Annotated in this window: 47 protein-coding genes and 7 pseudogenes (2 of these 54 only partly in view); 38 read left to right on the top strand and 16 right to left on the bottom strand. The window is 61.0% G+C overall.

Annotated features, from left to right (window positions below; genetic code table 11):
- The 19 genes and pseudogenes from mnxG to AB4N33_RS11190 form a co-directional block, all read left to right on the top strand.
- On the top strand, positions 1-3,745 hold the 3' portion of the coding sequence (gene mnxG, locus AB4N33_RS11280; RefSeq protein WP_476457308.1) for a manganese-oxidizing multicopper oxidase MnxG. The gene continues 2,084 nt to the left of window position 1, outside the view; only the last 3,745 of its 5,829 coding nucleotides appear in the window; its start codon lies beyond the left edge, outside the window; it ends in the stop codon at positions 3,743-3,745.
- Between the two features lie 136 nt (positions 3,746-3,881).
- Positions 3,882-5,834, top strand: coding sequence for a YncE family protein (locus AB4N33_RS11275; protein ID WP_476457307.1), 1,953 nt, complete (start codon positions 3,882-3,884; stop codon positions 5,832-5,834).
- Between the two features lie 13 nt (positions 5,835-5,847).
- A complete protein-coding gene (locus AB4N33_RS11270) occupies positions 5,848-6,507 on the top strand; it encodes an SCO family protein (RefSeq protein ID WP_460139606.1) in 660 nt (219 codons plus the stop codon).
- Positions 6,504-7,124, top strand: coding sequence for an SCO family protein (locus AB4N33_RS11265; RefSeq protein ID WP_460126541.1), 621 nt, complete (start codon positions 6,504-6,506; stop codon positions 7,122-7,124). The genes AB4N33_RS11270 and AB4N33_RS11265 overlap by 4 nt, the downstream gene beginning before the upstream one ends.
- Positions 7,125-7,133: 9 nt before the next feature.
- Entirely contained in the window at positions 7,134-8,684 is a 1,551-nt protein-coding gene (locus AB4N33_RS11260) for a cytochrome c/ABC transporter substrate-binding protein (RefSeq protein ID WP_476457306.1), read from the top strand.
- A gap of 15 nt (positions 8,685-8,699) precedes the next feature.
- Positions 8,700-9,653, top strand: coding sequence for a peptidylprolyl isomerase (locus tag AB4N33_RS11255; RefSeq protein ID WP_476457305.1), 954 nt, complete (start codon positions 8,700-8,702; stop codon positions 9,651-9,653).
- Positions 9,654-9,877: 224 nt separating this feature from the next.
- The gene (locus tag AB4N33_RS11250) at positions 9,878-10,408 is read left to right on the top strand and encodes a response regulator (protein WP_460126536.1); all 531 of its coding nucleotides are present in this window, start codon (positions 9,878-9,880) and stop codon (positions 10,406-10,408) included.
- A gap of 83 nt (positions 10,409-10,491) precedes the next feature.
- Complete coding sequence (locus AB4N33_RS11245; RefSeq protein ID WP_460126534.1) at positions 10,492-12,198, top strand: GspE/PulE family protein; 1,707 nt, start codon at positions 10,492-10,494, stop codon at positions 12,196-12,198.
- Positions 12,179-12,982 carry a hypothetical protein gene (locus tag AB4N33_RS11240; protein WP_476457304.1) on the top strand — a complete coding sequence of 268 codons (804 nt, stop codon included), beginning with the start codon at positions 12,179-12,181 and terminating at the stop codon, positions 12,980-12,982. Before AB4N33_RS11245 ends, AB4N33_RS11240 begins: the two co-directional genes overlap by 20 nt.
- Position 12,983: 1 nt before the next feature.
- Positions 12,984-13,529 (top strand): PilN domain-containing protein, encoded by a 546-nt coding sequence (locus AB4N33_RS11235; RefSeq protein ID WP_460139603.1) that lies wholly within the window; start codon positions 12,984-12,986, stop codon positions 13,527-13,529.
- Positions 13,516-14,065, top strand: a pseudogene (locus AB4N33_RS11230) (GspMb/PilO family protein). Before AB4N33_RS11235 ends, AB4N33_RS11230 begins: the two are co-directional and overlap by 14 nt.
- Positions 14,065-14,582 (top strand): annotated as a pseudogene (locus AB4N33_RS11225) (hypothetical protein). The pseudogenes AB4N33_RS11230 and AB4N33_RS11225 overlap by 1 nt, the downstream one beginning before the upstream one ends.
- Positions 14,579-16,423 (top strand): secretin N-terminal domain-containing protein, encoded by a 1,845-nt coding sequence (locus AB4N33_RS11220; protein WP_476457303.1) that lies wholly within the window; start codon positions 14,579-14,581, stop codon positions 16,421-16,423. The pseudogene AB4N33_RS11225 and the gene AB4N33_RS11220 overlap by 4 nt, the downstream one beginning before the upstream one ends.
- Before the next feature lie 2 nt (positions 16,424-16,425).
- A complete protein-coding gene (locus AB4N33_RS11215) occupies positions 16,426-16,899 on the top strand; it encodes a type II secretion system protein (protein ID WP_460126522.1) in 474 nt (157 codons plus the stop codon).
- A gap of 3 nt (positions 16,900-16,902) precedes the next feature.
- The gene (locus AB4N33_RS11210; RefSeq protein ID WP_460126521.1) at positions 16,903-17,277 is read left to right on the top strand and encodes a type II secretion system protein; all 375 of its coding nucleotides are present in this window, start codon (positions 16,903-16,905) and stop codon (positions 17,275-17,277) included.
- Positions 17,252-17,791 carry a type II secretion system protein gene (locus AB4N33_RS11205; RefSeq protein WP_460126519.1) on the top strand — a complete coding sequence of 180 codons (540 nt, stop codon included), beginning with the start codon at positions 17,252-17,254 and terminating at the stop codon, positions 17,789-17,791. Before AB4N33_RS11210 ends, AB4N33_RS11205 begins: the two co-directional genes overlap by 26 nt.
- Positions 17,788-18,177 carry a curli production assembly/transport protein CsgE gene (csgE, locus tag AB4N33_RS11200; protein WP_460126517.1) on the top strand — a complete coding sequence of 130 codons (390 nt, stop codon included), beginning with the start codon at positions 17,788-17,790 and terminating at the stop codon, positions 18,175-18,177. Before AB4N33_RS11205 ends, csgE begins: the two co-directional genes overlap by 4 nt.
- Positions 18,174-18,608, top strand: a complete 435-nt coding sequence (locus tag AB4N33_RS11195; RefSeq protein WP_460139598.1) for a curli assembly protein CsgF — start codon at positions 18,174-18,176, stop codon at positions 18,606-18,608. The genes csgE and AB4N33_RS11195 overlap by 4 nt, the downstream gene beginning before the upstream one ends.
- A gap of 30 nt (positions 18,609-18,638) precedes the next feature.
- A pseudogene (locus tag AB4N33_RS11190) lies at positions 18,639-19,495 on the top strand (CsgG/HfaB family protein).
- Between the two features lie 309 nt (positions 19,496-19,804).
- Here the strand turns inward: AB4N33_RS11190 and AB4N33_RS11185 are convergent.
- Positions 19,805-20,128, bottom strand: a complete 324-nt coding sequence (locus AB4N33_RS11185) for a hypothetical protein (RefSeq protein ID WP_476457302.1) — start codon at positions 20,126-20,128, stop codon at positions 19,805-19,807.
- A gap of 552 nt (positions 20,129-20,680) precedes the next feature.
- Here AB4N33_RS11185 and AB4N33_RS11180 point away from each other — a divergent pair.
- Entirely contained in the window at positions 20,681-20,998 is a 318-nt protein-coding gene (locus AB4N33_RS11180) for a DUF6124 family protein (RefSeq protein ID WP_368554010.1), read from the top strand.
- 186 nt (positions 20,999-21,184) lie between these two features.
- Here AB4N33_RS11180 and AB4N33_RS11175 read toward each other — a convergent pair whose 3' ends face one another.
- From AB4N33_RS11175 to AB4N33_RS11155, 5 genes are all read right to left on the bottom strand, one after another.
- A complete protein-coding gene (locus tag AB4N33_RS11175) occupies positions 21,185-21,469 on the bottom strand; it encodes a hypothetical protein (RefSeq protein WP_476457301.1) in 285 nt (94 codons plus the stop codon).
- A 288-nt stretch (positions 21,470-21,757) separates the two neighbouring features.
- A complete protein-coding gene (locus tag AB4N33_RS11170; protein ID WP_476457300.1) occupies positions 21,758-23,203 on the bottom strand; it encodes a curlin in 1,446 nt (481 codons plus the stop codon).
- 28 nt (positions 23,204-23,231) lie between these two features.
- On the bottom strand, positions 23,232-23,696 hold the full coding sequence (locus AB4N33_RS11165; protein ID WP_476457299.1) for a curlin: 465 nt from the start codon (positions 23,694-23,696) through the stop codon (positions 23,232-23,234).
- A 58-nt stretch (positions 23,697-23,754) separates the two neighbouring features.
- Positions 23,755-26,010: an Ig-like domain-containing protein gene (locus tag AB4N33_RS11160; RefSeq protein ID WP_476457298.1), complete on the bottom strand. Its 2,256-nt coding sequence runs from the start codon at positions 26,008-26,010 to the stop codon at positions 23,755-23,757.
- A gap of 35 nt (positions 26,011-26,045) precedes the next feature.
- Positions 26,046-27,392 (bottom strand): hypothetical protein, encoded by a 1,347-nt coding sequence (locus tag AB4N33_RS11155; RefSeq protein WP_460139595.1) that lies wholly within the window; start codon positions 27,390-27,392, stop codon positions 26,046-26,048.
- A 289-nt stretch (positions 27,393-27,681) separates the two neighbouring features.
- Here AB4N33_RS11155 and AB4N33_RS11150 point away from each other — a divergent pair.
- The 5 genes and pseudogenes from AB4N33_RS11150 to AB4N33_RS11130 all read left to right on the top strand — a co-directional run bounded on the left by AB4N33_RS11150 (position 27,682) and on the right by AB4N33_RS11130 (position 36,136).
- Positions 27,682-29,129 (top strand): annotated as a pseudogene (locus AB4N33_RS11150) (sensor histidine kinase).
- Positions 29,130-29,317: 188 nt separating this feature from the next.
- A complete protein-coding gene (locus AB4N33_RS11145; RefSeq protein WP_476457297.1) occupies positions 29,318-32,119 on the top strand; it encodes a multicopper oxidase domain-containing protein in 2,802 nt (933 codons plus the stop codon).
- Complete coding sequence (locus AB4N33_RS11140) at positions 32,116-33,147, top strand: SCO family protein (RefSeq protein WP_476457296.1); 1,032 nt, start codon at positions 32,116-32,118, stop codon at positions 33,145-33,147. Before AB4N33_RS11145 ends, AB4N33_RS11140 begins: the two co-directional genes overlap by 4 nt.
- 102 nt (positions 33,148-33,249) lie before the next feature.
- Positions 33,250-34,740 carry a sensor histidine kinase gene (locus AB4N33_RS11135; RefSeq protein ID WP_476457295.1) on the top strand — a complete coding sequence of 497 codons (1,491 nt, stop codon included), beginning with the start codon at positions 33,250-33,252 and terminating at the stop codon, positions 34,738-34,740.
- On the top strand, positions 34,709-36,136 hold the full coding sequence (locus AB4N33_RS11130; RefSeq protein ID WP_476457294.1) for a sigma-54-dependent transcriptional regulator: 1,428 nt from the start codon (positions 34,709-34,711) through the stop codon (positions 36,134-36,136). Before AB4N33_RS11135 ends, AB4N33_RS11130 begins: the two co-directional genes overlap by 32 nt.
- On the opposite strand, the gene AB4N33_RS11125 is transcribed toward AB4N33_RS11130, so the two are convergent.
- Positions 36,127-36,516: a hypothetical protein gene (locus tag AB4N33_RS11125; protein WP_460126493.1), complete on the bottom strand. Its 390-nt coding sequence runs from the start codon at positions 36,514-36,516 to the stop codon at positions 36,127-36,129. The genes AB4N33_RS11130 and AB4N33_RS11125 overlap by 10 nt on opposite strands.
- Before the next feature lie 170 nt (positions 36,517-36,686).
- On the opposite strand from AB4N33_RS11125, the gene AB4N33_RS11120 reads away from it, so the two are divergent.
- Complete coding sequence (locus tag AB4N33_RS11120) at positions 36,687-37,523, top strand: class I SAM-dependent methyltransferase (protein ID WP_476457293.1); 837 nt, start codon at positions 36,687-36,689, stop codon at positions 37,521-37,523.
- On the opposite strand, the gene AB4N33_RS11115 is transcribed toward AB4N33_RS11120, so the two are convergent.
- Both AB4N33_RS11115 and AB4N33_RS11110 read right to left on the bottom strand, forming a co-directional pair.
- On the bottom strand, positions 37,512-37,820 hold the full coding sequence (locus AB4N33_RS11115) for an addiction module antidote protein (RefSeq protein ID WP_460126489.1): 309 nt from the start codon (positions 37,818-37,820) through the stop codon (positions 37,512-37,514). The genes AB4N33_RS11120 and AB4N33_RS11115 overlap by 12 nt on opposite strands.
- Positions 37,817-38,116: a type II toxin-antitoxin system RelE/ParE family toxin gene (locus tag AB4N33_RS11110; RefSeq protein ID WP_476457292.1), complete on the bottom strand. Its 300-nt coding sequence runs from the start codon at positions 38,114-38,116 to the stop codon at positions 37,817-37,819. The genes AB4N33_RS11115 and AB4N33_RS11110 overlap by 4 nt, the downstream gene beginning before the upstream one ends.
- Before the next feature lie 283 nt (positions 38,117-38,399).
- Between AB4N33_RS11110 and AB4N33_RS11105 the strand changes: the two genes are divergently transcribed.
- The 6 genes and pseudogenes from AB4N33_RS11105 (at position 38,400) to AB4N33_RS11080 (ending at position 44,406) form a co-directional block, all read left to right on the top strand.
- Positions 38,400-39,068, top strand: coding sequence for an ABC transporter ATP-binding protein (locus AB4N33_RS11105; protein ID WP_476457291.1), 669 nt, complete (start codon positions 38,400-38,402; stop codon positions 39,066-39,068).
- Position 39,069: 1 nt separating this feature from the next.
- Positions 39,070-41,541 (top strand): ABC transporter permease, encoded by a 2,472-nt coding sequence (locus tag AB4N33_RS11100; RefSeq protein WP_476457290.1) that lies wholly within the window; start codon positions 39,070-39,072, stop codon positions 41,539-41,541.
- Positions 41,531-42,600 (top strand): annotated as a pseudogene (locus tag AB4N33_RS11095) (lipocalin-like domain-containing protein). Before AB4N33_RS11100 ends, AB4N33_RS11095 begins: the two are co-directional and overlap by 11 nt.
- Positions 42,601-42,661: 61 nt before the next feature.
- Positions 42,662-42,904, top strand: a complete 243-nt coding sequence (locus tag AB4N33_RS11090; RefSeq protein WP_460126482.1) for a hypothetical protein — start codon at positions 42,662-42,664, stop codon at positions 42,902-42,904.
- Positions 42,905-42,915: 11 nt separating this feature from the next.
- Positions 42,916-43,089 (top strand): hypothetical protein, encoded by a 174-nt coding sequence (locus AB4N33_RS11085; protein WP_476457289.1) that lies wholly within the window; start codon positions 42,916-42,918, stop codon positions 43,087-43,089.
- 640 nt (positions 43,090-43,729) lie between these two features.
- Positions 43,730-44,406 (top strand): annotated as a pseudogene (locus AB4N33_RS11080) (type 1 glutamine amidotransferase domain-containing protein).
- 47 nt (positions 44,407-44,453) lie between these two features.
- Here the strand turns inward: AB4N33_RS11080 and hglS are convergent.
- The 6 genes and pseudogenes from hglS to AB4N33_RS11050 all read right to left on the bottom strand — a co-directional run bounded on the left by hglS (position 44,454) and on the right by AB4N33_RS11050 (position 51,736).
- The gene (gene hglS / locus AB4N33_RS11075; RefSeq protein ID WP_476457288.1) at positions 44,454-45,839 is read right to left on the bottom strand and encodes a 2-oxoadipate dioxygenase/decarboxylase HglS; all 1,386 of its coding nucleotides are present in this window, start codon (positions 45,837-45,839) and stop codon (positions 44,454-44,456) included.
- Positions 45,840-45,949: 110 nt separating this feature from the next.
- Complete coding sequence (locus AB4N33_RS11070; RefSeq protein ID WP_460126477.1) at positions 45,950-46,906, bottom strand: alpha/beta fold hydrolase; 957 nt, start codon at positions 46,904-46,906, stop codon at positions 45,950-45,952.
- 22 nt (positions 46,907-46,928) lie between these two features.
- Entirely contained in the window at positions 46,929-48,383 is a 1,455-nt protein-coding gene (locus AB4N33_RS11065) for a flavin-containing monooxygenase (protein ID WP_476457287.1), read from the bottom strand.
- A 226-nt stretch (positions 48,384-48,609) separates the two neighbouring features.
- Positions 48,610-49,479 (bottom strand): isocitrate lyase/PEP mutase family protein, encoded by an 870-nt coding sequence (locus AB4N33_RS11060; RefSeq protein WP_460126473.1) that lies wholly within the window; start codon positions 49,477-49,479, stop codon positions 48,610-48,612.
- 151 nt (positions 49,480-49,630) lie between these two features.
- Positions 49,631-50,664, bottom strand: a pseudogene (gene astA, locus AB4N33_RS11055) (arginine N-succinyltransferase).
- Between the two features lie 55 nt (positions 50,665-50,719).
- Positions 50,720-51,736 (bottom strand): arginine N-succinyltransferase, encoded by a 1,017-nt coding sequence (locus AB4N33_RS11050; protein WP_460126469.1) that lies wholly within the window; start codon positions 51,734-51,736, stop codon positions 50,720-50,722.
- Between the two features lie 535 nt (positions 51,737-52,271).
- Here AB4N33_RS11050 and AB4N33_RS11045 point away from each other — a divergent pair.
- Both AB4N33_RS11045 and cobF read left to right on the top strand, forming a co-directional pair.
- Positions 52,272-52,847, top strand: a complete 576-nt coding sequence (locus AB4N33_RS11045; protein WP_476457286.1) for a histidine phosphatase family protein — start codon at positions 52,272-52,274, stop codon at positions 52,845-52,847.
- Complete coding sequence (gene cobF, locus AB4N33_RS11040) at positions 52,844-53,599, top strand: precorrin-6A synthase (deacetylating) (RefSeq protein WP_476457285.1); 756 nt, start codon at positions 52,844-52,846, stop codon at positions 53,597-53,599. Before AB4N33_RS11045 ends, cobF begins: the two co-directional genes overlap by 4 nt.
- On the opposite strand, the gene ftrA is transcribed toward cobF, so the two are convergent.
- The gene (gene ftrA, locus AB4N33_RS11035; protein WP_476457284.1) at positions 53,568-54,557 is read right to left on the bottom strand and encodes a transcriptional regulator FtrA; all 990 of its coding nucleotides are present in this window, start codon (positions 54,555-54,557) and stop codon (positions 53,568-53,570) included. The genes cobF and ftrA overlap by 32 nt on opposite strands.
- Positions 54,558-54,658: 101 nt before the next feature.
- Here ftrA and AB4N33_RS11030 point away from each other — a divergent pair, with 101 nt between their 5' ends.
- The 4 genes from AB4N33_RS11030 to AB4N33_RS11015 all read left to right on the top strand — a co-directional run.
- Positions 54,659-55,093, top strand: a complete 435-nt coding sequence (locus tag AB4N33_RS11030) for a rhodanese-like domain-containing protein (protein ID WP_476457283.1) — start codon at positions 54,659-54,661, stop codon at positions 55,091-55,093.
- 235 nt (positions 55,094-55,328) lie between these two features.
- A complete protein-coding gene (locus AB4N33_RS11025) occupies positions 55,329-56,108 on the top strand; it encodes an ABC transporter substrate-binding protein (protein ID WP_460139585.1) in 780 nt (259 codons plus the stop codon).
- Positions 56,109-56,235: 127 nt separating this feature from the next.
- Positions 56,236-57,348: a succinylglutamate desuccinylase/aspartoacylase family protein gene (locus AB4N33_RS11020; RefSeq protein WP_476457282.1), complete on the top strand. Its 1,113-nt coding sequence runs from the start codon at positions 56,236-56,238 to the stop codon at positions 57,346-57,348.
- A 105-nt stretch (positions 57,349-57,453) separates the two neighbouring features.
- Positions 57,454-57,671, top strand: the beginning of a protein-coding gene (locus AB4N33_RS11015; protein ID WP_476457281.1) for an alpha/beta hydrolase. 499 nt of this gene lie beyond the right edge of the window; only the first 218 of its 717 coding nucleotides appear in the window; it begins with the start codon at positions 57,454-57,456; its stop codon lies beyond the right edge, outside the window.

Here is a 57,671-nt window from a genome sequence, read left to right as displayed (position 1 = left end):
TCCACCGACCCCACCGCTGGACATGCTCGACGCGGCCACGGCTCAAAGCCTGAAAGCCACAGGCAAAGCCCTATGGGCGAACCTCGACCCGAACCAGTCCGGCGGTTGGGACGGTGGCCTGGGGCGTCATTCCCTGGACGGTTTCTCCGCCGGTGGTGAAGCCCTGACGGTGACCACTTCGCTGGATTTTTCCAAGGAAGTGAAACGCGCCAAGCCGCTGTACCTGCCGGAAGAGGGCACCGAAGTCGAACAGGCGGCCATGGCCTTCCATGCGAAAAAGGAACACCCAAGCTTTGCCCTGCTGCCCGGCAACCAGATCGTGCCGCGTAACTTCCGCACCAACGGTGCCTTGCCGATAGCCGGTGCGCCGTACTACGAGCCGTGCATGGATGACCGGCAGAAGCGCCTGACCAGCAGCGCCGGCACCGGTGAGTTCGCCAGCGGCGAGCGGGTCGACGGCATGACATTTACCGGTTCCTCGACCTACACCGCCGACCGTCCACGTATCTATAAGGCGGCCAATATCCAGTTTGACGCGGTCTACAACAAAGTCGGCTACCACTTCCCCCAAGCGCGCATCCTGGCGCTGTGGGAAGACGCCTGGCCGGTGATCACCAAGCAGCGTCCACCAGAGCCGCTGGTGATGCGCATGAACACCTTCGACTGCGTGCAGTACCAGCAAACCAACCTGGTGCCCGCCACCTACGAGATGGACGACTATCAGGTGCGCACGCCTACCGACGTGATCGGCCAGCACATCCACCTGCCCAAATGGGACCTGACCTCAGCTGATGGTTCGGCCAACGGCTGGAACTACGAGGACGGCGTGCTCTCCCCAGGTGCAGTTCAGGAGCGCATCCACGCCATTCGCGAATTCAACCAGTGCGAAGGCACCGATCCGCGAGACGGTACACCGGCCTGCCCGAAAGCCAAGAACCATCCATTCTTCGGCCAATACGGCCGGGCAGACTGGGTCGGGGCGCGCACGGCGATGCAACGCTGGTTCGTCGATCCGGTGATCAACACCAAGGGCGTTGACCGTGGCTTGGGCACCATCTTCACCCACGACCACCTGGGCCCATCGACTCACCAGCAGATCGGTCTTTACGCCACCGTATTGGCTGAACCAGCCGGCTCCACCTGGTTCCATGCCGAAACTGGCGAACCGTTGTACAGCGGCGCGCGCCAGGACGGCGGGCCAACCTCGTGGCAAGCGGTGATCAACACGGGTGATCTGGACGGCGACGGCAAGAACGACAGCTTCCGCGAGTTCTTCCTGGAGTACAGCGACTTCCAGCACGCCTATGAAGCGGGTGTGTATGTGGGCGCCGGCCCTAACGGCGTGCCCAATCCGCAAGCCTTCCCGGCCACCGCGGACAGCTTCCGCTACGCCATCAACCCACCGGTGCGCAATAACGCCAGCACCTTGCTCGATGGCATGCTCGAAGTGCAGGGCGGCATGGTGCCTGGTTGCCCGACCCGGCCGTGCCCACAGGCAATCTCGGTGGATGACCCTGGCATGTTCGTCGTCAACTACCGTAACGAACCGCTGGCCCTGCGCGTGTACGACCCGAACAAGGTCGGCCCGGACGGCAAGCGCGGCATGCAGGCCGATGGCCTGGGCGGCGACCTGGCGTATGCCATGCAAAGCCGTACCGACCGTGCAATCCCGGCGATGAACCTGGCACCGAACCTGATCACCGCGGCCACCGGCCCAACCGGTGGCACCACCTTGTTCCCGCCCCACATCAACAAGGGCGGCGCGGAAGCGGGTGACCCGTTCACGCCGATGCTGCGCACCTACACCGGTGACAACGTGCGGTTGCGGGTGCATGCCGGTGGTCACGAGGAGGAGCACAACGTCACGTTGCACGGGGTTAAATGGCTGCAGAGCGGTTCCGGCTTCGGCAACAGCTCCAACTCCGGCTGGCGTGCGTCGCAGATGATCGGCATCTCCGAGCAAATGGGCTTTATCGCACCGGTTTCGATGCTCTCAAGCTCGGCGGCGACCACGGGTGACTACCTGTACTCGATGGACGCCTCGATCGAAGGCTACTGGAGCGGCATCTGGGGCGTGATGCGCAACTACACCGCACAACGCAACGACCTGTTCGCCATCCCCAACAACGCCAAACCGACCGGCATGCGCAACACCGTGGCGTTCGACGGCGTGTGCCCACGGATCGGCGCCAACCCCAACGGCATCGGCACCCGGCCAACCCCGCAGCGCAACTATGAAGTGGTCGCGGCACTGGCCAATGACATCCTCACCAACCCGCTGGGCCTGACCATTGGCGACCCGGCAGGCCTGGGCATGCACGTGGGGGGGCCGTTGAACCCGGCGGGCGGCACCCTGGTGTTCAACTCGCGCACGGTGAGCATTCCACAGGTCACCGTGACCGATCCCGAAGACGGTGAAACCATCACCATCGGCGGACAGAGCGGGCCGCTGCATGACCCGACCGCGATCCTCTACGTGCGCAAGGCTGATCTCGACATCACCACCGGCAAGCTCAAACCCGGTGTGCCCGTCGAACCGCTGGTGCTGCGCGCGGCGGCCGGTGATTGCATCAACATCACCCTGGAGAACCGCCTGCCAAGCGTGATGCCGGACCTGACCCAGACGGCGGTGATGCAAGGCATGGTCAAGCGCGACCGCAACAGCGGCACTGGCTCGACCACCTTCAGCAACAACCTGATGCGGCCATCGAGCCACGTGGGTCTGCATGCGCAGTTGCTGGCGTACGACATCACCAAATCCGACGGCACCAATGTTGGCGCCAACCCGATCCAGACCGTGCCACCGCGCGTCGGCAACAGCGGCGCGTACCCGACCCGTACCTATCAGTACTACGCCGGGCACCTGGAGCGTGAAGGCAAACCGATCACCCAACTGGGGCGCAACGTCGACAACATCAATGCCACGGCGATCGAGTTCGGCGGCTTGAACTTCACACCGGCGGACGTGATCAAGCAAGGCCAGAAAGGCCTGGCCGCAGCGATGAGTATCGTGCCGATGGGCGCCACCTGGGTCGAGGATGCACGCAAGGTCAATGCGACGGTGACCGCGCCTGGCCAAACCAGCTACCGCGACTTCGCGATGGTCTGGCAGAAGGCGCTGAACATGCGCTGGGCCAACGGGCGGCCCGTGGAAGGGATTGCGGCGGAAGGGTTCGGCGTGCCGACCGACCCGCAGGACAACTCCAGCATGGCCATCAACTATAGGACCGAGCCGCTGTGGTACCGCTTTGGCCTGGCACCGGATGCACCGTTCGGTCACGCGCAGGGTGCCGGTTATGGCGACATGACCAACGCGCACATGGCCTACAGCAATGCGCTGGTGGGAGGCGATCCGCAGACGCCGGTGCTGTACGCCAAACCGGGGCAACCGTTCAGGACCCACATCCTGATGCCAACCGGCGGCAGTCGCGGCACCACCTTCCAGCTGGACGGGCATGTCTGGTCGGCCAACCCATTCCTGTCGGAGAAGAGCGATACCGGTGGCTATCCGATGGGTGCTCCGGGCGTGGGCTCGGTGAAGTTCGGCTACAACCCGATGTCGATGTACATCGGAGCCCACGAAAGCATCCTGCCGGCGGCGCACTTCAGCTTCATGTTGCCGAGTGCCGGGGGTGTCAACGCGGTACCGGGGGATTACCTGTTCCGCGACTACGGCGCCTTCGGGAACATTTCCGGGTTGTGGGGATTGCTGCGGGTGACCAATGAGCCGGAACCGGCACCGTAGGAGGAACCTGTAGGAGCGAGCTTGCTCGCGATGGCGGAGTGTCAGGCATTGGAATGTTGAAGGTGCCGTCCTCATCGCGGGCAAGCCCGCTCCTACAGGGGATCGGGGTTGGCGGGTTTACCAGGGGAAAACAACAATGAACAAGACCATCTCAATCACCGCAGGCACGCTGATCATCGGGTTGGCCGTGATCTGGCTGAGCGTCTGGCGCACCACGCCGCCGACCCTGCTCAGCGACGTTGCCTTGCCCAGCACCTGGGGCGACCAGACACTGGAGCGCGACGGCGTATCGGTTTCGCTGCAAATGCGGCCGCTGGCCGAGGACGGTGTGCTGCGCGAAGGGGAGTTCGCCGACGTGCTGTTTCGCATCACCGACAAGGCGTCTGGGCAACCGCTGGCGGGGGTGGCTCCCGGTGCCTGGCTCGATCCCGAGGCGATGGCCGCCGATCAGGCCCAGGGCCGTGACAGGAGTTGCAAGTCACGGGTCGGGGTGTTCCTCAAATCCAACATCGGCGCGCGGCCGGTGCTCGACCTCAACAGCTATTTCCTGCTGGTGATGAATCACGATGCCAGCGTCATGGTGGTAGACCCGTCGGTTTCGGTGGGTGGCATCACCAGCACCATGGCGCGCATCGACATCAAGCAACCGCCGATGGACTGGGTCACGCCAAAGGACAACAAACGGGTGTTCGTGTCGATGCCGGCGGCCAATGAAGTGGCGGTGATCGACAGTGAGCAGTTCAAGGTGCGCGAGTCGATCGCAGCCGGCAGCAACCCGGTGCGCGTGGCCCTGCAACCGGATGAACGCCTGCTGTGGGTCGGCAACAACGCCCCATCCGCCGAGCAGTCAGGGGTGACGGTGATCGACACCCGCAGCCTCAAGACGCTCAAGCACCTGGCCACCGGCGGCGGACACCACGAAATGGCCTTCAGCAAGGACAGCCGCTTCGCCTTCGTCACCAACCGCGACGACGGCACCCTGAGCATTATCGACATCGCCAGCCTGACCCTGATCAAACAGCTCAAGACCGGCTCGCACCCATTGTCGGTGGTGTATTCGCCGCTGTCTGACGCCGCCTATGTCGCCGATGGCCAGGACGGCACGGTGACCGTGGTGGACGCCCAGACCCAGTCGGTGCGGCGAGTGATCGCGTTGAAACAGGGCCTCGGCCCGATGGGCTTCAGTGCCGATGGCCGCTTTGGCATCGTCCTCAACACCCTGGAGAACCAGGCCTCGGTAATCGACGCCGCCACCGACGCGCTGATCCACGACCTGGACGTTTCCGCCGAGCCCTATCAAGTGGTGTTCACCAAGGCCTATGCCTACGTGCGCGGCCTGGCGTCGTCGAAAGTGACGATGATCAACCTGGCAACGCTGGGCGAAGGGCGCAAGCCAATCACCCAGGGTTTCGAGGCCGGGACCAAACCCCCGCGCCTGGCCGGTGACCTGCCGCTGGCGTCGAGCCTGGCCGTGTCGCGCGATGACAACGCGGTGTTCGTGGTCAACCCGGTGGACAACACCACCTACTTCTACGCCGAAGGCATGAACGCGCCGATGTCCGGTTACCCCAATCGCGGGCAATTGGCGCGGGCGGCGCTGGTGATCGATCGCAGCCTGCGTGAAGTCGAGCCAGGCTTGTACAGCTCAAGGATCAAGCTGCCGCCGGCGGGGCGCTTCGACGTGGCGTTCCTGCTCAACCAGCCCAACATCGTCCATTGCTTCAGCACCGTGATCGAGCCCGACAACAGCACCGCGCAACATACCGGGGTGCCGAAGGTGGAGTTCCTGCTCGATAAATCCACCGCATCCCTGGGCAAGCCGTACACCGTGCGCTTGCGCATTGTCCAGGGCAAACAGAAGACCGTGCGCAGCGGCATCAACGACGTGCAGGTGCGCTACTTCCTGGCGCCGAGTTCGCGACCACAACTCGTTTCAGCCCGGGACGTCGGCAACGGCGTCTACGAAGCCCCGGTCACTCTGGACCGCCAGGGTGCCTGGTACCTGCATGTCCGCGCGCCGTCCCTTGGCGCCGGTTTTGGTGATCAAACGTTTGCCAGTGTCCGGGTAATGCCCGACGCCGCTCATTGAAGAGGACATCGACATGAATCGATTTACACCGTGTGGACTGCTGACACTTTGTCTGTTGGCATGTGGCATCGGCCAGGCCATGGCGCACTCGACGGGCGAGCATGCCGGGCACGACATGCCGGCCAAAAGCGCCAGCTCGGAAAGCACCCAGGTCAGGTTCGCCGACGTGGCGCTGGTGGACCAGAACGGCAAGAGCGTGCGGCTGGAGAAGGACCTGGTCAGCAACAAGATCGTGGTCATGAGCTTCATCTACACCAGTTGCTCCACGGTATGCCCGGTGGTCTCCTCGATCATGGGCAAGGTGCAGCAGCAGTTGGGCGGCCGGGTCGGCAAGGAGGTACAACTGGTGTCGATCAGCATCGACCCGCAGCGCGACGACGCCAAGCGCCTGAACGACTACGCCCGCGCTTTCCAGAAGGGGCCGGGTTGGAGCTGGCTCACCGGCTCGCCGCAGTCGGTCAACGAAACCCTCAAAGGGCTGGGCAGTTTCAGCGGTGACTTCAAGAGCCATCAGCCGTTGATCCTGGTCGGTGACGGCAACAGTCGGCACTGGACACGCTACTACGGCTTTACCGACCCGGCCGTGCTGACCCGCGAAGTGGAAAAAATCAGCGGTCAGCGCAACGCCCATGCCAAACACACCGCCATTGCCAGCACGGAGCAACAGCCATGAGAGTCATCGACTGGATCAGCCTGACGGTGTGTTTCTGGATTTTCAGCGCAATGGCCTTCGCCCACGAAGACCATCAGCCGGCGACACCGACCGTCGCGGTGGCGCCACCGGCCACCGGTACCCGCGATGCCAAAACCTGGTTCACCGACACGCCGTTGCAGGACCAGAACGGCAATACCCTGCGCTTCTACAGCGATGCGCTGCACAACCGCGTGGTGCTGCTCAACGTGATTTTCACCAGTTGCAACGACGCCTGCCCGCTGATCACCCAGAAGCTCAAGGAAGTGCGAGAAGTGCTGGGCGACAAGGCAGACGACATCACCTTCATTTCCCTTACCAGTGATCCGCTGCGGGACACGCCAGCGGTGCTCAAGGCTTACACCTTGAAACAGGGCGTCGATGGGCCCCACTGGTTTTTTCTGACCGGCGACAAGGCGCAAATGGACCTTGTACTGAGCCGAATCGGCCAGATCGTGCCGACACCCGAGCAACACTCCACCCAACTGATCGTGGGGGATGTGGCCAACAAACGCTGGAGCAAGATCCGTCCCGATGCACCGCCCGCCGCCATTGCCCAGCGCTTGCAGTTGCTGACAATGCCCGTGGCCGGTCGCTGAGGGCGCGCCATGAAAACCCCCGTCATCCTCGGCCTGTTGATTTGCTGCGGCCTTGCCCTGAGCGCTCACGCGTTGCCGTTGACTCCCAGCGAAAATGCCGGCAAGCGGTTGTATCGCGAAGGGAAATCGGAGAGTGGCGAGCCGATCATGGCGCGGGTCGGGGCGGCGAACATGGTGCTGCCGGCCACGAGCCTGCCATGTGCCAATTGTCATGGCGCCGATGGTCTGGGTCGGCCCGAGGGCGGCGTGCGACCGCCGGACCTGAGCTGGTCCCGGCTGACCAGCAGCCATGGCCAGCAGCAGGTCAATGGCCGCGATTATCCGGCCTACACCGACCAAACGCTGGCGCGGGCCGTGCAAGAGGGAAGGGACCCCGGCAACAATCGTCTCGACCTGGCGATGCCGCGCTTCGTGCTGTCGATGAGCGATCAGCGCAATCTGACTGCCTACCTCAAGCGCCTCGCCGAGGAGCGAGACCCCGGCCTGACCCCTGACAGCCTGCATCTGGGCACCTTGCTGCCGGGGGCCGGCCTGCTGGCGGAGGAGGGCGCGACGGTGGCGGCGGTGCTCAACGGCAGCATCGCGCGGATCAACAAGGCGGGCGGCATACATGGTCGGCAGTTGCGCCTGACGATCCTCGACCCGGGGCCTGACCTGGCCAGTGCGGAGGCTGCGCTGGATCAACTGATTGACCAGGAACAGGTGTTCGCGCTGATTGCACCGCTGGCCCCGGCGCTCGATTCGCAACTCGTTGCACGCCTGGAAAAGGCCGGTATCCCGTTGATTGGCCCGGTGTCGTTGCAGGGCTCGGCGCAAACCAGTCGGCAGATTTTCGAACCCATGCCGGGGCTGCGCGAACAACTCTTCGCCCTGGCTGATTACGCCACCGACAGTTTGCGCGTGCTTCAAGGCCCGACGCTGATCACCTACCCCGACGAGTCCGGCCAGCAGCAGGCGGCGCAAAATCTCGGCCAATACCTGCACCAGCGCGGCTGGCAGAACGTCAGCGTCAACCCCTACGGCCCGACGCAAGACCAACTGCCGCTGGGGTCGCGCTCGGTGTTCTACCTGGGCTGCGGCGAGGACTTCACCCGGTTTGCCGCGCGCCTGGAAACGGCAGGGCAGGTGCCTTACCTCTTCGCTACCTCGAATCAGGTGGCAGGCGACCTGCTGCAAGTGCCCAGCGGTTTTTCCCGCCGCGTGTTCCTGTCCTATCCATTCGTACCCAGCGACTGGACCCAGGCCGGGCGCCTGGCCCTGACCCAGGTGCGCGAACAGCAGGGGCTCGGCGGCCAGCACGCGGTGCTGCAGGTCGGCGCATTCAGTTCGATGCTGTTGTTGAGCGAAGGCATGAAGCAGGCGGGGCGCGATGCCAGCCGCGAAAAACTGATCAACGCACTCGAAGGCCTGCATGACTTCGACACCGGGCTGACCCCGCTGATCAGCTTCGGGCCCGGCCGGCGCCTGGGCTTGAGCGGTGCGCATATCGTCACCGTAGACCTGCCGGACCAGCGTTTTTACCTGGTTGCACCCTATAAGCCTGTGATGGCGACACCCTGAGCGGAGGCCTTGATCATGAAGTCCAGACTGCTGTTGATGGTCCTGACCTGTTGGTTGCCGGCGGTGTTGGCCAGCAATGGGCCCGCAGTGGCCAAGGTCAACGATCAGGAGATTTCGGCGCTGCGTTTCGAGCGTTATTTCGCCGAGTACCTGGAAGACCAGGGCCGGGCATTGGGCAGCATCCGTAATCCCAAGGCCTACAAACAACTGCGCCAGAAAGCGCTGGACGCTTTGATCGACCGCGAGCTGCTGTGGCAGGAGTCGATCAAGCGCGGGGTGGTCATCAGCGATGCCGCCGTGCAGCGCCAGGTTGAGCAGATGCGCGACGCCATGGGCGGAGCCGAGAAGTTCGCCCGCCGCCTGGAGGACGCCGGTTTCGACGAGGCCGGATTTGCCGAGTACACCCGCCATGAACTCGCTGCGCAGCAAACGTTCGCGCAACTGACGCAGGTCGCCCCGCCTGACGAGACAGAGGTTCGTGCGTTCTTTGACGAACACCGCAGCGAAATGAGCCAGCCTGAGACCGTGCAGGCGCGTCACATCCTGATCAAGGTCGCACAGGGTGCCGATGCCACCGCAGTCGAAGCCGCACGACTACGCTTGGTAGAGATGAAGTCGCAAATCAGCCGGGGCGCGGACTTCGCCAGTGTGGCCCGTACCGGCTCCGAAGACGCCAGTGCCGGCGCCGGTGGCGAGCTGGGCTATTTCCCCCGTGGCCGCATGATGCCGACGTTCGAAACGGCCGCTTTTGCGCTCAGGCCTGGGCAAGTGAGTGAGCCGGTTCGCACTCCCCTCGGATGGCATTTGATTTATTTACAGAACCACTTGGAGGCGGCCGATGTCTCAGAATCGCAGGGGCTTGAAATGGTCAGGGCGTACCTTGCCCGACAGCGACAGGTCCAGGTTCGTCAACAGGTGCTTGCGCAGTTGCGCTCCAGCAATCGGATCCAAAGGATTGACGGCGACTGAGGATTGGCCCCCCAATAGTGGGGGAAAAGCTTCGGCGACCATTCGTGCGCTTCCCCGCCTTTGGGGGAAAGGGTGCTTGGACGAAAACATTATTCGAAGCAATTCAACGGGATACGGCGGTGAAATAACCGGCGCTCAGCCTGGCATGAAGTGTGCGTTAGCCCTATCAAGGCGCGCACTCCATCAGGCTCGGAAATCGGACCTGCGGTTTCAAGGAGTCCACCTTGTTAAACAAAGTACTGGTTGTTGAAGACGAACAGCTTCTTGCCCAAAACCTTAAGGATTACCTTCAGGTGCAGGAACTGGACGTTCGGATTGCCCATGACGGTGCGACGGGTATCGGCGAAGCCGAACAGTTTGCACCCGATGTGGTGGTGTTCGATTACCGCTTGCCTGATATGGAAGGTTTTGAAGCGCTCGAAGCGATCCGCCAGAACAGGAATTGTCATTTTGTGTTGATCACCGGGCACCCGACCGCCGAAGTCTGCGAACGGGCGCACCAACTGGGAGTCAGCCATATCCTGTTCAAGCCGTTTCCGATGGCGGAACTGGCCCGAGCGGTGTGCGACCTTCTGGGCATGCAGCGCGAACCCAACATGGCGGTAAGTACATCCGAAGGTTTTGTCGAACGACGCCAGAGCAGGAAAGAGAGTTTCCCGCTGCAGTTGTACGACGGCAGTTGGGTGCTGGTGGATCGCCGACGAAGTTCGACCTCCAAGGCACCAGACGACGAACAATTGCTCACCGGGGAATAGTGGCGCGACAAGCCGTTCCGGTCACACCGTAATTGCTCGCCGCGTCGACAGGGCTCAAGGGCCCCGGCGTTGGAGAGCAAGCCATGGACCGTCTATCCCTTGCCGTCGAACCGGCGCAGTTGGAATGCCCGCCATCGCGTTTTTCCAGTGAGCAACTGGCCCAGGCCCGGACGCTGTCCGCCAGTTCCGGCGAGCGGATGCTCGAAGCCCTCGGGGTGTTGTGCGAACTGGCACCCATGCCCTTCATCCAGCGCCTGGGCGCGACGCTGCATTACCCGGTGCTCGACACCGACACTCTGTTTTCGGCCACCCCGGTGTTCGACCGGGTCACCCTGGCCCAATGCCTCAAGCGCGAATTCATCCTGCTGCGCCACGATGAAGCGGTCATCGGCGTGTTTGCCGACCCCTTCGACACCGCACGCCTGGCCTGGATCGACGACTGCCTGCACGGCGCGCCGTTGTACCTGGTGCATGCCGACGACCTGAAAGCCTACCTGGCGCGCCACGAAGAGAGCTTCCACGCCGTGGAGTCGCTCAACGCCCAGGCCGATGCCAACACGGAAACCGACACCCTGCAAAGCTTGTCGCTGACCAGCATCAGCGAGGACGCGAGCGTTGTGGTGAAACTGGTCAACTCGACCCTGTACGACGCGCTGAAAATGCACGCCAGTGACATTCACCTGGGCACCACCGGCAGCGGCCTGGTGATCAAGTACCGCATCGACGGTGTGCTCAACAATATCAGCAAGATCCAGGGCAACGAGTTTGCCGAACAGGTGATTTCGCGGGTCAAGGTCATGGCTGAACTGGACATCGGCGAGAAGCGCGTGCCCCAGGACGGTCGTTTCAAGATCGGCATCAATGGCCGCCAGATCGACTTTCGGGTGTCGATCATGCCAAGCATCTTCGGCGAGGACGCGGTCCTGCGGGTGCTGGATAAACAGGACCTGGCCGACAAGGTCTGCGGCGTGCAGTTGCAGGCCCTGGGCTTCGAAGAGGAAACCCTGCGCCAACTGCGCCGCCTGGCGGCCGAGCCCTACGGCATGGTGCTGGTGACCGGACCGACCGGGAGCGGCAAGACCACCACGCTGTACGCGATGATCACCGAGATCAACCACGGCGTGGACAAGATCATCACCATCGAAGACCCGGTGGAGTACCAGTTGCCGGGCGTGCTGCAAATCCCGGTCAACGAAAAAAAGGGCCTGACCTTCGCCCGGGGCCTGCGCTCGATCCTGCGCCATGACCCGGACAAGATCATGGTCGGTGAAATCCGTGACCCGGACACCGCGCAGATCGCCGTGCAATCGGCGCTCACCGGGCACCTGGTATTTACCACCATCCACGCCAACAACGTGTTCGACGTGATCGGTCGTTTCACCCAGATGGAAATCGACCCCTACAGCCTGGTGTCCGCGCTCAATGCGGTGCTGGCGCAACGTTTGATTCGACTGGTTTGCAGCAGTTGCAGCAGCCCCTACATCCCCGGCGTTGAAGAGCTGGAAGCCTCCGGCCTCGATGAGCAGCAGGCGGCTCGCTACCACTTCGTGCAGGGCAAGGGTTGCGGGCATTGCCGTGGCACCGGCTATCGCGGACGCAGCGCTATCGCCGAGTTGCTGCACCTGGACGACGAGTTGCGGCAGATGATCGTCGAGCGCCAGCCGATTGCGAAAATCAAGGCCCACGCCTGCAAACGTGGCTTGCGCCTGTTGCGTGAGTCAGCCCTGGAACTGGTGCAACAAGGCCGGACCACTCTCGAGGAGATCAATCGTGTCACTTTTATCTCGTGAGCGTTATGTCGCCGTCATCGGCGCCAGTGGTGTCGGCCTCGGCCAGCGCCGAGGCAGCGAAACCCTGTGGCTGGGCAGCGTCGGGTTCATCGACGAAGGCTTCAAGGCATGGGCCGTGGCGCTGGACACCCTCGACCACCTGCTGGCGGACCACACCCGCGCCGGTGCCGAGTTGAGCGTCGTGGTTTCCGGGCACTTCAGCCGGTTCTGCCTGGTGCCCTGGAGCGAGCAGATCAGCAGCCCAAGCGAATTGCTCGGCTTTGCGCAACTGTGTTTCGAAGACCTCTACGGCGCGCCCAGCCAAGCCTGGAACCTGGTGATCTCGGCGGAACCGGCCGGCCATGACCGCATCGCCAGCGCCTTGCCCGAAGACCTGCTGACTCGGCTGCGCACCCTGGTCCGTGCCCGAGGCCTGCGCCTGCGTTCGGTGCAGCCCTATCTGATGGCGGCGTTCAATCATTTCGACAAAAGCCTGGCGGGTGGCGACTTCCTGTTCGTGGTCGCTGAACCGGTGCGCAGTGTGTTGCTGCTGCATCGCGAGCAGCGCTGGAGCTCGGTGCGCTCGGTGGGCAGCAGCGACAGCGACGCCGCGTTGACCGCACTGATCGCCCGTGAATGCCAGTTGCAGGCGTGCACGAGTGAGCGACCGCTGAGCGTCTATCTGCATGCCCCGGCCCGCGTCGACGTACAACCGGACTTGCCCGACGTGCAGTTGCGCACCCTCGAAGAAGGCCGGACACCCGTACGCGATTGCCTGTACGTCATGTCCCGGGCGGTGGCCTGAGATGCGCACTCTTAATCTGGATTTTCAACCACGCCGGCGCTCGGGTCCGTTGGGCTGGACCCTGCTGGTGCTGGGCGGCGTGCTGGCGCTGAGCTGCCTGGTGATCTCGCAGCACCTGGGTGAACAGGTCGAGCAACAGCAAGGCCATCTGCAAACCACCCAGCGCGTGCTGACCGGCGATAACGGAACCAGGGTCAGCCTGACCCCGGCCGAGACCCGAGAACAGGCGCAGAACCTGGCCGAGATGCGCAAGGTTTCGCAGCAGTTGCGCCGGCCCTGGGAAAGCCTGTTCGCCATGCTGGAGACCATGCCGCGCACCGACATCGCCTTGCTGACCCTGACCCCCGACGCGCGCAAGGGCCAGGTGCGGATCAGCGCCGAGGCGAAAGACCTGGAGGCGATGCTGGATTTCCACCGCAACCTTGAAGCCAGTGACGAGCTGTCCGATGTGTCACTGCTCAGCCACGAAATCGTGGCCAACGTGCCGGAACATCCGGTGCAATTCAACCTGTCGGCTACCTGGGAGATTGGCGATGCGAATCCCTAGACTGATCGTCCACGAATACCTGCACGGTCTGGGCGTTCCGGGCCTGGCCGGGGCGGTGTTGCTGCTATTGGCGCTGGGGTACGGCCTGCTGGGCCTGCTGCCGCACTGGCAGTCGTTGCAACAGCTCAGCGTGCAAACCCAGGAAGCGCGCGAGTATCTGGCCAGGGTCGAGGAGGGGGAGTATTGCGGCCCCAGTGGTGCCGCAACGGCAACTCGATGACTTTCGCAGCAAGCTGCCGGCGCAGCCCCAGGCCACTGTCGCCATCGACAGGATCTACGCGCTGGCAGCGCAGGAACGCATCACCCTGGCCCGTGGTGAATATTCCCTGGGCGTCGACCCCAAGACCCATCTGGCGCGCTACCAGATCCTGCTGCCGGTGCGGGGCAGCTACCCGCAACTTCGGCGCTTCCTGCACGCCTTGCTGGGCCAGTTGCCGGCAGTGGTGGTGGAGGACGTGGAGTTCCAGCGCAAGAAAATCGCTGACACCGACCTGACCGGACGGATCCGCCTGACCCTTTATCTGTCGAGGTCATGATGAATACCAAGCGCGCAGCAGGTTGGGCAGGTTTCCTGGGCGTCGCAGCGGCGCTGGCCTGGTTGCCCGGATACTGGATGCCGGCCGAGGAGGGCGATGAAACGCTCGCGGTGACCGCTACGACTGCCAGCGGCAATCCCCGTGTTGCCTCGCCGGACGCCACAGGCAAGCACAAAGCGGCGGTGATCAAGGACTTGAGCCCGGCGGGTGACCTGTTCACCGCCCGCACCTGGAAGGCCGCACCCACCCTGGCCAGTGTGGTCGAGCAGCCCGTCAACATGACCCCGGTGGTGCAGGCCCCCACTGTACCGCCGATGCCGTTCCAGTTCGTTGGCCGGCTGGATGACCGTTCCGATCTGCAGGTGTTTTTGCAGAGCGGCGAAAAATATGCGTCGTACGCAAAGGGGATGTGATCGACGACACCTGGCGGCTCGAAGGCATTACCGATGCCGAGCTGAACCTGGTCTACCTGCCGATGCATTTGTCCCAGACCTTGTCTGTGGGGAGCGCGCCATGAACACAATCCGTTCGCTGATGAGCCTTGGCCTTTACGTTGCGCTGGCCGCGTGCAGTTCCGCGCAAGTGGCCAACAAGGAAGCTGCCGACTTGATCGACCAAGGGCAGTACGAAGCCGGACTGGCGCGGATCCAGGAAGGGCTGCGGGAAAACCCACGTGACACCGAACTGCACATGGCGCTCAACACCCAGCGGGTCAAGGCCATCAACGCGTTGCTGACCGACGCCGACACCGATCGCGCCCGCCGTGACTTCGCCTCGGCCCGCACCAGCTACAGCCGGGTGTTGACCATTGAGCCGAACAATCGCCGCGCCCAGGACTCCCTGCGCCAGCTCGAATACCTGCGCAGCATGGACGAAAAACTTGAACTGGCCCGTGGCGATCTGCGTCGCGGCGACATTTACGGCGCCGACCGCCAGGTCAAACAGATCCTTGAGCTTGACCCGCAAAACGCCGCTGCCCTGGAACTGCAAGGCAACATCCGCCTGGTGCAGAGCCGCAACGTCATCCAGTACCCCCAGTTGCGCACTCGCCTGGATCGGCCGGTGACCCTGGAGTTTCGCGATGCCAATCTGAAAACCATTTTTGAAGTGCTGTCCCAGGTCGCCGGCCTCAATTTCATCTTCGACAAGGACCTGCGTCCGGACATGAAAGCCACGATCTTCGTGCGTGACGTGCGCATCGAGGACGCCGTGGAACTGCTGCTGCAACAGAACCAGTTGCACCAGAAAGTGGTGAACGAAAATACCCTGCTGATCTACCCGGACTCACCGCAGAAGCTCAAGGATTACCAGGAACTGGTGATGCGCACCTTCTACCTGACCAGCATTGACGCCAACACCGCGCTGAACATGGTCAAGACCATGCTCAAGACCCGCGATGTGTTCGTCGACGAACGCCTCAACACCTTGACCATGCGCGACACCGAGGACGCGATCCGCATGGCCGAAAAACTCCTGCAGTCCCAGGATCAGTCCAACCCTGAAGTGGTGCTTGAAGTGGAGGTGATGGAAGTCGCCACCCAACGGATTCTCGACCTCGGCCTGCAATGGCCCAACACCTTTGGCGTAATCAACAGCGACGGCTCGCCGGTGACTTTGCTCGATCAGCTCAAGGGCATCGACTCCAGCCGGATCACCATCAACCCGTCACCCCAGGCCAAGATCAACGCCCAGGACAACGACATCAACACCCTGGCCAGCCCGACCATCCGCGTGAGCAACCGCGAACAGGCTCGCATCCACATCGGCCAGCGTGTGCCGATCATCAGCGCCACCTCAGTGCCGTCCACCCAGGGACCGGTAATCACTGAAAGCGTGACTTACCTGGACGTCGGTCTGAAACTGGAAGTGCAGCCCACTGTGCACCTGAACAACGAAGTGGCGATCAAGATCGCCCTCGAAGTCAGTAACGCCACGCCTCTGGAACCGACCCGCCAGGGCACGATTCCGGTCCAGGTCGACACCCGCAACGCGCAGACCACCCTGCGTCTTCACGACGGCGAAACCCAGATTCTGGCCGGCCTGATGCGCAACGACCACGGCGCCACCGGCAACAAAATCCCGGGCCTGGGCGACATCCCGGGGCTGGGCCGGTTGTTCGGCAGCAACAAGGATAACGTCAGCAAATCCGAGCTGGTGCTGTCGATCACTCCACGCGTGGTGCGCAACCTGCCGTATCAGAGCCCATCGGACATGGAGTTCACCACTGGCACTGAAACCAGCATGCACATCCAGGCGCCGGATCGCGGCATGCAGACGACCGTGACCACAGGCCCCGCGGATCGACTCGACCGCCCCGTGGCAGCGACCTCGACCCAAGTCTTTATCGAGAAGCCTTGATCATGAACGCCTCGCAACGCGGTTTTACCCTGGTCGAAGTGGTGGTGACGCTGGCGCTGATCGGCATGCTCGCGAGCATGGCTGCGCCGCTGACCGAGACCGTGGTACGCCGTGGCAAGGAACAGGAGTTACGGTCCGCGCTGTATCAGATCCGCGATGCCATCGACGCCTACAAGCGTGCCTTTGACGCCGGCTATATCGAGAAGTCGCTGAACAGCAGCGGTTATCCGCCAAACCTCAAGGTACTGGTGGACGGCGTGCGCGATGTGCGCAGCGCCAAGGGCGCCAAGTTCTACTTCCTGCGCCGTATTCCCCGCGATCCGCTGGCCACGGTCAAACGCGACGATGAAGGTGGCTGGGGTGTGCGCAGCTATGACAGCTCGGCGCAGAACCCCCGCGAAGGCGAAGACATCTTTGATGTGTATTCGAAGGCCCGCGGCAAGGGTCTCAACGGCATTGCGTATCGGGAGTGGTGAATCATGCGTCGGCAGAAGGGTTTTACCTTGCTGGAACTGATGGTGGTCATGGCAATCATCGCCACCCTGATGACCATCGCCATGCCCCGTTATTTCAACAGCCTGGAAACCTCCAAGGAAACCACCTTGCGCCAGAGCCTGGCGGCGATGCGCGAAGCGTTGGATCACTACTACGGCGACACGGGGCGCTATCCCGACTCGCTTGATCAACTGGTGGAGCAGCGTTATCTGCGCAACCCGCCGATGGACCCGATTGCCGAGCGCAAGGACGTTTGGGTGCTGGTCGCGCCGCCGGATGGCGTGCAGGGCGGGGTCGCCGATATCAAAAGCGGTGCCACAGGGAGGGCGCGTGATGGCAGCCTTTATTCCGAGTGGTAAGCCTGCCGGCGAAAGCGGCTTCACGTACCTGGGCGTGTTGTTTCTGGTCATGGTAATGGGCATGGGCCTGGCCAGTGCCGCCGAGTTGTGGTCCACCGCGTCGCGTCGCGACCGCGAGCGCCAGTTGCTGTGGGTCGGCACCCAGTACGCCCAGGCCTTGCGCAGTTACTACCGATCCTCGCCTGGGCTGGCGCAGTACCCAAAAGCCCTTGAGGACCTGTTGCAGGACGAGCGTTTTCCCAACCCCAAGCATCATTTGCGGCAGCTCTACCCGGACCCGGTCACCGGTGGCGAATGGGTCCTGATGCGCGGTTTTGACGGGCGCATCACCGGCCTGACCAGCGCCTCCACGGACAAGCCGTTGAAGCAGGACAATTTCCCCACCCAGTGGTCGGACTTCGCGGGTATGGCGAGCTACAAGGACTGGCAGTTCGTCGCCGAGAAAGCCTTCCTCGACGGCGCAGCAGGCGCCGGCAAGGGCCAGGCCAAATCGCCACAGGGGTTGCAGCCATGAACCGGTTTTGCCTGGCGCTGATCATGATGCTGGCGAGTGCCGCCGCCCCGGCCGGCGAAGAAGACGAAATGATGGGCTTCATCGTCGATGACACGATCTCGCACATCGGCCACGACTTTTACTACTCGTTCAGTGAACGCCTGCGTGCCACCAGCCCGATGGATTTCAACCTGGTGGTGCGCGAACGACCTTCGGCGCGATGGGGCGCCCTGGTCACCGTGGAATTTCAGCAGCGCCTGGTTTACCGGCGGTTCCTGCCGCCGAACACCGTGGAACTCAAGGAAGAGGCGTACGACGCCGCCGACTGGGTACGCGGGCAGATCGTCCAGCGCAAGCTGGAAGCCATGTTGCAGGACACAACGGACCTTGAGAGGGACGAATTATGAAAACAACAAACTTCTCGCAACGTTCAGCGCTTTCACGGGCGGGCCTTTGCCTGCTCGGGCTTGCAGGTTGCAGCCTGGCGCACGCCACGGAACTGGTCTACACGCCCATCAACCCGTCGTTTGGCGGCAACCCATTGAACGGCACGTGGTTGCTCAACAATGCCCAGGCGCAGAACGACTACGACGATCCCGACTTGAAAAAACGCACTTCGGCAGCCGGCACATCGGCATTGGAGCGTTTCTCCAGCCAGTTGCAATCACGTCTGCTCGGGCAACTGCTGGACAACATCTCGGCGGGCAACACCGGAAGCCTGACCACCGACGCTTTCATCGTCAACGTCATCGACGACTCCGGGCAACTGACCATCGAGGTGACGGACAGGGCCACGGGTGAAGTCTCGGAAATCAAGGTGAGTGGCCTGGCCCCTTGATGGGGATGTGCTTGATGGGGAGTGATGGACATGAAAAAAATAATAGTGCTAGGGCTGATGTTGGCAGCATTACAAGGGTGCAGTCTGCGTGAGCCGACTGGCGCCGAACAGGACACCGAAACCCCGACGCTCACCCCAAGGGCGTCCACTTACTACGACCTGATCAACATGCCGCGCCCCAAGGGCAGGCTGATGGCGGTGGTGTATGGTTTCCGCGACCAGACCGGACAATACAAACCGACCCCGGCCAGCTCGTTTTCCACCAGCGTGACCCAGGGCGCGGCGAGCATGCTGATGGACGCGTTGCAGGCCAGCGGCTGGTTCGTGGTGCTCGAGCGCGAAGGGCTGCAGAACCTGTTGACCGAGCGCAAGATCATTCGCGCCTCGCAGAAAAGCCCAACACCCCGGTGAACATCCAGGCGGAACTGCCACCGTTGCAAGCGGCGAACATGATGCTCGAAGGCGGGATCATCGCCTACGACACCAACGTCAAGAGCGGCGGTGAAGGGGCGCGTTACCTGGGCATCGACATCTCCCGCGAATATCGCGTGGACCAGGTCACCGTCAACCTGCGCGCCGTGGACGTGCGCAGCGGCCAGGTGCTGGCGAACGTCATGACCAGCAAGACCATCTACTCGGTCGGCCGCAGTGCCGGAGTGTTCAAGTTCATCGAGTTCAAGAAACTGCTCGAAGCCGAAGTCGGCTATACCACCAACGAACCGGCGCAATTGTGTGTGCTGTCGGCGATTGAAGCGGCGGTGGGGCATTTGCTGGCCCAGGGGATCGAGCGGCATTTGTGGCAGGTGGCGGGGGACAACTCGGTGCAGAATGAAACGCTGGATCGGTACCTGACGCAGAACAAAGTCGTGCCCGAGGAAGAGGAATGAGCCCAATCCCCTGTGGGAGCGGGCTTGCCCGCGATGGCGGCTTTCGACCTAGTACATATCCATTTCTGCGGTAACGGCCGCTTATGGTTCCGCTCTTACCGCGGGTCACTTTGAGTCCCTGTAGGAGCGAGCTTGCTCGCGATGGTAGCCCAGGCACCGCGGGCATCCAGGCAGCCACCGTCATCGTTAACGACAATCGCGACGGTTCGACGCCTCGACAAGCTCGCTCCTACAGGACCCCCGGCACGTACAAAAAAGCCCGGCTGATTAGGCCGGGCTTCTTGTTGGGTGTTGCGCGGGGGCCATGCTTCATACGGCACGGCGTTCGATCAGACGATCCGAACCACCCTCAGCCACACGACGCTCGATCAGACGATCCGAACCACCTTCAGCCACACGACGCTCGATCAGACGATCCGAACCACCTTCAGCCACACGGCGTTCGATCAGACGATCCGAACCACCTTCAGCTACGCGGCGTTCGATCAGACGATCAGAGCCACCCTCGGCTACACGGCGTTCGATCAGACGGTCAGAGCCACCTTCAGCAACAACTGGCTGAGCAGAGGTAGCGGCAAAAGTGTTAACTGCGAAAACCGAGAATGCGATGCTGAGGAAGATTTGGCGTTTCATGATCGTGTGCTCCAAGGGGTGTTATTGGTTGGTATGGAGCTGATGTTACGCCGCACAATTTTTATGAGAACTTCATTCAAATGATGGTAACTATCGACGCCAATAATGCCCGCACCAACCACACCCCCCGTAGGAGCGAGCATGCTCGCGATGGAGGCCCAGACACCGTTGGGTGCCAGGCTGCCCGCGTCATCGTTAACGACCATCGCGACGGTTCGACGCCTCGACAGGCTCGCTCCTACAGAACCTGTTTCCGTAGGAGCTTTCCGCAATGGCCTCACCTTGCTCCTTTGCCTACAACTACGCCAGAATCCGCTGGCTTGTGTGCCTTGTCTCCTGGCTTTACCGTTCCCCTGTCGCTGCCCATTCAGCGAACGGGTTTAGCAGCCTGGACAATTTCAAGGCACGCCAGCACACCTCGTTACGGTGACTGTGCGTGGGGCACTTCGGTGCGCCGGGTTCCTTGATCCCTGGTCTGCTAACCCGCGTACAGTTGCCACCCACTTGTTTAGCAGCAACACGTGGCGACTCCATTGATCAAGGAGCTTCACCATGCCCAAGGTAACGCCAAATCCCCCCGAATCATCCTCACCAAACGAGCCAGTGGACGAGCTGGGTTTCGATCCTGCGCTGCTGAAGTGCGCATCACCCCACACCCCCAGTACCCTGTTTCTCATTGCCCCTGACATCGACACTGAAACTCTGTTGGCCAGCGCCTGCGAATCCCTGGCCTCGGCGAGCATCATGGCCGGCGATCTCTCGGTGTTCGTGGACGGGCCGCAGCGCAGCATGTTGTTGGGCATCCAGCAAATCATCATGCTGGCTGACCTGGCAGTGAATCGCGCGCTGGATAACCTGGATCCCCTGTAGGAGCGAGCTTGTCGAGGCGTCGAACCGTCGCGATGGTCGTTAACGATAACGCTGGGTATCTGGATGCCCGCGGTGCCTGGGCTTGCATCGCGAGCAAGCTCGCTCCTACAGGTCCCCCGACAGGTACAAAAAAAGCCCGGCTGTTCAGGCCGGGCTTTTTGTTGGGCGTTGCGGTTGAGCCATGCTTCATACGGCACGGCGTTCGATCAGACGATCTGAGCCACCTTCGGCTACGCGGCGTTCGATCAGACGGTCAGAGCCACCTTCGGCTACGCGACGTTCGATCAGGCGATCCGAACCACCTTCAGCTACGCGGCGTTCGATCAGACGGTCGGAACCACCTTCGGCTACACGGCGTTCGATCAAGCGATCCGAACCACCTTCGGCAACCACCGGGTGAGCGGCGGTAGCGGCAAACGCGTTAACTGCGAAAACCGAGAATGCGATGCTGAGGAAGATTTGGCGTTTCATGATGGTGTGCTCCGGGGTGTTATTGGTTGGTATGGAGCTGATGTTACGCCGCAGAATTTTTATGAGAACTTCATTGAGCTGATGGTAACTATCGACGCCGATAATGTCCGCGCCAACCACACCCCCTGTAGGAGCGAGCATGCTCGCGAGGGTAGCCCAGGCACCGCGGGCATCCAGGCAGCCAGCGTCATCGTTAACGACGATCGCGAGCAAGCTCGCTCCTACAGGGCCCCCAAACGCAAAAAAACCGCGATCCTCACCAGGATCGCGGTTTTCCTTGCCTCTCGCTCACTGCTGCAACACGGTCGCCCGGTTATCCATCCCCATCTGTTGAACGGTTGCCATCTGCGTCGTACCACTCTGGTCGACGTTGGCAGTGTTGCCGGTGCCGCCCTGGGTGACGTACGCCACGTTCATGGTATCGGCCTGTTTGACGGTGATCATGTTGTCGTCGCCGCTCTGGCTGGTGTAGGCCTCGTTGCCGGTGCCCGATTGGGTGAAGTTGGTGGTGTTGTTCATGCCGTTGCTGTTGCCCATGGCCAGGTTGGCAGTGCCGCGCTGGTCGGCGACGAGGATGTTGTCGGTGCCGTTCTGCTCGAAGTACAGCTCGTTGAAGCTGTCAGCCTGGACGACTGTGGTCTTGTTGCCAGATCCTCCCTGGAAGGTGGTCATGATATTGCTGACGCCGTCCTGGGTGAAGTTGGCGGTGTTGCCGTTGCCGTTCTGGTTGACGGTGGCGCGCTGGTTGCTGCCGAACTGGCCGCCTTTTTGCGGGCCTTTCCAGTTGCTGGCGTAGACCTTGTTGTCGTTACCCACCGAGGTCGCCGTGAGCGAATGACCGTCGCCGTTCTGATAGGTGAAGTGCACATTGCCCACGCCGGTCTGGTACAGCGCCAGGCTGGAGCCAATGGACTCGAACTGGTCGGCATAGATGGCGTTGAGGTCACCGACCTGGAACACCTGGGCGACGTTGTTTTCCCCAAAGCTCTGGTCGACCACGGTTTCGTTGCTCACGCCCGACTGGTTGACGGTGGCCTGGCTGGCGAGCTGGGTGTCCTGCCAGACTTCGGTGCCGTTGCCGTCACCGAACTGGTTGATGGTCAGAGTGCCGCCTTCGCCGTTGCGCTGGTCGCCGTAGGCGTAGTTGGTGCTGCCCGCCTGGTTGATGTTGATCTGGCCGCCATTGTGGAAGACCTGTTCGGCGGTACCGTAGTTGCCGCTGCCGTACTGGATGATCACCGCGTTGTTGGCGGTGCCGAGCTGGATCTGCTCGATGTTGGCGTCATTGCCGTCACCGAACTGGTAGGTCTGGCCACTGGTGCCTTCCTGACTGTCCTGATAGACGAACGAGAAGTTGCCGGTGCCTTCCTGCTGCTGCAGCACTTCGCCGCCACCGACGCCGATCGACTGGCTGGCATGGGCGGTGTTGAAGGCGCCGGTCTGCTGCTGGGTGATCTTGCTGTTGTCCTCGAACAACTGCTCGGCGTAACCGGCGTTGTAGTCGCCGACCTGGTTCTGCTCGATGGTGCCGGTGGCCGTGTCCTGCACGGCAGCGGCGTCGTTGCCTTGGCCCAGTTGCTGTTGGGTCGCGGAGCTGAACGAGGCCTTGGTCTGCTTGACGTCGGCAACGTTGGCGGTACCGTTCTGGTTCTGGGTGGACTGGCTGTCGTCGGCCATGGCCTGGGCACTGACCATGACCAGGATGGCGGCGGTAAGGGGCGTCAGTTTGAACATGATGAAACCTCCAGGATGATGCAGTGCTTTAGCGGTATTGTTTGACCGAAACGCTCATGCCATTTCCCGACTGGTTCACGGCGCTGGAAAGCCCCGTGCCGGCCTGGTCGATGCTGGCGTCGTTGTTATTGCCGTTTTGGGAAATCTGCGCGCGGTTCTGGCTGCCGGTCTGGGTGATCGAAGCGGCATTGCCATAACCTTGCTGGGTGATCATCGCCATCAGGTCGCTGCCTTGCTGCAGGATGAACGCTTCCTGATTGCTGCCCGACTGGACGATGGTGCCGAGCAACGACTGGCCGTTCTGTTGCACCAACGCCACGTTGGCCTGGCCGTTCTGGATGATCAGTGCCTGTTGGCCAATGGGCGTCGGTAACTCGCCCAGATCGGCACCGGGGCCCAGATCGTCGTTTTCCATCAAATCGTCGGCGCCGCTCGCGCCTGCGCCGCTGCAAAGCAGAAGCAGGCAGAGCAGGGCGGCGGTTGACGTTTTCATGGTCTTGTCCTTTTGAGTGAAAGGGCCCCATCAGCCGGGTGGCCGATGGGGCGCGGGCTCAGTTGGAGATCACTTGCACGGTGCGCACGGTGCCTTGGGACGAGGTGATGGTGGCGGTCGGGTTGGCCGACGGGACCACTGTTGTCGTGTTGTTCACCGTCAGCCGCCAGCGCCCGGTCACCGGCACCGTGGTGGTGCCCAGTGTTTGCAGCCCGGTCGGGGTAGTGACCTGGATGGTGATGGTGTTGCCGGTGGTCACCGATGAGGTCCCGCTGAGGTCCCAGGTGAAGCGGTTGTTGGAACGTGCGGTCACGGTGGCCGCCGTCACGGCAAAGGTTTCTGCTGCTGGCCGTGGCGAGACTTGCACGGTTACCGTCGCCGGGGCTGTCGACACGGCGCCGAAGCTGTCCCGCGCGAAGTAGGTGAAGGTTGTGGTGAAGGCGGTAGTCACGGTCGCCGGTGGGTTATAGGTCAGGACCGTGCCATTGCTGGTGACGGTGCCTCGGCCTGCTGCCGGTTGAGTGAAACTGGCCACCCCGAGCGGCAGGTTGCCTTCCGGATCGGTGTCGTTGGTCAACACGTTGATCGGCACGGACACACCCAGGGTCGCGATGCTGTCAGCCACGGCCGTTGGCGCCTGGTTCGGTGCCACGGTGATGGTCACGGTCGCGGCCGTGGTGGAAGCCAGGCCTTTGACGTCTTGCGCCTTGTAGGTGAAGGTCGTGGTCAGTGGCGAATTGACCACTGCCGGTGGGGTGTAGACCACCGCAGTGGTGCCGCTCAGCGTCACGGTACCTTGCCCGGTTTCCGGTTGGGTCAGCGCGGTGATGGCCAGCGGCGTGTTGCCGTCCGGGTCGCTGTCGTTGGTCAACAGGTTGAGGGTGATCGGCACGCCGAAGCTGGTGCTGCCGCTGTCCGCGTTGGCGATCGGCGCCTGGTTCTCGCCGCTGTCCGGCGCGGTGCCGACCACCACGACGGGTTCGGTGTCGCTGCCGCCGGCCGAGGATTTGATCGTCACGGTGGCCGGTGGTTGAGTCAGGTCGGCGACGGTGAGTTTCTGCAATAGGCCTTGTTTCGACAAGCGTCCGAAACCTTGGGCAACCATGTCAGGCACGTTCACTTCATCGGTGGACGTGGCTTCAATGACCAGGCTGTGATTGCTCCAGTTGTAGCGTGCGGTCTGGACTTTCACGACGTCAGTGACTTTGCTCGAGACCGCCGTTGGCCGGGTGGTTGCGTCGCCCGGGGTGTTGGCGGTGAGCACCACCACTGGCGGCACGTTGCCGTTGCTGATGAGGTGCTGGGCGAAGTACTGGCCGCGTCCGTCGCCGATCATGTTGACCAGGCAAGGTGATGGAGGCGTGCCGGGAATCAGTGTCACGCTTTCGCGGAAGCACAGGCTCGAACTGTTGGGCGATTTGCCAAAGACTTCCACCTGGGTGCTGCTACTGCCAGGGCCGGTGGACTTGCGTCGATAGGTGGCACGACCGATTTCCACCGGTGTCTGTGTCCGGCTGTCGAGAATTTTGCCGGAGACGGTAAACGCCGAGGTCTCGATGGTGCCCGCCGGCCCTTGGATACGCAGAAAATTGGTGCCGAAGGGGCTGCCGGTGACCGCCTCGGAGATGTTCGGATCGCCGATGAACGTGTCCATGGTGCCGGTGTCCGGGTTGAGCTCGGGGTAAGGCCCGCCAACGCCGCGCAGGAAAGGCCCGACTTCACCCGTGAGCGCACCGGAGAAGTTGCCCGGTGCGCCGATGCCGACGTCGCGGGTGACATTGATGACCCGCCGTCCAGGCGTCGGCACATTGATCGTTTCCTTACCGTAGGGGTGAGTGATCACATAGGTCCCGGCGATGGGAATGTTCACGCGAATGCGAATCCGCGCGAAGCTGGCCTGATCGCCATCGATCGGGTTTTCCGCCGTGAAGGCTGCTTCGACCCCCGCCACGTAGGCGTCCACGCCGTAACCGCCGACATCGGCGATGGTGGTTTCTGCGAGGAACCAGAAAGCCTCCGGTGGCCAGTTGTCCGGGAACACCATGGGCTGAGTGTCGTCGAAAATCCCCGGTTCCGGATTAAGGATGCACATGTAGGCCGGTGCGCCGGGTGCACCTGGGGCCCGGGAGCTCGTCGCTCGTGACTGGCACAATTCCAGCGACAGTTCAGTATTGTCCTGATACCACATGGGGAATTTCCCTGTGGCGAAGGTGTAAGGGCCGGGGTCGACGGCGGCGAGTTGCGCGAACGCAGTGCCGGAGAGCGAGATTGTCAGCCCCAGAGCGTTGAGTGCGAAGCGTGGCCACTTGTTCATGATGCCTCCTGATGCGGATCTGGGCATGAGTGCGTTCATTGCACGATGACCACGTCTTCGATATCGACGCCGCCATTGGCGGACGTCACTTGCACCTTGGCCGGTGGAATCGGCGTGATGTTGGTCGACAGGGTTTTCTCAGGACCGCTACCACTCAATGCACCGATGGCCACCCCGGTGCCGGAGGTGGCGGTCAACACCGGTGGCGAAGTTTCGTCGCTGCTGGAAGCAACGATGGTGAGCTGGCCGTTGCTGAGCTTGTATTCGGCTTGTGTGATCACCACCAGGTCGGTCAGCGTTGCGGACCGCGTGGTCGCTGTGCTGGTGGGAATGGCCAGGTGGTTGTCCGCCGTGACCGACAGGCTGGTTGGCAGCGTCGGGTTGGTGGCGGACTGGGCATACCAATGGCCGGTGGTGTCGGCCTCGGTCAGGTTGAGCACCGGCGTGTTGCTGTCCAGCTTCACGGTGGCTGGCGGCGGCGGGGCCAGCACGAACACATCCTGCTGAGCCACCGGGGCACTGCTGCCAGCCTTGCGTGAGTAAGTGCTGCGTTCGGTGATCAGCGGGGTCGGCCGGGCGACCGTCGACAACTTGCCGGATATGGCGAGGACCGTGGTGCGCAGGTCCAGGCCGTTGGGGCCCTCGATGCGAATGTAGTTGGTGTTGAAGGGGCTGCCGGTGAAGGTCTCTTCCAGGTTCGGATCGCCGACAAATTGCTCGACTGCCTGGGTTTCGGGATTGGTCTCGGTGTAAGGGCCGTTGGTGCTGCGCAGGAATGGGCCGATATCACTTTTGAGCGCGCCGTCATAGGTTTTCGGCGAGCCGATACCGATGTCGCGGGTCATGTTGATTGCTTTGCGGCCGGCGACAGGCACGTCGAATATGTCGACGCCATAGGGGTGAGTGATCGTGTAGATACCCGGGGTGGGCACGTCGACGCGAATCCGGATACGGCCGAAGCTGATCTGGTCGCCTTCCTTGGGATCGCCGCCGGAGAAGGCAGCTTCCAGGGCGCTGACGTACGTCAGGTCGATGCCGCGCGCAGCGTCGACGATGGAGCCGTCACCGGTGAACCAGAACGCTTCGTCAGGGAAGTTATCCGGAAATACCATCGGCTTGGTGTCGTCGAAAATCCCGGGGTTGGGACTCAGCAGGCACATGTAGGCAGGCGTGCCCGCTACGACAGGGGCCCTGGAACTGACAGCCTTGGTCAGGCACAGGTCGAGGGTACGACCGTGGGTGTCCTGATACCAGGCGGCAAAGTTGCCGGTGGGAAGCGTATAAGGACCTTGGTCGACAGCAAACAACGCGGCCTGGGCAGAGCCTTGGGCCAGTGCACTCACGATCACGGCGATCGCGGTTTTGGACAGTAAAGGGTGCATGAGTTTTCCCTCTATCGAAGACCTGCCCCCGGGGGTTGGGTCAGTTGAGGGGGCTTCGGCAACTTCCATACCAACAACGTGAAAGTGTCAGGAGAGGCCCGTGGTAGTTGGGTATTGGGGGTGAGAAGGCATGACGCGGCCAAGCAGGGAACGGGCGAGTTTCCCCAGGATTGGGGTAAGGATGGGGATGCCCCTTCTGTAGGTGCGAGGGATGCCAATCCCCAGCACCGGGCAAAAATGTGGCCATGGGCTATAACCAAAAGGGGGAAGTGGTCAGGAAGCAGTGCCCATGAACATGCCAACACAAACCCTTCAGAATCAGGAGGGCGACGTCCTTCTGCGCTCGCGCAAGCAGCCATTCAATCTGTTGCGCTGGTTCTCGCTGATCAGCATGGCGGTGATCGGCACCGTGGCGATTGCGTTGGGCGCGGTCTCCACCAAGTTCGTGATTACCGAAAGTATTCAGCGCGATGCGTTGCTCACCTCGCAGTTCATCCAGGCGATTGCCTCGGCGGAGGTGCGCCACGTCTCGATCCCCCATGTGCGCACCATGGGCGACTTGCTCGACCCACGCCAGGATCGCAACTATCCTGAAATCGACCCCTTGGCCCGCGCCGATGCCCGGGGCGAATTCCTCGATCATGTCGCCCACTTGCCCGACGTGATCCTGGCCAACATCTACGCCCCCGATCGCATGGTGATCTGGTCGACCAACCCGGCGCTGATGGGCACCACCATCGAAGCCGATGAAGACCTGGACCACGCCTTCGAATTCAAGACACCGGTGTCCGCCAGTTACCACGATGTCGACAAGGCGCGTATGGAGCAGAAGTTCACTTCACCCCTGAATACATCTTCATCGAGAATTACATTCCACTGTTCGACGCCGAGGGCAAAACCGTCACGGCGATGGTCGAGATCTACAAGGAACCCAAGGACCTGATCGAACGCATGCAGCGCGGACTGGTGCTGATCTGGCTGGCGACAGCGCTGGGGGGCGGGTTGATTTACTTGGGGTTGTACTGGATCGTGCGACGCGCAGCGATGCAACTGGCGGCACAACAAAAGCAACTGATTACCAACGAAACCTTCGTGGCCCTGGGCGAGATGTCATCGGCGGTGGCCCATAGTTTGCGTAATCCCCTGGCGACCATCCGCTCGAGCGCCGAGCTGGCACTGGAGTTCGACAGCGGGCCGGCGCACAAGAACATCAATGACATCATTGGCCAGGTCGACCGCATGTCGAAGTGGGTGCGCGAACTGCTGCAATCCCTGCGTCCTTTGCACGATGAACCGGAGCCCGTGAACCTGGTGGCCGTCTTGCAAGAAAGCCTCAAGGCGTTCGATCAGCAAATCGCCAGGGCTGGCGTGAACGTGGTGTTCGAGCCGCAGCAAATGCCAATGGTGGTGAGCCAGCCGATGCAGTTGGCGCAGATCCTCAACAGCCTGATCGCCAATGCACTCGAAGCGATGGACAAGGGCGGGACGCTAACCGTTACCCTGGAATCGAGACATCCCCGCCGTGTGAAAGTCGCCCTTCGCGACACCGGTAAGGGTATGAGCGAGGAGCAGCGCAAAATGGCCTTCCGCCCGTTTTTCACCACCAAGCAGGGCGGGCTCGGCGTTGGGCTGGTGCTGGTCAAGCGGATCATGGAGCGCTGCGGCGGTTCGGTCAGATTGGAAAGCCGTGAAGGCGAGGGCACGTGTGTCCGTCTGTCGTTCAAGCGCTTTCCCTGAACATGGGGATGAACTTTCCCCGGTAGCGGGTGTCATTCCCCACCCCCGATCGGCACCGGTATGGCACATTGATGCTGATAAGCCATTGTTTTGCGGGGTGTTAACACTTTCGTATTAAGTTGTTACAAATTTGGCCGATTCCTTGCAAAACCACCAGTACCCCCTTCATGACTTCGAGGCGGCTGGTGATGAACACGAAAGCCCGTTATCCCTTCAAATGGCTCCTGACGCCTTTGAGCGTTGTCCTCACAATGACGCTGGGCACGGCGCCGCTGCGCGCCAGCCCGATCGATGACGAGCGACAGCCAGAACCGACAGACCCTTCGGCGTACTACGACGAACCGGCAGACGAGCCCGCGGCTCTAAACGCCATCCTGACCATGCCGGAGGCCAACGAAGACTCCTTCGATCTGCCCGATGGCGTCAAAGGCAGCCGCGACACCACGCGCCAGGAAAACATCCTGCCGCCGACGGTGCAGACCAGTTTCAACTATCCCACCAACGGGAAGCCCAGCCCGTTGTTCGGCGCGTTGCCTTTCACTCAGCAACTGGTGCTGTTCGAGGAGTTCGGACCGGAGAAACTCGACCCCACCACACCGTCGGCGCCGTTGCCATTCCCCGCAGCGGCCATCGGCCCGTTGCCGCAACAGGACCCCACCAGCGTTGCCCGCAGCGCACCGCCCAGCGCCGCTCTCGATGCCTTCATGCGCCAACCGGGGCTGACACCATTCCCCAGCCAGTTCTCCAATGTGGTGGATCGCAACCCGTGGCAGGCGCAGATCGAGTACTTCCTCAACCGCCGCATCGGCTCCTCGGCCGAAGGTCGTCCACCAGGAAAGGGCTGGTCGCATCAACGCTGGAACGAGTTCTACCCGCAAACAGCCTACAAGACCGTACAGACCGGGATCAGGACCAACACCGGCTGGCGTGACAGTCATCAGATGCATGGTTACGCCGTGGGGGAGTTCGGCCCTGGTGGCCTCTATCACAACGTCGCCGGCATCCCCGCCACGGACGGCACCGCCAAGGGTGTCGAAGCGCGGATTCACCCGAACATGCCGGTGCAAAATCACAACTCGGTGTGGACCTTCGACGGCACCTTGCCGCCCAAACTGTTGATGGTGCGCTATGGCCAACCGGTGCTGATGCGTCACTACAATGGCTTGCCCATCGACCCCTCGGCCAACATGGGCTTTGGCCTGCACACCATCAGCACTCATGAACACAACGGCCACGCCCCCGCGGAAAGCGACGGGTATGCCAACGCGTTCTTTTTTCCGGGCCAGTATTACGACTATCGCTGGCCGATCCAGCTGGCCGGTTACGACAGCATCAACACCAAGGCCGAAGACCCCCGCGCGGCGTTCCCCTGTGCGCCAGGTGAAACCCTGTGGACCAACGACCTGACCCCCAGCCTCAAGACCTGCGACCACGGCACCATCAAGATCCGTGGCGACTGGCGCGAGACCATGAGCACCCACTGGTTCCACGACCACATGCTCGATTTCACCGCGCAGAATGTCTACAAGGGCAACGCGGCGATGATGAACTACTACAGCGCCCTGGATCGTGGCAACGAATCGGTCAACGACGGTGTCAACCTGCGCCTGCCCAGCGGCAGCGCCTTGCCGTGGGGCAATCGCGACTACGACATCAATCTGCTGTTCGCCGACAAGGCGTGGGATCAGAGCGGCCAATTGTGGTTCAACCCGTTCAACACCGACGGGTTCCTCGGTGACGAGGTGCTGGTCAACTGGCAGTGGAAACCGACCCTGGATGTGCGCGCCCGCAGTTATCGGTTCCGCATCCTCAATGGTTCAGTGTCACGTTATTTCAAGCTGGCGCTGGTGCGTGAGATCAAGGGCAGCAGTGGCGAATTCCAGGGACCGAAAAACTCCGGTGTGTCCTACGCCCGCGTGCCGTTCCACATGATTGCCAACGACGGCAACATCATGGAACACGCCGTCCCGTTCGATGGCAGCATGGATCTGGACGCCGACGGCGATAAGCAGAATCACAACGCGATCCTGCCGACCCAAGGCATCGCCGAGCGCTTTGACATCATCGTCAACTTCGCGAAAAACGGTATCAAGCCTGGAGACAAACTGTTCTTCGTCAACCTGCAAGCCCACGACGATGGCAAGGGTCCCAAAGACGTGATCCCGTTGGCCGACCTGCTCTCCGAGAAATATCTGGCGGTGACCAAGCAAACCAGCAAGGGACCGCAGTGGGACAGGGGCGACCCGGCCGTCGGCAAGGTGCTGCAACTCAACGTCAAGGCCTACACCGGCCAGGACCTGGCCATGGACCCGGCGGCCTATGAACCGGCCAAGCCCGGCAAGGCCGAAGGCCTGGTGATGATTCCGCTGAAAATCCATCGCGACAACGTCGCCGACAAGCAATTGCTGGCCAACGCACGCCACCGTACCTTCACCTTCGGCCGCTCCGACGGCACCGATGAAGCGCCATGGACAGTCAAGACCGATGGCGGGTTCGGCTTTCACATGGACCCTCGTCGGCTGAACACCGCCACCAAGCTGGCCAGCGGTCCGACCGATGCAGGCGTTGCGGGTTTCGGCACCCTTGAGGTCTGGAACATCAAGGCCGGCGGGACAGGCTGGAGCCACCCGGTGCATGTGCATTTCGAGGAGGGCATCATCCTCAGCCGTGGCGGCAAGGCTCCACCGGAATGGGAAAAATGGGCGCGCAAGGACGTGTACCGCATTGGCTCGGAAAAAGACGGCCTGGACAGCGTCGAGATGGCGATCAATTTCCGCGAATTCGCCGGGACCTACATGGAGCATTGTCACAACACCCAGCATGAGGACAACTCGATGCTGCTGCGCTGGGACATTGAGAAGCCGGGGCAATTCCAGTTGATGCCAACACCGCTGCCGAGCTGGGATGGCGTGCGCTACGTCAACTCCGCTGCGCTGCCAACCTTCCGCAATGGCGATGGCTTCGGCCCGCAAGTACAGGTGAAAAAATGAACCGGGCCGGCGCCGACAGCGCGCTGCCGACGCCGCGCTCCCGCGCCCTGGGCATGCACCTGATTCTGGTGCTGGTCACCTGCCTGCTCGCCGCCAGGGCGTTGGTCGCCCATGACGGCGTGCTGGCGCCGCCGGAATCGACGACCCCCTGGGGCGGCAACTACTTTCCCAACACCCTGCTGACCGACCAGGACGGTCGGCAGGTGCGTTTTTTCGATGACCTGATCAAAGACAAAGTGGTGGTGATCAATTTCATCTTCACCTCATGCAGTGATTCATGTCCACTGGAGACGGCGCGCTTGCGCCAGGTGCAAAAGTTGCTGGGAGATCGAGTGGGCAAGGACATTTTCTTCTACTCGATCAGCATCGACCCGTTGAGCGATACCCCCGAGGTGCTCAAGGCCTATGCGCAACGCTTCAAGGTCGGGCCGGGCTGGCAGTTCCTCACCGGCGAGTTCGAGGCCGTCACCGACTTGCGCAAAAAACTGGGGTTGTTTATCGAGGGCGTCGACAACGGTCGCAACAAGGACCACAACCTGAGCCTGATCGTCGGCAACCAGCAAACCGGGCGCTGGATGAAGGCCTCGCCGTTTGAGAATCCGTGGATTCTCGCCGATCAACTGGCCAACACCTTGCAAAACTGGAAGCAGGCCAGCTCGGAAGAGAGTTACGTCAATGCTCCCGAAATCCGCGCGCCAAGCAACGGTGAAGAATTGTTTCGTACGCGTTGTGCGTCGTGCCACAGCCTCGGCCCGCAGGACGGACAAGGCATCGGTATGCGTAACATCGGCCCGGACCTGGTCGGCGTGACCCGTCAGCGTGAGCTGGCCTGGCTCAACCGCTGGATACGTGAACCGGACCGCATGCTCGCCGACAAGGACCCGATCGCCACGCAGCTTTTCGAACGGTTCGACCGGGTCCCGATGCCCAACCTGCGCCTGGATGAACAGTCGGCGCAGTCCATTATCGAGTTCCTGCAGGAGGAAACCGAGCGCCAGCAACCGTTGCAGGCGGCTCAGGTGCAATAGCGGCGAAATACAATCATAGAGGCCGTCGGTTTCGATCAATGCCACCTACACTGATCCGAAGCACCACGGGAAATGCCTTACGTCTCGGTCAGGATTCCTTTCATGCAGATACTCGAACAGCCACAAGTACCTGCGTTGCCGCCAGCCGAAAAAGGCATTGGCTTACGGGAGCAATTCAACCTTTTGCGCTGGTTTTCCCTGGGGAGCTTCCTGATCATCGCCGGTGTGGCGCTGGCGCTGGGCTACATTTCCACGCGCTTTGTGGTGGAGGAGAGCATCGAGCGTGATTCCATGCTGACGGCGCAATTCGTCCAGGCCATTGGTGCGGCGGAGATCCGGCATGCGTCGATTTCCCCCACTCGAACCATTGGTGAAATGCTCGACCCGCGCCAGGACGACGACGATCCGGACCTCACCGCCCAGGCCCGCGCTTCTTCGCGTGCCGAATTCCTCGATCACGTCGAGCACCTGCCAGACCTGCTGTTGGCTACGGTCTATGCCCTTGACCGCACGGTGGTCTGGTCAACCAACCCGGAGCTGATCGGAGAGCGGATCGAGCACGACGAGGAGCTCGATGAATCCTTCGAAATGAGGGAGCTGGTGTCCACCAGTTACCACGAGATTGATGAAGAGCGCCCCGAGCAACGCCTGCTACGGGAGCCTGAATACCTGTTCATCGAGAACTACATCCCGATGTTCAATGCCGACAGGAGCAAAGTGATCGCCATGGTGGAAATCTACAAGGAGCCGGCGGATCTGGTGGCGAGCATCCAGCGCGGTTTCAAGACGATCTGGTTCGCCACTCTGTTCGGTGGAGCTGCCATCTACCTCGGCCTGTTCTGGATCGTGTGGCGTGCGGCGAAGCTGCTGGAGAGCCAGCAGAAGCAGTTGATCAGCAACGAAACCTTCGTCGCTTTGGGTGAAATGTCATCAGCCGTGGCCCATAGCCTGCGCAACCCTCTGGCCAACATCCGCTCCAGCGCCGAACTGGCCCAGGAAATCGCCAGTCACGGGGCGCAGAAAAACATTGGCGACATCATCAATCAGGTCGATCGCATGTCGCGCTGGGTGCGTGAGCTGCTGGTGTCGTTGCGACCGGTGAAGGACGATGAGGAAAAGGTGGACCTGGTGGCCGCGATTGACGACACCCTGAGTGCCTTCGAACCCTTGATCCGGCGCTGCGGTGTGGAAGTGCGCTTCACACCGATGGCCTGCACGCCGGTCGTCAGCCAACAGGTGCTGCTGACGCAAATACTCAATAGCCTGTTCGCCAACGCCCTAGAGGCCATGCCCAAGGGCGGCGTGCTGAGCATCGACATCGAATCGCAACACCCTGGCCATTTGCGCATGACCCTGAGCGACACCGGCAAGGGCATGAGTCGTCAGCAGCAACAAATGGTCTTCAAGCCGTTTTTTACCACCAAACAAGGTGGCCTGGGCGTCGGTCTGGCCCTGGTTAAAAGAATAATGGAGCGTTTTGAAGGTTCGGTCGAACTGACCAGCCAAGAGCAGGAAGGAACCCGCGTCAGTCTTCATTTTAAAGTGGCAACGGGAGAGGATCATGGAGCACAGCATTCTACTGGTCGAGGATGACGAACTCCTCGCGGAGAATATACAGACGTACCTCGAGCGTAAGGATTTCGAGGTGACGGTTTGCCACTCGGCTGAAGAGGCGCTGGAAAAAATGCACACGTTTGCCCCGGACGTGGTGCTCACCGACAATTCGCTGCCGGGCATGAGCGGTCACGATCTGATCCAGAAGCTGCGCGTGCGTGCGCCCGACCTCAAAGTGATCATGATGACCGGCTACGGCAACGTCGAAGATGCCGTGGTGGCGATGAAAGAGGGCGCCTTCCACTACGTCACCAAACCGGTGGCGCTGCCCGAACTGAAGTTGATGCTGGACAAGGCCCTCGCCACCGAGCGGATGGAGCGCACGTTGTCGTTCTACCAGGAGCGCGAAGCACAGAAGTCGGGGGTGCAGGCGTTGATCGGCGAATCGGCACCCATGCAGCACCTGAAAAACACCATCGGTCAGTTGCTCGACGCCGAGCGCCGTATGACCAGCGGTGATTTACCTCCCGTGCTCGTTGAAGGCGAGACCGGCACAGGCAAGGAACTGGTGGCCCGCGCCCTGCATTTCGACGGGCCGCGCAGCAAGGGGCCCTTCATTGAGTTCAACTGCGCATCGATACCCTCCAATTTGCTCGAGTCCGAGCTGTTCGGTCATGAGAAGGGCGCGTTCACCGACGCCAAGGACCGTCGCACCGGGTTGGTGGAGGCCGCCGATGGCGGCACGTTGTTTCTCGATGAAGTGGGGGAAATGGACCTGCTGTTGCAAGCCAAGCTGCTCAAGCTGCTGGAGGACCGTACCATTCGCCGGGTGGGCTCGGTCAAGGAGCGCAAGGTCGACTTGCGGGTCATCAGCGCGACCAACTGCAACCTCGAGCAGATGGTCCAGCAGGGCAAATTCCGCCGCGACCTGTTCTTCCGTTTACGTATCATCTCGATCAAGGTGCCGCGCCTGTATGACCGTGGCGAAGACATCCTGTTGCTGGCCCGGCATTTCCTCGCCATGCACGGCAAACGCTATGGTAAATCCAACCTGCATTTCAGTGATCAGGCCGAAGAGCTGATGCTCAACTACAGCTGGCCAGGCAATGTGCGCGAACTGCGCAACATGCTCGAGCAAACCGTATTGCTCGCACCGAACGACACCATTGCCGCGCACCAGTTGAACGTGTGCCTGAGCCTGGTGGATGAGCCGCTGGTGATGCCGGAAATGCCTCACAGCGAGCCGCGCCCGATGTACAACGGCAGCGAGTCGATGAACCTGCCGGAAGTGGAGCGAGACATGGTGCGCAAGATGCTCGACAAGACCGACTGGAATGTCACCAAATCGGCCCGCCTGTTGGGCTTGAGTCGTGACATGCTGCGTTACCGCATCGAAAAACTCGGCCTCGCACGCCCCGACAAGCGTCAGTGGTAAACCGCCGTCGCCTTCTGGCTGAGGCAGGCCAGGAGGCAGGTGGGATCGATGACTTCCTGGTTGACGTACACCCCGCGCTCGGCGTCATAGGTGCGAATGAACACGCGGACGGTGGCGTCCGCAATCGTCGGCAGGCGTGAGTCGGAAAACTCATGCTGACTGGAGATCGGGATGAAGTCCTGCGGCGCCGTCGGGATGTACGACCCTGGTGGCACCGTGCTCAGACTGGGCGGTGCAGGGTGGGCAAACGGCTGATCATCGCCGTAGTAATTGAACTCGCTGCTGTATTCGGACGTCGGCGTCAGGCTGTTGTCCGCGTGGGCGTTGAGGGTGACGGTGAGACAAAAGGCGAGCGCCAGCGTCAGTTCGGTGTATTTCATGGCTGCACCTGCGAATTCGGTTTTCCCGCATTTCCCCAAGGCCATTTACTATAGCTGCCGAGCGGGGGTGTTGCCGCTTTACAAGAATCCAACAAACAGCCAATGGGCTTATCGAAGGTGCTGATCTAGACTCGGGTCCGGCAAATAACTGCCGAAGTCTGGAGCGCGCAATGGAAATGCCGTCAAACCAATCCGTCATCGCCAGCAACCGCGATGCCTGGAACGATTCCGCCCGACACCACAAGGACAATCCTGAATGGCTGGCACTGTTGATGCAGGTGGCCGAGACTGATTTTTCCTGCCTCGATGACACCTTGCGCAATGTGCTGGAGCAGGTCGGAGTCGACGGCAAGGCCGTGGTGCAATTGGGCTGTAACAATGGTCGCGAAAGCCTTTCGCTCTTTGCGTTGGGTGCCCGCCATGTGGTGGGCGTTGACCAGTCCGCTGCGTTTCTCGATCAGGCCCGCGAGTTGGCCTCCCGCTCACCCCATGCACCGACGTTCATCGAAGCAGATATCCACCACCTGCCGGAAGAACTGCACGAGCGTTTCGACGTGGCCCTGATCACCATTGGCGTATTGAACTGGATGCCGGACATCGGCGAGTTCTTCCAACACGTCGCACGTACCCTCAAACCCGGTGGCGCACTGGTGGTGTACGAAACCCATCCGTTTCTGGAAATGTTCAACCCCGAGGCCGACGATCCTTTTCGCCCGGATTCCTCGTACTTTCGCCGCGAACCGTTCATGCAGGATCAGCCGATCGTCTACGAAGGCAAGGTCGAACAAGCGGCGGCGACGTCCTACTGGTTTGTTCACACCCTGGGCGATATCTTCACCGGCGCCATCGAGGCGGGCTTGCAGATCAGCCACTTCAAGGAATATCCGCATTCCAATCGCGAAGAGCTGTATGACCGTTATCAGCAACAGGCTGCACAGCTACCGATGTGTTTTAGCTGGGTGGCGTGCAGGAGTGAGCACGGGACGAGCGCAACTTCAGATCACTGAGTGATTTTCCAGGTGGCCTGGTTGTGCGCGCAAATCGATTCCAAGGGCATGGATGACCTTCAATACCGTGTCAAAACGAGGTTTGGCACCCGGTGCGAAAGCTTTGGTCAGGCTCTCGCTCTCCATGCCCGAATCCTTGGCAATCTGTGACATGCCCCGAGCCCTTACAACGTAGCCGATGGCCCTTAGAAACTCCTCGTTATCGCCGTCTGCCAGTACTTGGGACAAGTACTCGCTCATGGCTTCGTCGCTGTCGAGCAGCGCGACCATATTGAATGCAGTCGAAGTTTGGCTCATGGTTGGATCTCCCTTGCCAATTTTCTTGCCCGCTGGATGTCAGCGGCTTGCGATGACTTGTCACCCCCGGCAAGCAGTACAATGACAACGTTATCGCGCAAGGTGAAGTAGACCCGATAGCCGGCACCAGTGTCCACGCGCATTTCAGAAAGGCCGCAACCCAGCGACTTTACATCCCCAAGATTGCCCGCTGAGGCTCGTTCCAATCGACGAGCAATCGCAATTTTTGCTCGCAGATCACGGATAGAGGCGTGCCATGTCGCGAAAGTAGTGGTTTGCCGAACGATATAATCCATCCATCGACTGTATCCATCTGGATAGGTCTGAGCAGTCGGGCCGTTCGCTGACCTAGCGTGTGATTTTCCTGAAACTGTGTAGGGCTATCAGTTGTCCACATGGCAATCGCTGCAGTGGAACGCGCGATCTGGTAAATCCTCTTACGCCGGACCCTACAAGGGCGAGATTGTCTACCTAAGGCATTCCGGCAATAGGCAAAAACACGGTTAACCACCCAAAATACGCTCACCCAGCCTTCATCCCCCGTTACTCTGTCTCCATACTTTTTGCAGGTTTACTTCCATGCTCCAGGTCCAGGGCGTCTTCAAAAGCTATGCCACCGCACAAGGTCCGCTTCCGGTGTTGCTGGGGGTCGACCTGACGCTCACGCCTGGCAGCAGCCTGGCGTTGATGGGGGAGTCGGGGAGCGGCAAGAGCACCTTGCTGCACCTGATCGCCGGCCTCGACAAGGTCGATAGCGGCAGTATCCGCAGCGGCGAGTATCGGCTCGAGGAGATGAGCGAAGCGCATCTGGCCAACTGGCGGCGTACGGAAATCGGCCTGGTGTTTCAACAGTTCAACCTGATCGGCAGTTTGCGTGTAGAGGACAACCTGGCATTTCAGGCTCGCCTGGCGGGGCGTTTTGATGAGCGCTGGCAGGCGCACCTGGTCCAGCGATTGGGCTTGGCTGATGTATTGCGTCGTTATCCGGAGCAGCTGTCCGGCGGTCAACAGCAACGGGTGGCGTTGGGGCGTGCACTGGCCGCGCAACCTCGGTTGCTGTTGGCGGACGAACCCACCGGCAGCCTGGATGAAGCCACCAGCGATGAAGTGTTGAAGCTGTTGCTGGAATTGCTCGACGACAGCCCAACGACCTTGTTGATGGTCACCCATAGCCCGAGCGTGGCCGCGCGACTGGCGCAAAAGGTGGTTTTGCACCGCGGACGCCTGGTCGGCGCGGACGAGCGCTGAGGTGGGGATTTTTCGCCAGACATTACGGGCGTTGCTCAGCCATTGGCAACGCCATCCGGTGCAGTTGTGCAGTGTGCTGACCGGGCTTTGGCTAGCCACTGGCTTGCTGACGGGCGTGCAGGCGCTGAACAGCCAGGCGCGTGACAGTTACAGCCGGGCCAGCCAAATGATCGGCGGCGAACCCCAGGCCAGCCTGAGTGCGCCCGGTGGCGCGACGTTTTCCCAGGCCCTCTTTGTCGAGCTACGACGGATGGGGTGGCCGGTGTCCCCGGTTTTGCAGGGGCGGGTGACGCTCAAGGGCCATGAAGATCAACGCCTGCAACTGATGGGTATCGAGCCAGTGTCGTTGCCGGCCGGCTCTGCGGTAGCCGGGCAAACCCTGGCGATCGAGCGGATTGTCGAATTTTTCAGTGCACCGGGCGCCACCTGGATTTCGCCGCAGACCTTGCAGGCATTGGGTTTACGCGAAGGTGAGCAACCTGCCAGCGTCAGTGGTGCGCCTCTGCCGCCGCTGCAAGTAAAGAGTGACATGGCGCCCGGGATGTTGCTGGTGGACATCGGCTATGCCCAACAGATTCTCGGACTGCCGGATCAACTGTCACGATTGTTGTTGCCCAAGGATTTCACCGCCACCTTGCCGGATCAGTTCAAGGGGCAGTTACAGTTCAAGCGCAGCGGCGAGGAGAACAACCTCGCACGCCTGACCGAAAGCTTTCACCTGAACCTCGATGCCTTGGGCTTTCTCTCCTTTGTCGTCGGACTGTTCATTGTTCATGCCGCCATCGGACTGGCACTGGAGCAGCGCCGAGGACTGCTCAGGACCTTGCGCGCCTGCGGTGTCAGCGCACGTCGGCTGATCATTTGCCTGGCGTTCGAACTGGGCATTCTGGCGGTGATCGGCGGGATCGCCGGTGTGGTGACCGGCTACCTGCTGGCCAGTATCCTGTTACCCGACGTCGCAGCCAGCCTGCGCGGTCTGTATGGCGCCGAGGTGCCCGGTCAGTTGAGTCTTAGCCCGTGGTGGTGGCTCAGCGGAGTTGGCCTGAGCCTTTTCGGCGCTTTGCTGGCCGGTGCCAACAGTCTGTTGCGCGCGGCGCGCCTGCCCTTGCTGGCATTGGCTGATCCCCAGGCCTGGCATCAGGCCCATGCCCGGTGGTTGCGCCGCCAGGGTGTGGTAGCGGCACTTGCCGGGGTGATTGCAGTGCTCGCATGGGGTTTTGGCGACAGCCTTGCCAGTGGTTTCGTGCTGTTGGCGGCCTTGCTGATCGGCGCCGCGCTGGCGCTGCCGGTCGTGCTCAATACGCTGCTGAACCTATTGTTGCAGCGCCGCCGTTCCGTGCTCGGTCAGTGGTTTCTCGCCGATTGTCGCCAGCAATTGCCGGCCCTCAGCCTGGCGTTGATGGCGCTGCTGTTGGCACTGGCGGCGAACATCGGCGCAGGCAGCATGACTGCCGGTTTCCGTCAGACCTTTGGCGACTGGCTGGAACAACGATTGACCGCTGAGTTGTACGTGAACCCGCAAAACCCGGCACAGGCCACTGACATGTATGCCTGGCTCAAGCAGCAGCCAACGCTCACGGCGGTATTGCCCAACTGGCAGGTGTCGATCCAGTTGCAAGGCTGGCCGGCGGATGTGTTCGGCGTGATCGACCACCCCACCTATCGCCAGCACTGGCCGTTGCTCGAAGCGACGGGCGATGACGCCTGGGAACAACTGGCCAGGAGCGACGCGCTGATGCTCAGCGAACAACTGGCCCGACGGTTGAACGTACGGCTGGGCGATCACCTCACGCTGCCCACGCCGACGGGCTCGTGGTCGCCGCGTGTTGTCGGGATCTATGCGGACTACGGCAACCCGAAGGGGCATGTTCTGGTCAACGCCGACCACTTGCTGCGCGGCTGGCCGCAACTGACGCCGAGTCGCTTCAACCTGCGCATCGAGCCCGTACGGGTCCCGGGGTTTCTGAACAGCCTGCAGACCCGTTTCGCCCTGGATGACAGTCGCATCGTCGAACAGGCGCGGCTCAAGGACTGGTCCACCCAGGTGTTTGAACGCACCTTTGCCGCCACCGCAGCCCTGAACAGCCTGACCCTCGGCGTCGCCGGCGTGGCGCTGTTCATCAGCCTGCTGACCCAGAGTCAGAGCCGTCTTGGACAACTCGCGCCGTTGTGGGCGCTGGGGGTAACACGTCGACAGTTGATGTTGCTCAATCTCGGGCAGACTTGGCTCCTGGCCGTACTGACGCTGGTGCTGGCGCTGCCGCTGGGTATCGCGCTGGCGTGGTGCCTGGACACGGTCATCAACGTGCAGGCCTTCGGCTGGCGACTGCCATTGCGCGTTTTCCCGCTGCAACTGGCGCAGTTGATGGGGTTGGCGCTGCTCGCCACCTTGCTGGCGTCGGCTTGGCCGCTTTACTCGCTTTACCGCACACAACCGGCGGACCTGCTGAGGACGTTTGCCCATGAGGATTAAACGCGCGGCCTTGTGGTTGCTGGTGCTGCTGGTCAGCGGTTGCGACAACCCGTCGCCGGATGAAAAAGGTTTCGCCGGTCTCGGCGGCGAGGCGGCTGCCTTCACAGCAGTAGTGCCCGGTCGGGCGTTCAGCTTTCCAGCGGATCACGGTCCCCATGATGGTTTTCGCATCGAGTGGTGGTACGTCACCGCGAACCTCAAGGACGATCAAGGTCAGGAATTCGGCGTGCAATGGACACTGTTTCGCAGCGCGCTGAAGGCCGCGCCCGAAGTGCCGGGTTGGGGTAACCAGACGATCTGGCTGGGGCACGCAGCGGTGACTTCGGCAACGGCGCACCACGCCGCCGAACGTTATGCCCGCGGCGGCGTGGGCCAGGCCGGGGTGAGCATCCAACCATTCAATGCCTGGATAGATGATTGGCGTTTCAGCAGCCAGGATCCCGTTGCGCTGGATGATCTGCAACTCAGTGCCCGGGACAAGGGATTCGACTACACCCTGCAACTCACGGCTACTCACGCGCCAGTCTTGCAGGGCGACAAGGGCTTCAGTCAGAAGTCCGAACAGGGCCAGGCGTCGTACTACTACAGTCAGCCTTTTTTCAGGCCCGAGGCACCCTGCAAATCGACGGCAAGACTTATCAGGTCAGCGGTCCTGCGTGGTTGGATCGCGAGTGGAGCAGCCAACCACTGACGGCCAACCAGAGCGGTTGGGATTGGTTTTCCCTGCACCTGGAGAGCGGCGAGCAGGTGATGCTCTACCGGATGCGCCAGCACAATGGCGAGCCATACCTCACCGGTACCTGGATCGACGCACAGGGGCACACGCAGTCGTTGCACGCCGCTGACATCAGCCTCGCACCGCTGGAAGTCAAAAAGGTCGCCGGGCGCTCAATGCCTGTGCGTTGGTCAATCCGGATTCCCGGCAAGCAACTCGACATCACCACGACGGCGCTCAACCCCGACGCGTGGATGGATCTTCGAATTCCCTACTGGGAAGGTCCCGTACGCCTGGGCGGTAGCCATGCAGGGCAGGGTTACCTGGAGATGACCGGTTATTGAGGTGGAACTCTCGGTGGCGTTACACCCTCCTAATTGAACCCGCCACTTCATCGGAGCCGTCATGAGCGACGACCTCAAGTTGCCCGATCTGGATGCATGGCAGCGCCTGTTCGATGACCAGGCCTACTGGCAACAATCCCCGGATGCCCATTACACCGAGCTGCTGCGCTTGGCGGATGATCTGTTGGGTCAAGGCGCCATTGACCTCGAACAGTGGCAGACCCTGAGGAGCAGGGCCGAGGACTCCCACAAGGACTCACCTGGCGTGAACGTCAGTCAGGAAGTCGATGACCCCGAAGCCTGAGGAGAATATCCATGAACGATCGATCTACTGACACCTTCAAGCACCCAGACGAACCGCGTCCGCCCGGTGAGGTCGAGCGCGACAATGATGCCCTGCGCCCTACCGATCCGACCCGACGCAAGGAAAGCGGCAAGGGGACCGCCAGTGGTGAATCCACTGCGCAGGAAACCGCCAATAATCGTTGATCGCGGAATTCAAAAGTCGAGTGTTGGCTCTATAATTCTTATTTATTTTTGTACATCTTTCGTACAAGTCTAAATCGGATTATGGTCGCACTGGTGAGTTTAAGGAGTGTATGTAAATCAATTTTTTGATGACATTTAATTAATGCTCGATAAATTTGATGTTATTGGCGCGCACATCGCCATCAAGTTCCATTAGACTACACGCCGTTCGCCCAGTGGCGGGGCTCTTTACCGGTGCATGGATTGCCAAGGCCATTACACTGGGCGAACACCTTCAATGACTGTCTCTGACGAGAGTACGTCTCGCTGATGGCGCATGTCCGCAATTGACAATCATATTGCGCAATATGTTGCGCAATATGTATTGAACACCTCCTTCGTAAATTCGATCATTTGCTCTATTTTTGCGAAGTTACATTCTGTTTCTTATTACTGTTTCAGTGCCAATAATTGAGTGCTGTGGACTATTTATGCGGCTCCCGCCAGTCATGAGAACCTGAAGTGTTGCCAATCAAAAGTTCCCCAAAGATCTTGCGATAATTGAATTGCAGTGCTTCCAAGTGCGAGCCACTGCAACGAACTGCGCTGCCTGGTGGTCGAATCCAGCGGCAAACACATTCCCGAATTCAAGGAGCGCGACATGAAAATCCTGATGGTTTTGACGTCTCACGATCAATTGGGTGACACGGGTAAGAAAACCGGTTTCTGGCTGGAGGAGTTCGCCGCACCGTATTTTGCCTTCAAGGACGCCGGTGCACAGTTGACGCTGGTATCGCCCAAGGGGGGCAACCGCCGCTGGACCCCAAAAGCGACGAGCCCGACGCACAGACCGCTGCCACAGACCGTTTCCGCAAGGACTCCACCGCCCAGACCGCGTTGGCCTCCACCGCGCTGCTGAGCAGCGTGCGGGCGGAGGATTATGATGCGGTGTTCTATCCAGGTGGCCATGGCCCGCTGTGGGATCTGGCCGAAGACAAGAATTCGATCGCGCTGATCGAAACCTTGTACAAGGCCGGTAAACCGATTGCGATGGTCTGTCACGCGCCGGGCGTATTACGTCATGTGAAGGGCGCAGGCGGCCAGCCGTTGGTCAAGGGCAAGCGGGTGACGGGGTTCACCAACTCCGAAGAAGAAGCGGTGCAACTGACCCATGTGGTGCCGTTCCTGGTGGAAGACATGCTCAAGGAGAAAGGTGGGAATTACTCCAAGGCTGAGGACTGGGCGAGTTATGTGGTCGAAGATGGGTTGTTGCTCACCGGGCAGAATCCGGCGTCATCCGAGGCCACGGCGCAGGCGTTGCTGGCAAAACTGAAATAAACCCGAACCTGAAGGGGCGAGCACGCTCGCTCCTCCAGGGGGACGCGTCAGGGTTTCATGTTCAGGGTGGCAAAACACTCTTCGATCGATCGTCGCTGCGTCTCGGCATACAGCTGCAGCTCATCGAGGGTTGCCCGACCCAGCGCCCGTTCGAAGGCTTGCTGGTTGGAGTGTTGGTCATAGTGGACTTGCGCCGCATCCCCCAGGTTCGACTGGAAGATACCTGCCGCACTCACAGGCAGGAAGTCTTCGTATACCAGCGGTTCCGCCCTGACGTAATCATTGCTCAGCAACGCTTGCAACGACAGCGGTCGGCGCTCCCCTGATGCCAGGCCTTTGTCCGTGACCACGTAACGGAAGTACGCCAGTTCCTGCTGGCGCATGTCATCCAGGGTGTCAGGGAATTCGCCAAAGTGTTGCGTCATCAGCGCGTTGTAGCGTGCGGCATTGCCTTCGTTGGGGAAGTCATTGAGTTCATCGCGGGCAGCGTTGAGCAAGCGGTCGTAAAGCGCCCGACCTTTCGGGGTGAGGGCGGCGCCACGCTGTTCGATTTCGCCGAAACGGGCACTGTGGCTGCCGTGGCTGTCGGGTTGGTCAGTGAATGACACGGGTTCATCCAGCGCCTTGAAGCTGGTCTGGCGCAGCAGGATAGGGCATTGGCGGCGGGGTGGGCCTTCGATCACCGCCTTGGGCGTGATGCCATGCGCCGGCATCTGTGCCTGAACGATGTCGATGTCCAGCGTGCGGGGCGTCAGGTGGTTGATGTGCGGGCCCTTGAACGCCACCACGTCGGCAATCAGGCGATGCTGGGCGCTGAGTTGGCGATACTGTTCGGCGGTCACGGTGGCGCTGTGGTGCCAACGGAAGGTTTCCAGTGCCTGTTGGACAAACGCCTCGGCCTCCGGCTCGGTCAGGCCGCCCTGGGACTGTGCGCGGTCGATCAGGGTGAGCGCCATCGGTGTGAAAATCGAGCGTTTATCCAGCACCGACTGGGCAAAGCTGCGCAGGTCCGGATTCTCGATCAACTCCAGGCGCAGGAGCGAGGTAAACACCCGGAACGGGCTGACCTGCAACGCGTCTTCGTGCACGGCGCGAAATGCTGTGGAATGCACCGGCACGCCGGCCGGGGTGAGGTCGTAATAACCAACGGGTTCCATACCCATGACCGCGAACAAACGGGCGAGGGTGGCCAGCTCCGCCGCTGTGCCAACGCGGATGGCGCCATGGCGCTCCATGTCCAGGCGCTGGATTTCGCCGGTGCTGTCCAATTGCCGGGCAATCTGCGGATCGCTGTCCAGCACATGACGGTTGGTCTTTTCCACCAGCTCCATGAGCGCACCGTAAAGCGGGACTTCTTTGCGGTACATGTCGGACATCGCTTTGGAGAAGCGTTGGCGGATCAGGTCAGGGCTGACAAAGTTTGGGTGGCTCATGCACAAATTCCAGGCGCGGTGACGGGAAGGTTGTGAGCAAAGATCGCAGCCTTGCACGACACCGGCAAACGAAGAATCTTATGGACTTCATTCTGCAAAGGACTGATTAGCTAGTGCATGCGCTGATCCTGCGGGCTCTCCTGGCGCTGGGATGCCAAAAACTCCCGATACAACCGGGCTGAACCTGCCGGTGCCTCAACCATCGGCATATGCCCGATGCCTTCCCAGATTTCCACCCGCAGGTCCTCGATGCCTTTGCTCCAGATGGCGACGCTGCTGACGTCGATCAGGCGATCCTTGCGGCCCCACAGCAACAGCGCCGGGCACTTGATCTGGGCCAGCTTCGGCTCCATGGGGGGGCTGGCGCGGAAATCCCGGAAGATTTCTTCCAGTTCATCCCGAGACTGTTCGTATCTTTGTGCAATGGCGTCCAGCACCACGCCGGGCACCCACGGCGGTTCTGCCATGGTCATGGCGTAAAAGTACCGAAATTCTTCCCGGGAGTTGATCAGGAACGGATTGTGGCCCTTGGCCAAATGGCGCTCCAGATCGCTGGCTTCAGGTGCCGTCACGCCCGCCGGGTCGATCAGGGCGACCGAGGCTATACGCTCCGGATAGGTCGCCGCGAGCCAGGCCGCCATGTAGCCACCCATCGAGTTACCGATGACGTGCACCTTTTCGACGCCGCAGACGTCGAGCAGCTGGATCATCCGTTTCGCCTGCAATGGAATGTCATAACCGCCGCCTTCCTTGAATCCGGTTTCCCCGTGCCCGGCGATATCCGGAATGATCACGCGGTAACTGCCGACGAAATGCCGAGCGAAGCGCAACCAGATGTTCTTGTCGGCGCTGTAGCCATGCAACATCAGCACACTGCTCGAGGCTTCATAGGGGCCACCCTGCCAAGTCGAAACAGTCATTTCTGCGATCGGCACGACAATCTTGTGCAGCCGATACAATTTCGCTTCGGCCGCCATGTTCAGGTCATAGAGCCAGTAACCGATGGCTGGGTAGCTCAACCAGCTCCAGGCGATGAAAACCGCAATGACGACAACCAACAAAAGCATCAGGCGTCTCCCTTCTCTCTGATCAAGACAGAATGTGATCGGCGGGTTTCAGCGCCCGGGTCAATTGGTGGTAGCTGAAACTGAACCCGGGGAACATGGCGATCACATGCCCACTCTTGCTTTGATACCAACTGTGGCAGCCTCCGGACTTCCACACCGTGCGTTCCATTTCCCTGTGGATCATTTCAGTGTAGGTACGTTCTGCCTCAGGGCGAACTTCAATGCAGCGCAAACCCTGTTTTTTCAGGGTACGAATGCAATCGAGGATGTAGTTCATCTGCGATTCGATGATGAACAGTGCTGAGGTATGGCCAATGCCGGTGTTGGGGCCGGTGACGATAAACAGGTTGGGGAAGTCTGGCAGGCTGGTGCCGAGGTAGGCGCGGGGGTAGGTCGCCCAGAAATCTCGCAATTGCTTGCCGTTTTTTCCGCTGACCGGGTAGGAAATCACTCCGTCGGTAGCGTCGTAACCGGTGGACCAGACAATCAGGTCCACGTCGATGTGCTGCCCGTCCAGGGTGTTGATGCCGGTTTCGTCAATGGAAGAGATGCCTTGTTCGCGGCAGTGCAGTGTGACATTGGGGCGAGCGAGGGCCGGGTAGAGCGTGCTGGAGACGATGACTCGCTTGCAGCCAATCGCGTAGTCCGGTGTCAATTTGCGACGCAATTGCGGGTCAGGCACTTGCCGCTTGAGGAAGCGCAGCGCGTGGAGCTGGACCAGACGGATAGCCTGCTTTGAATACTTGAAGGCAATCACGCGGGTTTCGAACTGCCAGTAGATCATCCAGCGCAGCAATTTGTACGCCGGTTTCAGGCCCAGCAGCCAACGTTGTACAGGCCCGAAGGCGCGGTCAGCCCGTGGCAGCACCCAATGGGGCGAGCGTTGGAACACATGTAAATGCGCGACATTCGGGGCAATCGCGGGAATCACTTGGGCGGCGCTGGCACCGCTGCCGACGATGGCGACGCGTTTTTGCCGATAGTCGTAGGTGTGATCCCAGTTATTGGTATGAAACGTCTTACCCTGGAAGCGCTCCATGCCCTCGAAGTGCGGGATCACGGGCTGGCTCAACGGCCCCGTGGCGTTGATCAGGAACTGCGCATGAAAGGTGCCCTTGCCCGCTGTGTGCACCGTCCAGCGTCGGGCTACATCGTCCCATTCGACGTGAATGACGTTGGCATTCAGTTCGACCTTGTCCCGCAGGCCAAAGTGCTCCACCACATGCTGGGTGTAGCGATGCAGCTCTGCCTGCCCGGCGAACATCTGTGTCCAGCGATAGGGCGCGAAGGACAGTGAATAGAGTGGCGAAGGCACGTCCACGGCGGCGCCGGGGTACGTGTTCTGGCACCAGGTGCCGCCGAAGAAGTCACGTCGCTCAAGCAGGCGGAAATCATCGATACCGGCCTTGAGCAAATTGATCGCCGCGCACTGCCCACCAAAACCGCTGCCGATGATCAACACCTGGAAAGTCTGCATGGGCGTCCTTGTTAGGGTTACTTTTGTTTATCCCCCTTCATGTATAGCCAAACATTTCACAGGTGTGTCGCGGTGATTCATCCCCAGGCGCTTAAATCCCCCTGTACCTGTAGGAGCGAGCATGCTCGCGATGGTCGTCAACGATGACGCGGGTATCTGACACCCAACGGCGTTCTGGAGACCATCGCGAGCAAGCTCGCTCCTACAGGATAGGGAGCGTGCAGGGTTATTCCTTCACGCTCATGAATTCTTCCGCGTAACGGATGTATTCCTCGGGCTGCGTGTAAGTGTGGGTCAGTTCCGTCGCGCTCAGGTCCGAGGCCTGGGTGAAGATTTGGCGTTGTTCGCGCAAGCTGTCATAGGTCGCCTTGATGGCCGCGAAGTAAGCACCGTGCCCGTCGATCACGACACGTACGCCCAGTTCCGCGAGGCGATCATCGTCGCGCAGCAGCGGATTGCCGTACGTCACCAGCATCAGCGGCACGCTCAGGTGCTCGGCGATCTGCTCCAGGTGATCGAAATCACGGACGCCGACCATGCAGATGCCGTCTGCACCGGCTTTTTGATACTGCCGGGTACGGCTGATGACTTCCTGCACCGGCAGGATACCGGCGTTGGTGCGAGCAACGATGGCCATTTCGGTGTCGACCCGTGCTTCCAGGGCAGCGCGGATCTTGCCGACGCCTTCGGCGACGCCGATCAAGTCCGTGGATTTTCGGCCAAATTGCGCTGGTAGCAGCGTGTCCTCGATGGTCAGGGCGGCGACGCCGGCGCGTTCCAGTTCGACGATGGTGCGCATGACGTTAAGCGCGTTGCCGTAGCCGTGGTCGGCGTCCGCGATGAATGGCAATTGAGCGACGCGACCGATGCGGGTGGCCTGCTCGGCGAATTCGCTGAGGGTGATCAGGGCGAAGTCGGGGGCGCCCAGCACCTGCAAAGAGGCGACCGAACCACCGAGGATCCCGACCTCAAAGCCCAGGTCTGCGGCGATGCGTGCCGACATCGGATCGAAGACCGACGCTGTGTGATAGCACTTGTTGGAAGCGAACAGTTCACGGAAGTTGCGGCGCAAATCTTGATGGGAAAGCCTGGACATATAAGTTCCACCAATACAAAGGAATGGAAAGGCTTGAGCAAGAGTGTCAACGCCGAAGACGCAAAAGGCTATCACGCCACGGGGGAAATTATGATGACCAATTTGTCGGACTTTTCATTTTGAAGCCCCGGATGCAGGAAGATCAGGCCATTCAGGCGGCAACCGCTCGCGCCTGGTGGCAGAGCAGCGGCACCGCGCGAACCGAGTCACCCGGCTGCAACTGCAGGCGTTTGGCGGTAAGTCTATCGACCATCAGACTGTTGCCCACCCGCTTTGCGGGAGCCGTGGTAATGCGGCAGTTTTCCAACCGGCGATTGTGGATCAGCCAGACGGGTGCATGGTCGTCCGGCGTGCCGATTGCCAGCACAAGCGCCTGGCTGTCCCGTACGCTGCGGATCTTCGCCAGGGGCGCCTCGATGACGGGACCGGCATCGAAGATATCGACATAGCCTTCGTGAGTGAAGCCTTCATCGGTGAGGATTTTCATCGCCGGCTCGGTGTTGGGGTGGGCCTTGCCGATGACCGCCTGGGCCTGTTCGGTGAGCAGGCAGGTGTAAAGTGGCTGGCGTGGCATCAGCTCGGCGATGGAAGCCTTGCTGCCCAGCCTCGACAATTGATGGGCGTGGTTGAAGTCCATTTTGAAGAAGTGCCGACCCAGGCTGTCCCAGAAGGGAGAGCAGCCTTGCTCATCGGCTCGGCCGCGCAGCTCGGCAATAAGCTTTTCACCGAACAGTTCGGCAAATTCCGCCACGAACAACAAACGCCCCAGGGACAGCAACCTTCCGTTGCTGCCTCGACGTTGATCAGGGCGCAGGAACAACGAACGGACTTCCGATTGGCCGGTCATTTCGTTGTTCAGGAACAATGTCGGGATCTGTCGCTGGATGCCCAGATCAGGGGAGGATCGGACGGTCATCCCGACCCGATAGTTGTACCAGGGTTCGCGCAAGCCAATGGCTCCCGTCAGGGCGCTGATGCCGACGACCTGCTGATCGTCGTCCTCGAGCACGAACAGGTAATCGGCGTCGGCCCGTTCGATCTGTCCGGCGAAGGCCCTTGTGTCCAGCGCAGGCGGTGGGCCAGGCGTTCCTCGTCGGCGGGCAGGGCGGCCAGCACAGGTACGGCTTGCCGAGCCAGTGTCAACAAGGCGGCGAGGTCTGTGATTCGCGCGGGGCGGACGATCATGGAGCCCTTCCTTCCATTGGCTGCCGCGAGCATCGAACCTCTGTCCGCAAGGCGCTCACAGGGCGATCACCCGCACCAGGCTGCCGTCGGTCACCTTCAGGGCCGCGCACATCTCGCCATCCAGGGACACCGGTTGCCCGGCGTGGTAGTCCAGCTCGGCGACGATGGCACGAAAACCTTTCAACGATTCGTTACTGACCAGGTAGCGACCGCGTGCATCGATGCTGTCGTTGCGCAGGACGGTGTCGACCTTGCTCTGCGCAATCGAGCGGATATCGGCCAGACGTGCATGCAAGGTCGGGCCGCCGTCGAAGAGGTCGATGTAGCTGTTGGTCTCGAACCCCTCGCGCTCCAGGATATCGAAAGCGTCCTGGCCGTCGGGGTGAATACGACCGATGCAATCCTGTGCCGGCTGCGGGAGCATCGGTACGTAGATCGGATATTGCGGCATCAGTTCGGCCAGGAAGGTACGGCTTTCCAGCCCGCAAAGACGCTCGGCTTCGGCGTAGGGCAGGTCGAAGAAGTGCTTGCCCACGGCGTCCCAGAAGGGCGACCGGCCTTCGGCGTCGCTGTAGCCGACAATCTCGGTGATGACTGCTTGCGCAAAGCGCTGCGGATGGGCGGCGATGAACATCAGGCGCGCCCGGGATAACAGTTCGGAGGCCGGTGAGCGCACCAGCGGCGCATCGATATGAAAACCACGCAACAGGGTGTGGCCGTTGAGGTCATGACACAACGACAGCGCCGGTACGCCATGCTCGATGTTCAGCTCCCGCGAGGCGCTGGTGAAGTGTCGGTTGCGCAGGCTATGGAACGGTTCGTCGAACCCGGCGGTGGCGAGGATTTCCGAACAGCCGGCCAGGTGTTGGTTTGTCAGGTCCTGCAGTACGAAAAAGTAGTTTTGCCCACCCGGAGACCGCACGTCCTGATCGAATGAGTTGCACGAATCAACGATCCGTTCGTGCAGGCGCTCGGCGTTGTCCGGCAGGGACGTCACGCCGATGAGGCTGTCGTGAGCCAGTCGTTGCAACTGGGGCAGGTCGGTTAACTCCACTGGGCGTATGACCAGCATGGATGCACTCCTGTATCAATGGGTTCGGCGCTGGGCACGAACCTGACTATCACTGTCGGTTTCCACGCATTGAGTCGGCGGTCGCTTTTTGGTCTTCAGGCGCCGCTCTTGTTTTTAATCAACTGAGGCAGTACTGCGTCTATGCCACTGTGGCCAGCACCGCATCGATCAGGATTATAGAGACGTTGGTTGGTGTTGCGGGGAGGGCATCCGGGCTCCTGCTGGATGAGGGGTTTGTTTACATTTCATAATCCGTTACAGCAGTATTTATTTAACCTGCGTCCCCTGTCTAGTGAATTTTTGCGAGGTTGTTTACCGCATTATCCAGGTATGAAATCCCCGTCAGTCTTGGGTTACGCGCCTGTCAGTCAGTCTTGTAGGCCCTCGCTGATAAGGCTGTCGGAGATCGCTGTTTTAATAGCTGGCAAGTGTACTTTCGAGATGAAACGATCGCCCTCGATCACCTTTCTTACGGCACAATCAGGCCTGTTCGAACGCTTCATGTCGTTGAGTTTCCTTAACCGAGTGATTTTCCGTGCAGTCGACCCGTTTGACTTTGTTGTGTCACGCAAGAACCGTCGCACAAAAATTAGCGTGTTTTCCTACGGATGAGCCGTTAGAGATGGATTGGCAGTCAGCGAGCGGCTGCTTGGGCGGCCAGTTCAAGGGCCGGCTGCGTCTTTTCTGCGCCCCGGAACTGCGTACGCGACAAACCGCCGTGTTATGCGGCAGCGGTGCGGTGATTGTCGAGGCGCTGCAAGACTGCAATTTTGGCCGTTGGAAAGGTGCACGGATCAGCGATCTGCAAAGCGCCGAACCCGAGGCGCTGCAGGCCTGGCTCGATGACCCGCACGCGACGCCCCACGGCGGCGAGTCGGTGGCGCAACTCGGTGAGCGGGTAGGGGCATGGCTGGCGACACTGGAAGCCACGCCGGGCCATATCGTTGCCGTGACGCATCCCTTTGTCATTCGTGCTGCCTTGACTCAGGTGTTGCAGAGTCCAGCTTTCAATCACATCGATGTTGAGCCTCTGTCCGCCATCGACTTGCGGTTCAACGGGCGTTGGCGCCTGCGTTTGCCAGGGGCTGACCTTGAGGGTTCGCGTTCATGAAAAAACTGATGGTCATCGGTATCGGCGCCGGCAACCCTGACTACATCACGATGCAGGCCGTGAAGGCGCTCAATCGAGTGGATGTGTTTTTTCTCATGGACAAGGGGCAGAGCAAGGACACACTCATCGACCTGCGCCGCGAGATTTGCGAAACCTACATCAGCGATCATACCTACCGGTTTGTTGAAGCCCACAGTCCGGAACGTGAGCACGGCGATGTGGACTACAAGGCGAGTGTGGAGGATCTGAACCTGGCAAAGCAGCGCACCTTCGAGCGGCTGATCAGTGAAGAACTCTCTGACGACCAGTGCGGCGGCTTCCTGGTGTGGGGTGATCCGGCGCTATACGACAGCACCATCCGGATCCTGCGCGCGATCCTGGCGTCGGGGCGATGCACGTTTGAGTTCGACGTGATTCCAGGCATCACCAGCGTCCAGGCGCTTGCGGCGCAACACAAGGTGCCGCTGAACAGTATTGGTCGTTCGATCGAAATCATCACGGGTCGACGGTTGGCAGCCGGGCAAGTGAGCGACGCCGACAGCCTGGTGGTGATGCTCGATGCGCAGGATTCCTACCAGCAGGTGGTGGATCGGGATACGGAAATCTATTGGGGGGCCTACCTGGGCACACCGGATGAAATTCTCATCAACGGTAAGCTCGAGGACGTGGCGGATGAAATCGAGCGGGTACGCAAGGCGGCGAGAGCGGCCCATGGATGGATCATGGATACCTATCTGTTGCGCAAGCCTTGACCCCACGCCCGAATCGCTCCCGGTATGTTGAAGGAGGCACGCCTACCACCGTGCGAAACGCCACCCGGAAACTCTCCACCGAGCGATAACCGCACTGCTGCGCAATCTGGTCAGTGTTTTGGTGGGTGCTTTCCAGCAACTCCCGTGCCCGTGCCAGGCGTTCGTGCTGTAACCAGACTTTAGGCGCAAGGCCGGTGGCCTCGGTGAAACGGCGCAGGAAGGTTCTTTCGCTCATCGCTGCTTCGCTGGCCAGCTCGCGCACTTGCAACGGAACGTGCAAGCGCTCTCGCGCCCACTGCATGACGCGTGATAGGTCGCTGCGCGGTGTAGGGCTGACGGGTGTCGGAATGAATTGCGCTTGGCCACCGGTGCGTTGCGGCGACATCACCAGCCGGCGGGCCACGGAGTTGGCCACTTGTGTACCGAAATCCCGTGTGACCAGGTGCAGGCAGGCATCGATGCCGGCGGCGCTGCCTGCCGAGGTGATCAATTGGCCGGAGTCGACGTAGAGCACGTCAGGGTCGACCAGAATATTCGGGTATCGCTCGGCCAGTTCCGTGGTGTAGCGCCAGTGGGTGGTGGCGCTGCGGCCGTCGAGCAGGCCGGTCGCCGCCAGCACAAATACTCCGGAGCAGATCGAGAGCAACCGTGCACCACGCCCATGGGCCTGACGCAGGGCGACGATCAAGCGATCAGGCACCGCAGCGTTGCGATCGCGCCAACCGGGAATGATGATGGTCCGGGCATCCGCGAGCAGCTCCAGGCCGCCATCGGCCAGCACCTGAATACCGCCCATCGCGCGCATAGGGCCCTCGTCAACTGCGGCAATGCGGTGTTCGTACCAAGGGAAATCGAACTCCGGCCGCGCCAGGCCGAAGATCTCCACGGCGATACCGAACTCGAAGGTGCAAAGGCCGTCGTACGCCAAAATGGCGACCAATCCAGGGGTGGGATGCATTTGGCGTAAAATTCCCGGTAGCTGTCTTGTGCGCCACTTTAGCGGCAAGTGGCGTGCGGATAAAGTCCGCTCATCCCCATCGAAACTCTGGAGCACTGCCCATGACCAGTCTGGTTCGCAATATCCCCGCCGCCCCGTCGGCCATTGCCCTGATGCATTTCAGCAATCGCCTGACGTTTGAAACCGATTGTTCCGATGTCTACGCCAGTCAACAGGCAGGTGAAATTGATTTTGTCCTGGTGGACACCCGTGGTCCGCTGGCATACGAGCGCGGTCATGTGCCAGGCGCCATCAACCTGCCGGGACGGTTGCTGAGCGCCGAACAGCTAGCCGGTTACGCCACCTCCACGCTTTTCGTGGTCTATTGCGCGGGGCCGCACTGCAACGGTGCCAATAAGGCGGCGGTGAAACTCGCCGCGTTGGGTTATCCGGTCAAGGAAATGATCGGCGGGGTGATGGGGTGGCTGGATGAAGGGTTTGAATTGAGTGTCCCTCGGCCCCTCCCAGGCGCTGCCGTCATTGGTTGTGAATGTTGATCTGGCAAAACCATTAATCTGACCCGTGTCCGGACCGGGTGCTACCTGATAAGGGGCAGGTCCGGAGCTGAAACGATCTCGCCTTTTTTATAAGTTTTTGTCGCTTGCGCACAATTTACCCGTGTACAGCCGCTCTAGACTGCCGGCCTCTTCGGTTTTCTCACATAACAAAGCTCTGACCGAAAGCTGACAATCGAATGCTGCCAATAAAAGCCTCCGTACACGGGAGTTATAAATGAAGAAGCTAGTGATGTTCGGTGCCCTGGCACTGTCGATGTTGTCCCTGACCGCCGTGGCTGATGACGCCAAGCCGATCCGTATCGGTATCGAAGCCGGTTACCCGCCATTCTCGATGAAAACCCCTGACGGCAAACTCACCGGTTTCGACGTCGATATCGGCGACGCGCTGTGCGAGCAGATGAACGTCAAATGTACCTGGGTCGAGCAAGAGTTCGATGGCCTGATCCCGGCACTGAAGGTCAAGAAAATCGACGCGATCCTGTCGTCCATGACCATCACTGACGACCGCAAGAAGAACGTCGATTTCACCATCAAGTACTACCACACCCCGGCGCGCTTCGTGATGAAGGCTGGCACCGACATCAAGGATCCGCTCACCGAACTCAAGGGCAAGAAAGTCGGCGTGCTGCGTGCCAGTACCCACGACCGTTTTGCCACCGAAGTGCTGGTGCCGGCCGGTATCGAGCTGGTGCGTTACGGCTCGCAGCAGGAAGCGAATCTGGACATGGTTTCCGGTCGCGTCGATGCGCTGCTCGCCGACTCGGTCAACCTCGATGACGGTTTCCTGAAAACCGACGCGGGCAAGGGCTTTGCCTTTGTCGGCCCGACCTACGAAGACGCCAAGTACTTCGGCGGCGGTGCCGGTATTGCCGTACGCAAGGGTGACAAGGAGCTGGCGGACAAATTCAACACCGCTATTACCGAAATCCGTGCCAACGGCAAGTACAAGCAGGTGCAGGACAAGTACTTTGATTTCGACGTCTACGGTCATTAATTCACCGTAGAAAAAAGTGGCCCCGTTGACGCGGTGGCCACTTTTTTTATGTGCACTCACTGTCGAAGTCAAAAGCTATTGGTAGATCCCACAAGGGATCATGCTGTTTGAGTATTGAGGAGTTCCCATGCAACGCATCGACCACCCGCTCCCTTGGAGTCACCTCGGCACCGAACGCACCCTGAGCGTGTTCCGATATGGCACAGGAGCGCGCAAGGTCTATATCCAGGCCAGTCTGCACGCGGACGAACTGCCGGGGATGCGCACTGCCTGGGACCTGAAAAAACGACTGGCCGAACTCGAATCCCAAGGCCAGTTGCAAGGAGTGATCGAGCTGGTGCCGGTGGCCAATCCCATCGGTCTCGATCAGCACCTGCAAGGCAGCCACATGGGCCGTTTCGAGCTGGGCAGCGGCAAGAATTTCAACCGCTCGTTCGTGGAACTGAGCGCACCGGTCGCCGAGTTGATCGGTGATCGCCTCGGCGCCGACGCCCAGGCCAACATCGCACTGATCCGTCAGGCCATGGGCGAGGTGCTCGACGGCTTGCCCGCTGCTGCGTCGCAGCTTGAGGCCATGCATCGCCTTTTGTTGCGCCACGCCTGTGACGCTGACATCACCCTTGATCTGCATTGTGATTTTGAGGCGGCCATCCACATTTACGCCTTGCCGCAACACTGGCCACAGTGGCAGTCGTTGGCGGCGCGCCTGAAGGCGGGCGTTGCGCTACTGTGTGAAGATTCGGGCGGTAGCTCGTTCGACGAGTCCTGTTCTTCGCCGTGGCTGCGGCTGGCCAAGGCGTTTCCCGAGGCGGCCATTCCACTGGCCAACCTGGCGACCACTCTGGAGCTGGGCAGCATGGGTGACACCCGGATCGATCAGGCTCAAGCCAACTGTGAAGCGATCCTCGGGTTCCTGGCCGAGCAGGGGTTCATCGCCGGCGACTGGCCAGAGGCGCCGGATGCGTGTTGCGAGGGGATGCCGTTCGAAGGCACGCAATATCTGTTTGCACCCCACCATGGCGTGGTCAGTTTCTTGCGTAATGCGGGTGAGTGGGTTGAGAAGGACGATGCGTTGTTCGAAGTGGTCGACCCGTTGAGCGACAGGGTCACCACCGTGCGCGCAGGGACCAGTGGCGTTTTGTTCGCGATCGATCGTGGTCGCTACACCCAGCCGGGCACCTGGCTGGCGAAGGTGGCCGGGCGTGAAGCGATTCGCGCCGGGAAACTGATCAACGATTGAGTGGTGCCTGATCGTTCCCTAGGCGAGGGGAACGATCAGCACTTGCCGGGGCACTTCACAGTGTTAGGCTTTGCGGCGAATCCTGCGCTTTGTGAAGGAAGCCTCATGTTGAAAGTTCTCGCTCTGCTGACACTGCTGATGTCCGCCACTGTCCATGCCCAACCCATGCTGCACACCGACCTGCCGCTCAAATACCTTGAGCAGGCCAGCTCCGATTCCGTCGATCAACCGCTGGTCATCTTCCTCCACGGCTACGGCAGTAACGAGCAGGATCTGTTCGGCATCAAGGACGAGCTTCCGGCGCGCTATACCTACCTGTCGGT

It is taken from the genome of Pseudomonas sp. S1_E05 (genome assembly GCF_056337105.1).
Note: the sequence above shows the minus strand (reverse complement) of the source record. Positions and strands in the feature narration are given on the sequence as shown.

Bases quoted from the DNA above. Each gene is read 5' to 3' on its own strand.
- AB4N33_RS11275 (WP_476457307.1), top strand. From the start codon at position 3,882: ATGAACAAGACCATCTCAATCACCGCAGGCACGCTGATCATCGGGTTG.
- AB4N33_RS11270 (WP_460139606.1), top strand. From the start codon at position 5,848: ATGAATCGATTTACACCGTGTGGACTGCTGACACTTTGTCTGTTGGCA.
- AB4N33_RS11265 (WP_460126541.1), top strand. From the start codon at position 6,504: ATGAGAGTCATCGACTGGATCAGCCTGACGGTGTGTTTCTGGATTTTC.
- AB4N33_RS11260 (WP_476457306.1), top strand. From the start codon at position 7,134: ATGAAAACCCCCGTCATCCTCGGCCTGTTGATTTGCTGCGGCCTTGCC.
- AB4N33_RS11255 (WP_476457305.1), top strand. From the start codon at position 8,700: ATGAAGTCCAGACTGCTGTTGATGGTCCTGACCTGTTGGTTGCCGGCG.
- AB4N33_RS11245 (WP_460126534.1), top strand. From the start codon at position 10,492: ATGGACCGTCTATCCCTTGCCGTCGAACCGGCGCAGTTGGAATGCCCG.
- AB4N33_RS11235 (WP_460139603.1), top strand. From the start codon at position 12,984: ATGCGCACTCTTAATCTGGATTTTCAACCACGCCGGCGCTCGGGTCCG.
- AB4N33_RS11220 (WP_476457303.1), top strand. From the start codon at position 14,579: ATGAACACAATCCGTTCGCTGATGAGCCTTGGCCTTTACGTTGCGCTG.
- AB4N33_RS11215 (WP_460126522.1), top strand. From the start codon at position 16,426: ATGAACGCCTCGCAACGCGGTTTTACCCTGGTCGAAGTGGTGGTGACG.
- AB4N33_RS11210 (WP_460126521.1), top strand. From the start codon at position 16,903: ATGCGTCGGCAGAAGGGTTTTACCTTGCTGGAACTGATGGTGGTCATG.
- AB4N33_RS11205 (WP_460126519.1), top strand. From the start codon at position 17,252: ATGGCAGCCTTTATTCCGAGTGGTAAGCCTGCCGGCGAAAGCGGCTTC.
- csgE (WP_460126517.1), top strand. From the start codon at position 17,788: ATGAACCGGTTTTGCCTGGCGCTGATCATGATGCTGGCGAGTGCCGCC.
- AB4N33_RS11195 (WP_460139598.1), top strand. From the start codon at position 18,174: ATGAAAACAACAAACTTCTCGCAACGTTCAGCGCTTTCACGGGCGGGC.
- AB4N33_RS11185 (WP_476457302.1), bottom strand. From the start codon at position 20,128: ATGAAACGCCAAATCTTCCTCAGCATCGCATTCTCGGTTTTCGCAGTT.
- AB4N33_RS11180 (WP_368554010.1), top strand. From the start codon at position 20,681: ATGCCCAAGGTAACGCCAAATCCCCCCGAATCATCCTCACCAAACGAG.
- AB4N33_RS11175 (WP_476457301.1), bottom strand. From the start codon at position 21,469: ATGAAACGCCAAATCTTCCTCAGCATCGCATTCTCGGTTTTCGCAGTT.
- AB4N33_RS11170 (WP_476457300.1), bottom strand. From the start codon at position 23,203: ATGTTCAAACTGACGCCCCTTACCGCCGCCATCCTGGTCATGGTCAGT.
- AB4N33_RS11165 (WP_476457299.1), bottom strand. From the start codon at position 23,696: ATGAAAACGTCAACCGCCGCCCTGCTCTGCCTGCTTCTGCTTTGCAGC.
- AB4N33_RS11160 (WP_476457298.1), bottom strand. From the start codon at position 26,010: ATGAACAAGTGGCCACGCTTCGCACTCAACGCTCTGGGGCTGACAATC.
- AB4N33_RS11155 (WP_460139595.1), bottom strand. From the start codon at position 27,392: ATGCACCCTTTACTGTCCAAAACCGCGATCGCCGTGATCGTGAGTGCA.
- AB4N33_RS11145 (WP_476457297.1), top strand. From the start codon at position 29,318: ATGAACACGAAAGCCCGTTATCCCTTCAAATGGCTCCTGACGCCTTTG.
- AB4N33_RS11140 (WP_476457296.1), top strand. From the start codon at position 32,116: ATGAACCGGGCCGGCGCCGACAGCGCGCTGCCGACGCCGCGCTCCCGC.
- AB4N33_RS11135 (WP_476457295.1), top strand. From the start codon at position 33,250: ATGCAGATACTCGAACAGCCACAAGTACCTGCGTTGCCGCCAGCCGAA.
- AB4N33_RS11130 (WP_476457294.1), top strand. From the start codon at position 34,709: ATGGAGCACAGCATTCTACTGGTCGAGGATGACGAACTCCTCGCGGAG.
- AB4N33_RS11125 (WP_460126493.1), bottom strand. From the start codon at position 36,516: ATGAAATACACCGAACTGACGCTGGCGCTCGCCTTTTGTCTCACCGTC.
- AB4N33_RS11120 (WP_476457293.1), top strand. From the start codon at position 36,687: ATGGAAATGCCGTCAAACCAATCCGTCATCGCCAGCAACCGCGATGCC.
- AB4N33_RS11115 (WP_460126489.1), bottom strand. From the start codon at position 37,820: ATGAGCCAAACTTCGACTGCATTCAATATGGTCGCGCTGCTCGACAGC.
- AB4N33_RS11110 (WP_476457292.1), bottom strand. From the start codon at position 38,116: ATGGATTATATCGTTCGGCAAACCACTACTTTCGCGACATGGCACGCC.
- AB4N33_RS11105 (WP_476457291.1), top strand. From the start codon at position 38,400: ATGCTCCAGGTCCAGGGCGTCTTCAAAAGCTATGCCACCGCACAAGGT.
- AB4N33_RS11090 (WP_460126482.1), top strand. From the start codon at position 42,662: ATGAGCGACGACCTCAAGTTGCCCGATCTGGATGCATGGCAGCGCCTG.
- AB4N33_RS11085 (WP_476457289.1), top strand. From the start codon at position 42,916: ATGAACGATCGATCTACTGACACCTTCAAGCACCCAGACGAACCGCGT.
- hglS (WP_476457288.1), bottom strand. From the start codon at position 45,839: ATGAGCCACCCAAACTTTGTCAGCCCTGACCTGATCCGCCAACGCTTC.
- AB4N33_RS11070 (WP_460126477.1), bottom strand. From the start codon at position 46,906: ATGCTTTTGTTGGTTGTCGTCATTGCGGTTTTCATCGCCTGGAGCTGG.
- AB4N33_RS11065 (WP_476457287.1), bottom strand. From the start codon at position 48,383: ATGCAGACTTTCCAGGTGTTGATCATCGGCAGCGGTTTTGGTGGGCAG.
- AB4N33_RS11060 (WP_460126473.1), bottom strand. From the start codon at position 49,479: ATGTCCAGGCTTTCCCATCAAGATTTGCGCCGCAACTTCCGTGAACTG.
- AB4N33_RS11050 (WP_460126469.1), bottom strand. From the start codon at position 51,736: ATGCTGGTCATACGCCCAGTGGAGTTAACCGACCTGCCCCAGTTGCAA.
- cobF (WP_476457285.1), top strand. From the start codon at position 52,844: ATGAAAAAACTGATGGTCATCGGTATCGGCGCCGGCAACCCTGACTAC.
- ftrA (WP_476457284.1), bottom strand. From the start codon at position 54,557: ATGCATCCCACCCCTGGATTGGTCGCCATTTTGGCGTACGACGGCCTT.
- AB4N33_RS11030 (WP_476457283.1), top strand. From the start codon at position 54,659: ATGACCAGTCTGGTTCGCAATATCCCCGCCGCCCCGTCGGCCATTGCC.
- AB4N33_RS11025 (WP_460139585.1), top strand. From the start codon at position 55,329: ATGAAGAAGCTAGTGATGTTCGGTGCCCTGGCACTGTCGATGTTGTCC.
- AB4N33_RS11020 (WP_476457282.1), top strand. From the start codon at position 56,236: ATGCAACGCATCGACCACCCGCTCCCTTGGAGTCACCTCGGCACCGAA.